Annotated in this window: 54 protein-coding genes and 1 tRNA gene (2 of these 55 cut by a window edge); 28 read left to right on the forward strand and 27 right to left on the reverse strand. The window is 63.4% G+C overall.

Features of this window, described 5'->3' with window-relative positions; genetic code table 11:
- Together atpD and CBW50_RS04015 are read left to right on the forward strand one after the other, a co-directional pair.
- A protein-coding gene (gene atpD / locus CBW50_RS04010; RefSeq protein WP_034752705.1) for a F0F1 ATP synthase subunit beta crosses the window boundary here: on the forward strand, positions 1–813 show its 3' portion. Its footprint begins 588 nt before the window's first position; the window shows 813 of its 1,401 coding nt (coding positions 589–1,401); its start codon lies off the left edge, out of view; its stop codon occupies positions 811–813.
- Positions 814–875: 62 nt separating this feature from the next.
- Positions 876–1,295 (forward strand): F0F1 ATP synthase subunit epsilon, encoded by a 420-nt coding sequence (locus tag CBW50_RS04015; protein ID WP_058050961.1) that lies wholly within the window; start codon positions 876–878, stop codon positions 1,293–1,295.
- Between the two features lie 56 nt (positions 1,296–1,351).
- Here the strand turns inward: CBW50_RS04015 and rsgA are convergent, their stop codons facing one another.
- From rsgA to CBW50_RS04045, 7 genes are all read right to left on the reverse strand, one after another.
- A complete protein-coding gene (gene rsgA, locus CBW50_RS04020; protein WP_086144318.1) occupies positions 1,352–2,422 on the reverse strand; it encodes a ribosome small subunit-dependent GTPase A in 1,071 nt (356 codons plus the stop codon).
- A gap of 283 nt (positions 2,423–2,705) precedes the next feature.
- Positions 2,706–3,260 carry a hypothetical protein gene (locus CBW50_RS04025; RefSeq protein WP_086144319.1) on the reverse strand — a complete coding sequence of 185 codons (555 nt, stop codon included), beginning with the start codon at positions 3,258–3,260 and terminating at the stop codon, positions 2,706–2,708.
- A gap of 63 nt (positions 3,261–3,323) precedes the next feature.
- A complete protein-coding gene (gene speD, locus CBW50_RS04030; RefSeq protein ID WP_086144320.1) occupies positions 3,324–3,695 on the reverse strand; it encodes an adenosylmethionine decarboxylase in 372 nt (123 codons plus the stop codon).
- Positions 3,696–3,697: 2 nt separating this feature from the next.
- Entirely contained in the window at positions 3,698–3,874 is a 177-nt protein-coding gene (locus CBW50_RS29245) for a hypothetical protein (RefSeq protein ID WP_157792409.1), read from the reverse strand.
- Positions 3,871–5,334: a DUF4178 domain-containing protein gene (locus CBW50_RS04035; protein ID WP_086144321.1), complete on the reverse strand. Its 1,464-nt coding sequence runs from the start codon at positions 5,332–5,334 to the stop codon at positions 3,871–3,873. Before CBW50_RS04035 ends, CBW50_RS29245 begins: the two co-directional genes overlap by 4 nt.
- 20 nt (positions 5,335–5,354) lie before the next feature.
- Positions 5,355–6,395, reverse strand: a complete 1,041-nt coding sequence (locus tag CBW50_RS04040) for an SPFH domain-containing protein (RefSeq protein WP_086144322.1) — start codon at positions 6,393–6,395, stop codon at positions 5,355–5,357.
- Positions 6,396–6,426: 31 nt separating this feature from the next.
- Complete coding sequence (locus CBW50_RS04045) at positions 6,427–6,813, reverse strand: DUF350 domain-containing protein (protein WP_070288892.1); 387 nt, start codon at positions 6,811–6,813, stop codon at positions 6,427–6,429.
- 59 nt (positions 6,814–6,872) lie between these two features.
- Between CBW50_RS04045 and CBW50_RS04050 the strand changes: the two genes are divergently transcribed.
- Positions 6,873–8,384 (forward strand): polyamine aminopropyltransferase, encoded by a 1,512-nt coding sequence (locus CBW50_RS04050; protein WP_086144323.1) that lies wholly within the window; start codon positions 6,873–6,875, stop codon positions 8,382–8,384.
- Positions 8,384–10,018, forward strand: coding sequence for an NAD(P)-binding protein (locus tag CBW50_RS04055; RefSeq protein ID WP_086144324.1), 1,635 nt, complete (start codon positions 8,384–8,386; stop codon positions 10,016–10,018). Before CBW50_RS04050 ends, CBW50_RS04055 begins: the two co-directional genes overlap by 1 nt.
- 181 nt (positions 10,019–10,199) lie before the next feature.
- Here CBW50_RS04055 and mmsB read toward each other — a convergent pair whose 3' ends face one another.
- From mmsB to chvE, 3 genes are all read right to left on the reverse strand, one after another.
- Positions 10,200–11,417 (reverse strand): multiple monosaccharide ABC transporter permease, encoded by a 1,218-nt coding sequence (gene mmsB / locus CBW50_RS04060; protein ID WP_086144325.1) that lies wholly within the window; start codon positions 11,415–11,417, stop codon positions 10,200–10,202.
- Positions 11,407–12,948 (reverse strand): multiple monosaccharide ABC transporter ATP-binding protein, encoded by a 1,542-nt coding sequence (mmsA, locus tag CBW50_RS04065; RefSeq protein ID WP_086144326.1) that lies wholly within the window; start codon positions 12,946–12,948, stop codon positions 11,407–11,409. Before mmsA ends, mmsB begins: the two co-directional genes overlap by 11 nt.
- A gap of 113 nt (positions 12,949–13,061) precedes the next feature.
- Positions 13,062–14,084: a multiple monosaccharide ABC transporter substrate-binding protein gene (chvE, locus tag CBW50_RS04070; RefSeq protein ID WP_301178798.1), complete on the reverse strand. Its 1,023-nt coding sequence runs from the start codon at positions 14,082–14,084 to the stop codon at positions 13,062–13,064.
- Between the two features lie 429 nt (positions 14,085–14,513).
- Here chvE and CBW50_RS04075 point away from each other — a divergent pair, with 429 nt between their 5' ends.
- From CBW50_RS04075 to gabD, 15 genes are all read left to right on the forward strand, one after another.
- Entirely contained in the window at positions 14,514–15,674 is a 1,161-nt protein-coding gene (locus tag CBW50_RS04075; protein WP_086144328.1) for a fumarylacetoacetate hydrolase family protein, read from the forward strand.
- A gap of 170 nt (positions 15,675–15,844) precedes the next feature.
- Positions 15,845–16,612: an SDR family NAD(P)-dependent oxidoreductase gene (locus CBW50_RS04080; protein WP_086144329.1), complete on the forward strand. Its 768-nt coding sequence runs from the start codon at positions 15,845–15,847 to the stop codon at positions 16,610–16,612.
- On the forward strand, positions 16,609–18,396 hold the full coding sequence (locus CBW50_RS04085; RefSeq protein ID WP_086144330.1) for an IlvD/Edd family dehydratase: 1,788 nt from the start codon (positions 16,609–16,611) through the stop codon (positions 18,394–18,396). The genes CBW50_RS04080 and CBW50_RS04085 overlap by 4 nt, the downstream gene beginning before the upstream one ends.
- Positions 18,397–18,521: 125 nt before the next feature.
- Positions 18,522–19,523, forward strand: a complete 1,002-nt coding sequence (xylF, locus tag CBW50_RS04090) for a D-xylose ABC transporter substrate-binding protein (protein WP_216356311.1) — start codon at positions 18,522–18,524, stop codon at positions 19,521–19,523.
- 102 nt (positions 19,524–19,625) lie between these two features.
- Positions 19,626–21,212, forward strand: a complete 1,587-nt coding sequence (gene xylG / locus CBW50_RS04095) for a D-xylose ABC transporter ATP-binding protein (protein WP_086144331.1) — start codon at positions 19,626–19,628, stop codon at positions 21,210–21,212.
- Entirely contained in the window at positions 21,209–22,351 is a 1,143-nt protein-coding gene (locus CBW50_RS04100) for a sugar ABC transporter permease (protein WP_086144332.1), read from the forward strand. The genes xylG and CBW50_RS04100 overlap by 4 nt, the downstream gene beginning before the upstream one ends.
- 67 nt (positions 22,352–22,418) lie before the next feature.
- Entirely contained in the window at positions 22,419–23,618 is a 1,200-nt protein-coding gene (locus CBW50_RS04105; RefSeq protein ID WP_086144333.1) for a DNA-binding transcriptional regulator, read from the forward strand.
- Positions 23,615–24,394, forward strand: a complete 780-nt coding sequence (locus tag CBW50_RS04110) for a hypothetical protein (protein WP_139842393.1) — start codon at positions 23,615–23,617, stop codon at positions 24,392–24,394. Before CBW50_RS04105 ends, CBW50_RS04110 begins: the two co-directional genes overlap by 4 nt.
- Before the next feature lie 83 nt (positions 24,395–24,477).
- On the forward strand, positions 24,478–25,491 hold the full coding sequence (locus tag CBW50_RS04115; RefSeq protein ID WP_086144335.1) for a 2-dehydro-3-deoxygalactonokinase: 1,014 nt from the start codon (positions 24,478–24,480) through the stop codon (positions 25,489–25,491).
- Positions 25,488–27,218, forward strand: coding sequence for an L-arabinonate dehydratase (gene araD, locus CBW50_RS04120; protein WP_086144336.1), 1,731 nt, complete (start codon positions 25,488–25,490; stop codon positions 27,216–27,218). The genes CBW50_RS04115 and araD overlap by 4 nt, the downstream gene beginning before the upstream one ends.
- Before the next feature lie 12 nt (positions 27,219–27,230).
- Positions 27,231–28,124 (forward strand): SMP-30/gluconolactonase/LRE family protein, encoded by an 894-nt coding sequence (locus CBW50_RS04125; RefSeq protein WP_086144337.1) that lies wholly within the window; start codon positions 27,231–27,233, stop codon positions 28,122–28,124.
- Between the two features lie 13 nt (positions 28,125–28,137).
- Positions 28,138–28,791, forward strand: coding sequence for a bifunctional 2-keto-4-hydroxyglutarate aldolase/2-keto-3-deoxy-6-phosphogluconate aldolase (locus tag CBW50_RS04130; RefSeq protein ID WP_086144338.1), 654 nt, complete (start codon positions 28,138–28,140; stop codon positions 28,789–28,791).
- 66 nt (positions 28,792–28,857) lie between these two features.
- Positions 28,858–29,280, forward strand: a complete 423-nt coding sequence (locus CBW50_RS04135; RefSeq protein WP_086144339.1) for a CoA-binding protein — start codon at positions 28,858–28,860, stop codon at positions 29,278–29,280.
- Positions 29,277–30,119: a PPK2 family polyphosphate kinase gene (locus CBW50_RS04140; RefSeq protein ID WP_099419497.1), complete on the forward strand. Its 843-nt coding sequence runs from the start codon at positions 29,277–29,279 to the stop codon at positions 30,117–30,119. Before CBW50_RS04135 ends, CBW50_RS04140 begins: the two co-directional genes overlap by 4 nt.
- 80 nt (positions 30,120–30,199) lie before the next feature.
- Complete coding sequence (gene gabD, locus CBW50_RS04145) at positions 30,200–31,663, forward strand: NADP-dependent succinate-semialdehyde dehydrogenase (RefSeq protein WP_086144340.1); 1,464 nt, start codon at positions 30,200–30,202, stop codon at positions 31,661–31,663.
- Between the two features lie 63 nt (positions 31,664–31,726).
- Here the strand turns inward: gabD and CBW50_RS04150 are convergent, their stop codons facing one another.
- Positions 31,727–32,845 (reverse strand): poly(3-hydroxybutyrate) depolymerase, encoded by a 1,119-nt coding sequence (locus CBW50_RS04150; protein WP_086144341.1) that lies wholly within the window; start codon positions 32,843–32,845, stop codon positions 31,727–31,729.
- Between the two features lie 182 nt (positions 32,846–33,027).
- On the opposite strand from CBW50_RS04150, the gene CBW50_RS04155 reads away from it, so the two are divergent.
- Positions 33,028–33,618, forward strand: a complete 591-nt coding sequence (locus tag CBW50_RS04155; protein ID WP_086144342.1) for a glutathione peroxidase — start codon at positions 33,028–33,030, stop codon at positions 33,616–33,618.
- A 121-nt stretch (positions 33,619–33,739) separates the two neighbouring features.
- Positions 33,740–34,099, forward strand: a complete 360-nt coding sequence (locus tag CBW50_RS04160; protein ID WP_086144438.1) for a DUF1428 domain-containing protein — start codon at positions 33,740–33,742, stop codon at positions 34,097–34,099.
- Here the strand turns inward: CBW50_RS04160 and pabB are convergent.
- From pabB to CBW50_RS04175, 3 genes are all read right to left on the reverse strand, one after another.
- Positions 34,096–35,934, reverse strand: a complete 1,839-nt coding sequence (gene pabB / locus CBW50_RS04165; protein WP_086144343.1) for an aminodeoxychorismate synthase component I — start codon at positions 35,932–35,934, stop codon at positions 34,096–34,098. The two genes, CBW50_RS04160 and pabB, sit on opposite strands and share 4 nt — an antisense overlap.
- Before the next feature lie 21 nt (positions 35,935–35,955).
- Positions 35,956–36,531, reverse strand: a complete 576-nt coding sequence (slmA, locus tag CBW50_RS04170; protein ID WP_086144344.1) for a nucleoid occlusion factor SlmA — start codon at positions 36,529–36,531, stop codon at positions 35,956–35,958.
- Positions 36,532–36,633: 102 nt separating this feature from the next.
- A complete protein-coding gene (locus tag CBW50_RS04175) occupies positions 36,634–37,368 on the reverse strand; it encodes a pyrimidine 5'-nucleotidase (protein ID WP_086144345.1) in 735 nt (244 codons plus the stop codon).
- Between the two features lie 90 nt (positions 37,369–37,458).
- Between CBW50_RS04175 and CBW50_RS04180 the strand changes: the two genes are divergently transcribed.
- Positions 37,459–38,328, forward strand: a complete 870-nt coding sequence (locus tag CBW50_RS04180) for a TraB/GumN family protein (RefSeq protein WP_226936148.1) — start codon at positions 37,459–37,461, stop codon at positions 38,326–38,328.
- A gap of 270 nt (positions 38,329–38,598) precedes the next feature.
- Here the strand turns inward: CBW50_RS04180 and CBW50_RS04185 are convergent.
- Positions 38,599–38,673, reverse strand: a tRNA-Thr gene (locus CBW50_RS04185).
- Between the two features lie 65 nt (positions 38,674–38,738).
- Entirely contained in the window at positions 38,739–39,632 is an 894-nt protein-coding gene (gene argB / locus CBW50_RS04190; protein WP_010393729.1) for an acetylglutamate kinase, read from the reverse strand.
- A 231-nt stretch (positions 39,633–39,863) separates the two neighbouring features.
- Between argB and CBW50_RS04195 the strand changes: the two genes are divergently transcribed.
- The 3 genes from CBW50_RS04195 to CBW50_RS04205 all read left to right on the forward strand — a co-directional run bounded on the left by CBW50_RS04195 (position 39,864) and on the right by CBW50_RS04205 (position 44,381).
- The gene (locus CBW50_RS04195; RefSeq protein ID WP_086144347.1) at positions 39,864–40,064 is read left to right on the forward strand and encodes a cysteine-rich CWC family protein; all 201 of its coding nucleotides are present in this window, start codon (positions 39,864–39,866) and stop codon (positions 40,062–40,064) included.
- Positions 40,065–40,159: 95 nt separating this feature from the next.
- Entirely contained in the window at positions 40,160–43,198 is a 3,039-nt protein-coding gene (locus CBW50_RS04200; protein ID WP_086144439.1) for a response regulator, read from the forward strand.
- Between the two features lie 31 nt (positions 43,199–43,229).
- Positions 43,230–44,381, forward strand: coding sequence for a two-component system response regulator (locus CBW50_RS04205; protein ID WP_086144348.1), 1,152 nt, complete (start codon positions 43,230–43,232; stop codon positions 44,379–44,381).
- A 138-nt stretch (positions 44,382–44,519) separates the two neighbouring features.
- Here the strand turns inward: CBW50_RS04205 and CBW50_RS04210 are convergent, their stop codons facing one another.
- Both CBW50_RS04210 and CBW50_RS04215 read right to left on the reverse strand, forming a co-directional pair.
- Positions 44,520–45,782 (reverse strand): PHB depolymerase family esterase, encoded by a 1,263-nt coding sequence (locus tag CBW50_RS04210; RefSeq protein WP_226936146.1) that lies wholly within the window; start codon positions 45,780–45,782, stop codon positions 44,520–44,522.
- A gap of 54 nt (positions 45,783–45,836) precedes the next feature.
- Complete coding sequence (locus CBW50_RS04215) at positions 45,837–46,250, reverse strand: CopG family transcriptional regulator (RefSeq protein WP_086144350.1); 414 nt, start codon at positions 46,248–46,250, stop codon at positions 45,837–45,839.
- A gap of 278 nt (positions 46,251–46,528) precedes the next feature.
- On the opposite strand from CBW50_RS04215, the gene CBW50_RS04220 reads away from it, so the two are divergent.
- The 3 genes from CBW50_RS04220 to CBW50_RS04230 all read left to right on the forward strand — a co-directional run bounded on the left by CBW50_RS04220 (position 46,529) and on the right by CBW50_RS04230 (position 48,733).
- Positions 46,529–46,747, forward strand: a complete 219-nt coding sequence (locus CBW50_RS04220; protein ID WP_086144351.1) for a DUF1289 domain-containing protein — start codon at positions 46,529–46,531, stop codon at positions 46,745–46,747.
- An 8-nt stretch (positions 46,748–46,755) separates the two neighbouring features.
- Positions 46,756–47,679 carry an MBL fold metallo-hydrolase gene (locus CBW50_RS04225; RefSeq protein ID WP_086144352.1) on the forward strand — a complete coding sequence of 308 codons (924 nt, stop codon included), beginning with the start codon at positions 46,756–46,758 and terminating at the stop codon, positions 47,677–47,679.
- A 100-nt stretch (positions 47,680–47,779) separates the two neighbouring features.
- A complete protein-coding gene (locus tag CBW50_RS04230; RefSeq protein ID WP_086144353.1) occupies positions 47,780–48,733 on the forward strand; it encodes a nitronate monooxygenase family protein in 954 nt (317 codons plus the stop codon).
- 51 nt (positions 48,734–48,784) lie between these two features.
- Here the strand turns inward: CBW50_RS04230 and CBW50_RS04235 are convergent, their stop codons facing one another.
- The 9 genes from CBW50_RS04235 to CBW50_RS04275 all read right to left on the reverse strand — a co-directional run.
- The gene (locus tag CBW50_RS04235) at positions 48,785–49,366 is read right to left on the reverse strand and encodes a hypoxanthine-guanine phosphoribosyltransferase (protein ID WP_086144354.1); all 582 of its coding nucleotides are present in this window, start codon (positions 49,364–49,366) and stop codon (positions 48,785–48,787) included.
- A 63-nt stretch (positions 49,367–49,429) separates the two neighbouring features.
- Positions 49,430–50,686: a phenylacetate--CoA ligase family protein gene (locus CBW50_RS04240; protein ID WP_086144355.1), complete on the reverse strand. Its 1,257-nt coding sequence runs from the start codon at positions 50,684–50,686 to the stop codon at positions 49,430–49,432.
- Position 50,687: 1 nt separating this feature from the next.
- Positions 50,688–51,041 carry an MmcQ/YjbR family DNA-binding protein gene (locus tag CBW50_RS04245; protein WP_086144356.1) on the reverse strand — a complete coding sequence of 118 codons (354 nt, stop codon included), beginning with the start codon at positions 51,039–51,041 and terminating at the stop codon, positions 50,688–50,690.
- Positions 51,042–51,056: 15 nt separating this feature from the next.
- Complete coding sequence (locus tag CBW50_RS04250) at positions 51,057–51,902, reverse strand: ABC transporter ATP-binding protein (protein WP_086144357.1); 846 nt, start codon at positions 51,900–51,902, stop codon at positions 51,057–51,059.
- Between the two features lie 63 nt (positions 51,903–51,965).
- The gene (locus tag CBW50_RS04255) at positions 51,966–53,285 is read right to left on the reverse strand and encodes an ABC transporter substrate-binding protein (RefSeq protein WP_086144358.1); all 1,320 of its coding nucleotides are present in this window, start codon (positions 53,283–53,285) and stop codon (positions 51,966–51,968) included.
- Positions 53,286–53,349: 64 nt separating this feature from the next.
- Positions 53,350–54,408 (reverse strand): branched-chain amino acid ABC transporter permease, encoded by a 1,059-nt coding sequence (locus CBW50_RS04260; protein WP_086144359.1) that lies wholly within the window; start codon positions 54,406–54,408, stop codon positions 53,350–53,352.
- 57 nt (positions 54,409–54,465) lie between these two features.
- Positions 54,466–55,362 carry a branched-chain amino acid ABC transporter permease gene (locus tag CBW50_RS04265; protein WP_212592262.1) on the reverse strand — a complete coding sequence of 299 codons (897 nt, stop codon included), beginning with the start codon at positions 55,360–55,362 and terminating at the stop codon, positions 54,466–54,468.
- Between the two features lie 25 nt (positions 55,363–55,387).
- Positions 55,388–56,203, reverse strand: coding sequence for an ABC transporter ATP-binding protein (locus CBW50_RS04270; RefSeq protein ID WP_253251901.1), 816 nt, complete (start codon positions 56,201–56,203; stop codon positions 55,388–55,390).
- A 14-nt stretch (positions 56,204–56,217) separates the two neighbouring features.
- Positions 56,218–56,872, reverse strand: partial view of an AMP-binding protein gene (locus CBW50_RS04275; RefSeq protein WP_086144361.1) — the final stretch only. The gene runs 1,277 nt beyond the window's last position; only the last 655 of its 1,932 coding nucleotides appear in the window; its start codon lies off the right edge, out of view; the stop codon is at positions 56,218–56,220.

Raw genomic sequence — 56,872 nt, forward strand, 5'->3', positions numbered from 1 at the left:
GTGGTCGATCTGGAAAACCCGGAGAACTCCAAGGTCGCGATGGTCTACGGTCAGATGAATGAACCGCCAGGTAACCGTCTGCGCGTCGCGCTGACCGGCCTGACGATCGCTGAATCGTTCCGTGATGAAGGCAAGGACGTTCTGTTCTTCGTCGACAACATCTACCGCTTTACGCTGGCCGGTACCGAAGTATCGGCACTGCTGGGCCGTATGCCGTCGGCTGTGGGTTACCAACCGACCCTGGCGGAAGAAATGGGCCGTCTGCAAGAGCGTATTACGTCGACCAAGACCGGTTCGATCACCTCGATCCAGGCCGTCTACGTTCCAGCCGATGATTACACCGATCCGTCGCCTGCTACCACGTTTGCTCACTTGGATTCGACCGTTGCGCTGTCGCGTGACATCGCTTCCCTGGGTATCTACCCAGCCGTGGACCCGCTGGATTCGACCTCGCGTCAGCTCGATCCGTTGATCGTTGGTCAAGAGCACTATGACACCGCGCGTGCCGTGCAAACGACCCTGCAACGCTACAAGGAATTGCGCGACATTATCGCGATTCTGGGTATGGACGAGCTGGCACCGGAAGACAAACTGCTGGTTGCCCGTGCACGTAAGATGCAGCGTTTCCTGTCGCAGCCTTTCCACGTCGCTGAAGTCTTTACCGGCGCGCCCGGTAAATACGTTTCGCTCAAAGACACGATCAAGGGCTTCAAAATGATCGCTTCGGGCGAACTCGATCACCTGCCGGAACAAGCGTTCTACATGGTCGGCACGATCGAAGAAGCAATCGAAAAAGCCAAGAAACTTAACTAAGTTAAGTCTGGGCCTAACCCCGCCCGTTAGACGGCGGGGTTCTTCAACCCGATAGGACACACATGGCACACACAATTCACGTTGACGTGGTTTCCGCTGAAGAACTGATTTTTTCAGGCGAAGCAGAATTCGTCGCGTTGCCGGGTGAACAGGGCGAGCTGGGTATCTACCCACGCCACACGCCTTTGATTACCCGCATCCGTCCGGGCGCGGTCCGCATCAAGGTAGTCGGCCAGGCTGAAGAAGAGTTCGTCTTCGTTGCCGGCGGCCTGCTGGAAGTGCAACCGGATACCGTGACCGTCCTGGCCGATACCGCGATCCGCGGTCACGACCTCGACGAAGCGAAAGCGCTGGAAGCGAAGAAGTTGGCGGAAGAAAATATCCACAACAAGGATTCGGGCATCGACTACGCGCAAGCGCAAGCCGAGCTGGCCAGCGCGATTGCGCAACTGGCAGCGATCCAGAAGCTGCGCAAGATTTAATTCTTTGCGCCGCACAAGAAAGGCAGCCTGCGGGCTGCCTTTTTTTTCAGCAAAAATTAGCGGCGCTTGTCTTTCCCCCTTTCCATTCCGGCCTTCAATATCGTCTTCCACTTGGCGCGCGCGGCAATGCGCTCGAGCGGCGTCTCCTCGCTGCGGCGGGCGTCGCGCAGCAGCTTGTGATAGTTGCGCAGGCGGTCCCCATCGACGGCGCCACGGACCTGGCAACCGGGTTCGCTGGCATGCCGGCAATCGCGAAACTGGCACGTTGCGGCAAGCGCCGCGATGTCGTCAAACGTGGCCGCCAGCGTATCGGCATCGGCATCGGCCTGCCAGCTGCGCAAGCCCGGCGTGTCGATGATGCAGGCACCATCCGCGCACAGGTGCAGCGAGCGGGCTGTCGTCGTATGCCGGCCGCGTCCGTCGCCGTGGCGCACGCCATTGGTCGCTTGATCCGCCGCGCACAGGGTATTGGTCAGGCTGGACTTGCCGGCGCCCGATGAACCGAGCAGCACCAGGGTCTGGCCGGCACCCAGCCAGGGTTCCAGGATGGCCACGTCATACGCATGGCGCGTGTCGATGGCAAACAGCGGTACGTGCTGCGGCAGGCGCTGTCTGAGCAGCGCCAGCTTGCCCGGCACGTCGTCGGCCACGTCGGCCTTGCTCAACACCACCACGGGCGTCACATGCGCCGCCAGCACGATGGCCAGATAGCGTTCCAGGCGGCGCGGGTTGAAGTCTCCATCGAGTCCCATCACCAGCAGGGCCGTATCGACATTGCTGGCGAGCACCTGGCGCCGCCCGTCATTGCCGCGCCGGGCGATTTGGGTGGCTGGGGATAAGCGTTCGGTTATCCACAGGGAGCCGTGTGCAGCAGCATCGGCATCGGTGGCGACCCAGTCGCCGACGGCCAGTGTGGTGTCTTGCTGCTGCAATGCATGCTGCAGGCACGGCAGGATCTGTGCTGCGCGTTCGCTGGCGCCATCGTGCACGCCGATGCTATCACGATGCACGGCGCTCACGCGCATCAGCTGCGCGGTGGAAGACGAGAAGTCGAGGTGGGCGGCAGCGCTGGCGATGGCCTGCTGCAGTCCGATGGGGCGTAGTTGCGCAAAATCGCATGCGATCATGGTAGCGTGATTCCTTATTCTATCGTCCGCGTGCGGACGTGTAGCCTGCGCGTGCAGGCACCGCCAGTCGCAATGACTGGCACGAAAAAAGGGGGAAGTCGGCTACGCGATCACGCGCAAGGGTAAAACGAGGTCAGTGCTGTATGAATGCAGACTGGAACGATGGTGATCAGGCAGCCGACAGCACGGCAGTATCCGAATGGCGCATGTTGTCTACTCCTGTTGTGTGATGGAAAACGCCAGTGTGCCAGCGGCTTGCGCCGTCGTCAATGGACGGTGTGGCTCAGCTGCACATGCCGTAAGCCTGGCGCTCGGGGAAATAGCGGTACGTAAACGTGCGCACCGGATAGCGCTTGCCGGCGACGAGCATGTCGGGCATGGATAAATCGAAGCGCTGCGGCAACTGGCGCGGCAGTTGCAGGCGCAAGCGCCATTGCGTTTCCTTGCTGTTGCCGACGGCGGCAAACATGATGGGCAACTGCTCGATGACGTCGACGATCTCTGCCTTCTGGTTCATGCCGCGCTGGTAGATGGTCAGCACTTTCGCCTCGGCGAACGGCTGCTTGTGCGGTTCTTCCAGCAGGAAGGACAGGCGCGTGAAGCTGGCCTGGGTACCGACGGGCAAGGTGAAGATCAGCGCCAGTTCCGTGCCGCCCTCCTTCAAGGTGACGGGCGGCGTGGCGTAGATGCTGATACCGCGCGGCAGTTCGAAGCGCGAGCCTTCCGTCCACGTCTTGCACTCGGGCGTGGTGGCCTGGTACAGGCTGGGCGCCGTGTAGTCGTTGCAGGCGGAAACCAGCAGCAGCAGGGGCAGGGCAAGGAGGGCGGAACGGCGCATGGAAGTCACGGTTGGAGGATCAGCCGACAGTGTAAGCGATCCCTCCGCGATCCACCAGCGCCGCTATGGATGTCCTGGCGGTGCGCGGCGCACGGACTGCAACTGGCAATGCGGCGCCTGCAGCGCATCCTGGATGGTGTCCAGCGCCAGCTGCGGCCGGGCCGCGCCGCACATGAAGATGTCGACGGCGGCAAAGCCGCATTCCGGCCAGGTGTGGATCGAAATGTGCGACTCGGCCAGCAACAGCACGCCCGTGACGCCGTGGCCCGGCCCAAAGCTGTGGAAATGGCCGTGCAACACCTGTGCGCCGGCGATGATAGCGGCATTGCGCAACAGGCCTTCGAGCGCGTCGCAGTCACGCAGGGATTCGGCGTGAATGCCTGACAGGTCGGCCAGCAGATGGGTGCCCAGGGGCAGATGCGGTGTGGCTGTCATGCTTACTTGTGGCTGCCGCCGCTGGAGCCGCCGCCATAGCTGCCGCCGCCGCCGCCCGTGCGCGAACTCCAGCTGCTGCCGCCGCTGCTGCCGCTGCCGGCCACCTTGAACATGCGCACCCAGTTGGCGGCCGTAACGGAGAACGTCACCATCAGGGCGTAGATCACGTATTTACTCATGGGGGATTCTTTGCATTTTTGTCGAGAAAAACGGCCGGCAGGAACAGCGCCAGGCATCCCAGCAAACTCCACATCAAGGTGCTGGAGAACGACACGAACATGGGGATCGCATTCAAGACCAGCACGATGACGATGAAGACCTTGGCGATGCCGCAGTGGCTCATCTGGATATTCTGTACCTTGGTGCCGCCATGGAAGGCGGCGCCGAACCAGGCGGCCATCTGGTCATAGGCGACGGGCATGGAGCGCGACCAGGTCATTTCCTCGTTGCTGAGCTCTGCCGCCAATTTTGTTTGTCCCTGTTCGAATTCAAACACGCGCGCACTGTCGCCGACGGCCACCTTCCAGTTGAAGGCGCCGGCCGCATACACGACCTGCGAGCCGTAGTCGTACAGTTTGCGGTAGGTGGCGCCATCGAGCGTGCAGCTGGCGGCGTCCAGCGAGGCCCAGTTGGGCCAGTTCGGCAGCACGTTCGAGCGTGACCAGCCCTCGTCCGTCTCCACCAGCCAGAAGAAGCCGGCGCGCGCGTTGTACAGCAGGTATTCGTTCCACTCGCTGCCTTCGTCGTCGGCGCGGCGCATCATGCCGATCACCGTGAAATCCACATTGCCGATCTTCGCGCTGGCGCCCAGCTCCAGCGTGATGTCGGCGTTCTCGTGCACCTGCTTGCCGATGGCCAGCACCTGCGCTTCCGGGCCGCTGGCGTCGAGCTGCGCATGGCAGGCGGGGCACACCAGCTGCGCCGCCGCGCCGGGTACATATTGAATGCCGCTGCCGCAGGACGGGCAGTCGAGTGCATCAAGCTTGCCGCGGTACTTGCCGGCGCTCGTGGCGATGGCCTCGTCGTCGCGCAGCAGCTGGCATTGCAGGCCGTCCAGGGTGACGGCGACGCCCTGGTAGACGACCGGTTGCGGGCCATCCGTGTAGTCGAGCGTGACGAAGCTGGCGTAGTTGCGGAAGTCCGCCACCTGGATGCGCCAGCCCGCGCCCACCTTGAAGGGCAATTCGCCCTGGCCGGCGATGCATTCGGCCTTGCGGATCTCGGCTGCCGTGTAGGGCTCGCCGCAGATTGTGTAGCGCTTGCCGGGCGCCAGCTCGCCAAAGACGGGTAAAGTACCTTGCGTGCCGCGCTCGCGCGTCAGCGTGTACAGGCTGGACGAGTCGCCCAGCCACGCCGTGCTGGCGTCATCGAACAGCAGATACCACTCGTTCCACGTGCCGGCGCTGTAGCGCTGCTGGATGCGCCCGACAACGGTGAAGTGCACGCCGTCGTGCACGCCGGCCGTGCCGATCTGGACGGGCGAATAGTCTTCCAGGACGGCCGACATCTTGCCCAGGTCCCTGACGGCATCGGCGTCCTTGAGGATGGTGCTGTGGCAGTACTCGCACACGGCGAGCACGGAAGCATGCGAGCGGAAATGCACTTCCGCGCCGCAGCTGGGACAGGAAACAGTTTGCATGCAGTCGTATTTCGCTCTAATCAGCCGATCAGTTTTTTCAGCAGTTCAGCCTTGGCGCCGTCGTAGTCGGCCGGCGAAATGAGTCCCTTGTCCAATAAACCTTTGAGTTTTTCCAGACGCGCCTCGATCGGTTCCTCGGCGGGTGCCGGTGGCGCCGCCGGAACTGGTGCCGGGGCGGGCTGCTGCAGCGCATTGCCCATGCTTTGCGCCATCACCTGGCCGATCGACAGCCCGGCGCCCAGGCCTGCGCCGATGCCGGCCATGCCGCCTTCGTTTTGCGCCGCCAGCGGGATGGCGTTGGCCACCTGGAACTTGGTGTAGCCGCTCATCTTGTCGGCGCCCAGGCCGCCCTTCATGCCGGCCGAGATGCGCTCGTCGAGCGCCGCCTGCAATTCCTCGGGCAGGCTGATGCTGGCCACGTTGAATTCATCGAGGCCCACGCCGTAGCGGGCAAACGCCTGCGCCAGGCCATCCTTGACCTCCTGCGCCATCAGCGCCTGGTTGGCCGCCATGTCGAGGAAGGGCACATTCGCGCCGCCCAGCGAGCTGGCCATGCTCGACATCAGAATGCCGCGCAATTGATCTTCCACTTCGTCGCGCGTATAGACTTCGCGCGTGCCGCTGATCTCGGTGAAGAAGGTGCGGGCGTCGGCGATGCGGTACGAATACATGCCGAAGGCGCGCACGCGGATCATGTCGAAATCCTTGTCGCGGATGGTGATCGGCTGCGGCGTGCCCCACTTGCGGCCCGTCTGCACGCGGGTGCTGAAGTAATACACGTCCGACTTGAACGGCGAATCGAACAGCTTGTCCCAGTTTTTCAGGTTGGTCAGCAACGGTAACGTTTGCGTCGTCAGCTTGTGCGTGCCGGGACCGAAGACGTCGGCGATCTTGCCTTCATTGACGAAGACGGCGACCTGCGATTCGCGCACATTCAGGATGGCGCCGTTCTGGATCTCGAAATCCTGCATGGGGAAGCGCCAGGCCAGCACGCCTTCTGTCTCTTCGTTCCACTGCAGTACGTCGATAAACTGCTTCTTGATAAAGCTGCCGAGGCTCATGATGGATGTCCTTGAATAAGATAAAGCGGTGTCAGGAAATGCAGGCGGCGTTGATGGCGCCGATCGACAGGGAAATGGCGCCCAGCAGGCCGCCGAAAGCGCTGTTGTTCGATTCGATCTGGTCCTTCGACATGCGCAGCAGGCGCGTGGTGACCACATAGGCGAGCAATTGCACCACCATGGCGCCGAAGGCCCAGGCGAAGAATTGCTGGTAGTCGGCCGTGTGCATGAGGGACGAGGCGATGGTGGCGGAAAAGCCCAGCAATGCGCCGCCCAGCGACAGGGCCGCCGCCTGGTTGCCCTGTCGGATCAGCAGCACTTCGTTATACGGCGTGACGCGCGTGTAGATGATAAAAAAGGCAATCAGCAGCGCGGCGGCCAGTATAAGATGGATCAGATAGTTTAGGATGGCGGGCACGGCTTTCCTCGCAATGAGTATTTGATAACGTCAACGCATATTAGAACAAAAAAAGTCCAATGAACAAAAAGATTCTGATTTTGTCCGTCTTCGTGGTCGCCTCCTGCGGCCTCGCGTATGAACTGATCGCCGGCGCCATGTCCAGCTACCTGCTCGGCGACTCCATCCTGCAGTTTTCCACCATCATCGGCTGCTACCTGTTTGCCATGGGTGTGGGCGCTCACTTTTCCAAGTATGTGCGGGACGACGACGTGCTCTCGCGCTTCGTCGACATCGAACTGGCCGTGGGCCTGATCGGCGGCCTGTCGGCCGCCATCCTGTTCATGACGTTCTCGTGGATGGCCGCGCCATTTCGCACCTTATTGTATGTGATGGTGTTCCTGATCGGCGCACTGGTCGGCATGGAAGTGCCGCTGGTGATGCGCGCCCTGAACTCGCGCCAGACGGAGTTTTCCGAACTGGTCAGCCGCGTGCTCACCTTCGATTACCTGGGTGCGCTGGCCGTCTCTCTGCTGTTTCCGCTGGTGCTGTCGCCCTACCTGGGCCTGGTGCGCACGGGCTTTTTGTTCGGCATGCTCAACGTGGGCGTGGGCCTGTGGACGATTTACGTGTTCCGCGCGGAGCTGAAGAATCTCACGGGTCGCTTCCTGCGCGCCTGCGCCGTGATGCTGGTGCTGGTCGCCGGCTTTGCCATGTCCGACCGCATGGTGGCCTGGGGCGAGCACGGCCTGTTCGGCGACCAGATCGTGTATTCCACCACCACGCCCTACCAGCGCCTGGTGATCACGCGCTGGAAGGACGATACGCGGCTGTACATCAACGGCAACCTGCAGTTTTCCTCGCGCGACGAGTACCGCTACCACGAGGCGCTGGTGCACCCCGTGCTCGAAGCCTTGCCGTGGGCGCGCCGCGTGCTGGTGCTGGGCGGCGGCGATGGCCTGGCGCTGCGCGAAATCCTGCGTTATCCACACATCGAACACGTCACCGTGGTCGACCTCGATCCTGCCATGACGGCCGCGTTTACCACGCGCCCGGAACTGGCAAAGTTAAATAACAGCTCGTTCTCGGACAAGCGCGTCACCGTCGTCAATGCCGATGCCGCCGTCTGGCTGCGCAACAACGGCGACATGTTCGACGCGGCCATCGTCGATTTCCCCGATCCGTCCAGCTTCGCGCTCGGCAAACTGTACTCGGTGCCGTTCTATGACCTGGTGAAAAAGCACCTGGCGGCCAAGGGCTTGATGGTGGTGCAATCGACGTCGCCGTTCTTTGCCCCGCACGCCTACTGGACCATCAATTCGACCCTGCGCGAAGTGGGCATGCGCACCTGGCCCTACCACGCCTACGTGCCTTCATTCGGCGAATGGGGTTTTATCCTCGCCTCGCCCCAGCTCGACTACACACCGCCGACGAAATACCGCCTGCCGATGCGCTACCTGAATGCGGACACCACGCGCGAGATGTTCATCTTCCCGCCCGACATGCAGCCGCTGCCCATGGCGCCGAACCGCTTGAATACCCAGTCGCTCGTGCATGAATTCGAGCAGGACTGGAACCGGGTGATCCGCTGATGCAGCGCCGCTCCTTCATGCTGTGGGCCGCTGGCGGCACAGCGGCAGCCGCCGCCGGCATCGGCAGCATCGCCGCGTATCTGCGCTGGCAGGAAATCACGCCGACAGTGCTGTATCCGGGCCGCAGCGAGGGGCATTATTTGCGCAAGCTGCTGCGCGAGGGCACGGCGCTGCCGCCGCCTTCGCGTACCTTGAGCACCGACGTGGCCATCCTCGGCTCCGGCATCGCGGGCCTGACGGCTGCCTGGCGTTTGAACAAGCTGGGGCACAGGGACTTTCTCATGATCGATGGCCCGCAGCCGTATGGCAACGCGGCCGGCGGCCACTTCGGCGACCTGGCCTATCCCACCGGCGGCCACTATCTGCCATTGCCGTCGCCCGAATCGACCCATGTGCGCGAAATCCTGTTCGACCTGGGGATCATCGAGCGCGACCCGCAGGCGGAAAAGCCATATTACGACGAGCGCTACATCCTGCACGCGCCGGAAGAGCGATTGCTGTTCAACGGTCAGTGGCAGGACGGCTTCATTCCCACCGAAGGCGTGCCGCCCGAGGAGCTCGCGCAGCATGAGCGCTTCTTTGCCGAGGTGCGGCGCCTGCGCCAGGCGCATGGCAACGATGGCAAGCGCGTCTTCGTCTTTCCTACCGTGGAGTCGTCGCAAGACCCGGCCTGGCAGGCGTTCGACACCATCACCTTGAAGCAGTGGATGGAACGCGAAGGCTATACCTCGCCCACCCTGCACTGGTACCTGAATTACTGCTGCCGCGACGATTACGGCACGCGCTACGATCAGGTTTCGGCCTGGGCCGGCCTGCATTACTACTGCAGCCGCTGGGGCCAGGCGGCCAATGCTGGCAACGGCGCCTGGCTGACCTGGCCGGGCGGCATGCAGCCGGTCGCCACGGCCATGGAACAGGCGTCCAAGGTCCGGCGCCACGCGGGCACGGTGGTTTCCCTCACGACGACGGCCAACGGCGTGGAAGCGCTGTGCCTGGAACTGGTCGACGGCCAGCCGCGCACCTATCTGGTCAAGGCGCGCAAGGCCATCTGCGCCATGCCTTTGTACGTGGCGGCGCGCGTGGTGAAGAACATCGCCGACTATGGCTTCGACGCGAAACGCGATACGCCCGCGTATGCGCCGTGGATGGTGGCGAATTTTTTACTTAAACGCTTTCCCGACGAACTGCCGCATGCGCCCCTGTGCTGGGACAACGTGGTGTACCAGGAACCTGGCCTTGGCTATGTCGTCTCGACCCACCAGGACATCCGCGTGCGCCCGCCCGAGAAAACCGTTTTCAGCGCCTACGTGGCACTGTCCGACCGCACGCCGCAGCAAGCGCGCAAGTGGCTCGACACGGCCAGCCCCGAAGAACTGCTGGCGCTGGCCAGCGTCGATTTAAAGACGGCGTATGGGCGCGATTTTGCCAGCTGCGTCGAGCGCGTCGACATCACCGTGCGCGGTCACGCCATGGCAGCGCCCTTGCCGGGATTCCGCAGCAACGCGGGCTTGAAGGCCTTGCGCGAACACGACGGCGCCATCCTGTTCGCGCATGCGGATTTGTCGGGCTTTTCCGTGTTCGAAGAGGCGGCGTGGTGGGGGGATAGGGCGGCGCGGCTGGCGGCTAACGTCTGACATAAGCTACTGCGCGTGGCAATTTGTGGCCTGCGATGCTCACTGCCTCGGCGGCCCCATGCTAAAGCACAGCTGCGCTTCTTAGCCCCAACTTGCTGCCGCTCGCTACGCTTTTGTCCGACGTTATATATAAAAAGGCCGGCGCAAGCGCCGGCCAGAGCCCCCTAAGGCTCGAACCGGTCTATTTGTTTTTGTTGATCACGTCGATGAACACGGCCGCCAGCAGTACCAGGCCCTTGATCACCTGCTGATAATCGATGCCGATGCCCATGATGGACATGCCGTTGTTCATCACGCCCATGATGAAGGCGCCGATGACGGCTCCCATCACCTTGCCCACGCCGCCCGAGGCCGACGCGCCGCCGATGAAGCAGGCGGCGATCACGTCCAGCTCGAAACCCGTGCCCGCCTTCGGCGTGGCCGTGTTCAGGCGCGCCGCGAAGATCAGGCCGGCCAGCGCGGCCAGCATGCCCATGTTGACGAAGGTGTAGAAGCTGACCCGTTCCGTCTTGATGCCGGACAGGCGCGCCGCCTTTTCATTGCCGCCCACGGCATACACGCGACGGCCCAGCACGGTGCGGTTGGTGATGAAGGTGTAGGCGACGATGAGCAGCGACATCACGGCCAGCACGTTGGGGAAGCCGCGGTACGACGCCAGCAGGTAGCTGAAATACACCATCACGGCCGCGAAGATGGCGTTTTTCAGCAGGAAGAAGGCGCGCGGCTCGTTTTCCATGCCGTGCTTCAGCTGCTTGGCGCGGCTGCGCAGCGAGGTGACGATCAGCGCCGCGGCGGCGATCACGCCCAGCAGCAGGGACAGGCCGCGCAGGTTTTCGCCGCCGAACGGGTCGGGCAGGAAGCCCGAGCTGAGCATCTGGAAGCCTTCCGGGAAAGGGCCGACCGACTGGCCTGCCAGCAGCGCCAGGGTCAGGCCCTTGAACACCAGCATGCCGGCCAGGGTGACGATAAACGACGGGATCTTGAAGAAGGCGACGAAATAGCCTTGCGCACCGCCGATGACGGCGCCGGCCAGCAGGCAGAGGATGCTGGCGGCGACAAAATGCATGTGATAGTTGACGATCAGGACGGCCGCCAGCGCGCCGACGAAGCCGACCACCGAGCCGACGGACAAATCGATATGGCCGGCCACGATGACCATCAGCATGCCCAGCGCCATGATGACGATGTAGCTGTTTTGCAGCACCAGGTTGGTCAGGTTCAGCGGCTGCATCAGCGTGCCGTCGGTCATGTACTGAAAAAAGCCCATGATGACGATCAGGGAGAGCAGCATGCCGTAGTCGCGCATATTGTTTTTCAGGAAGCCGGCATAGCTTTTCGCTTGCGGCGCGGTGCCGGGGGTGGTGCCTGCCGCCGCTCCCGCTGTCAGTTTATTGTCCATTGTTTTCTCCGTGTGTAACGATCGCGCGCATGATGCGCTCCTGCGATGCCTCTGCCGCGCTCAGTTCTGCCGCGAAGCGGCCTTCGTTCATGACATAGATCCGGTCGCACATGCCCAGCAATTCCGGCATTTCCGAGGAAATCATGATGATGCATTTGCCTTCGGCGGCCAGCTCGCTGATGATGCTGTAGATCTCGTACTTTGCGCCCACGTCGATGCCGCGGCTCGGTTCATCGAGGATCAGCACGTCGGGGCGCGAAAACAGCCATTTCGCCAGCACCACTTTCTGCTGGTTGCCGCCGGACAGGTTGACCACCTTCTGCGCCACGCTCGAGCAACGGGTCTTGAGCTTGCGGCGGAACTCCTCGGCCACGCTGAATTCACGCTGCTCGTCGATCACCATGTGCTGCGAAATCGCGTCCAGATTGGCCAGGCTGGTGTTCTTCTGGATGTCTTCCTCGAGGATCAGGCCCAGGCCCTTGCGGTCTTCCGTAACATACGCGAGGCCGTGGGCGATCGCCTTGCCAATGGTGCTGACGTCGATTTCCTGGCCATGCTTGAGCACCGTGCCGCTGATGCGCTGGCCGTAGGCGCGCCCGAACAGGCTCATTGCCAGTTCCGTGCGCCCGGAGCCCATCAGGCCGGCGATGCCGATGATCTCGCCCTTTTTGGCGTGCAGATTGATGCCCTTGATGACGGGGCGGTCGGCATGCTCGGGATGGAAGACGCGCCAGTCGCGCACTTCGAAAATGGTCTCGCCGATGCTGGGCGTGCGCGGCGGATAGCGGTCGGCCATCTCGCGCCCGACCATTTTTTCGATGATGCGGTCTTCGCTGACGGGCTCCGTGCGGCAGTCGAAGCTGTCGACCGTGTTCCCGTCGCGCAGCACCGTGATGGCGTCGGCGACTCTTGAGATTTCATTGAGCTTGTGCGAAATCAGGATCGAGGCGATGCCCTGGGCTTTCAGGCCCAGCAGCAGGTCGAGCAGGGCCGCGCTGTCGCTTTCATTCAGGCTGGCCGTCGGCTCGTCGAGGATCAGCAGCTTGACGTCCTTGCACAACGCCTTGGCGATTTCGATCAGCTGCTGTTTGCCCACGCCCAGATTGGTGATCAGGGTGTCCGGGGACTCCTTCAGGCCGACTTTCTGCAGCAGTTCGCGCGTCTTGCCTTGCGCGTATTCCCAGTCGATGACGCCCATATGGGCCGGCTCGTTGCCGAGGAAGATATTCTCGGCGATCGACAGCTGGGGCACCAGCGCCAGTTCCTGGTGGATGATGATGATGCCGATTTCTTCGCTGTCCTTGATGCCGCGGAAGTGCCGCGTCTGGCCCTGGTAATCGATGTCGCCCGTATAGCTGCCATGGCCATAGACGCCGCTCAGCACTTTCATCAGCGTGGATTTGCCGGCGCCGTTTTCGCCGACGATGGCGTGGATCTCGCCGCTGCGTACCCGCAGGTTGACATTGTCGAGCGCAACGACGCCCGGGAATGTTTTGCGTATCCCGCGCATTTCCAGGATAGTGTTCGTCATATAACCTCTCTGGCACGGCCGCGCTGGTGGGCAGCGGTCGTGCGGCAGTCTTGTTCTTGATCGTGCGTGAAGCGAAAGGCCCGGCAGTGCCGGGCCTTCAGTAGCATGGATGCTTATTTCACTTGCGCTTCCGTGTAGTAGCCGCTGCCGGTGACGAGCACCTGCTTCCAGTTCGCCTTGTCGACGGTGACCGGTTTTAACAGGTAGGACGGCACGACCTTCACGCCGTTGTTATAGGTCTTGGTGTCGTTGACGGCCGGCGCCTTGCCGCTCATCATCGCGTCGACCATGTTGGCCGTGACCTTGGCCAGTTCGCGCGTGTCCTTGAACACGGTCGATGCCTGTTCGCCGCGGATGATCGATTTCACCGACGGGATTTCCGCATCCTGGCCCGTGACGACGGGGAAGGGCTGTTTCGGCGTGCCGTAGCCGACACCCTTGAGCGAGGACAGGATGCCGATGCTCAAGCCGTCATATGGCGACAGCACCGCGTCGACGCGCGCATTGCCGTAGTAGGCGCTGAGCAGGTTGTCCATGCGTGCCTGCGCCACGGCGCCGTCCCAGCGCAGGGTGGCGACCTTTTCCATGCCCATCTGCTTCGAGCGCACCACCAGCTTGCCGCTGTCGATGTATGGTTTCAGGACCGACAGCGCGCCGTTGTAGAAGAAGTGCGCGTTGTTGTCGTCGGCCGAGCCGCCGAACAGTTCGATATTGAACGGGCCCTTGCCTTCCTTGAGTTTCAGCGCCGATTCGATATAGCCCGCTTGCAGCACGCCGACCTGGAAGTTGTCGAAGGTGGCGTAGTAATCGATGTTTTTCGTGCCGCGGATCAGACGGTCATACGAAATGACCTTGATGCCCTTGTCGGCCGCCTTTTGCAGCACGTTCGACAAGGTGGTGCCGTCGATGGCGGCGATCACCAGCACCTTGGCGCCCTTGGTGATCATGTTTTCCACCTGCGCCAGCTGGTTCGGGATGTCGTCGTCGGCAAACTGCAAGTCCGTCTTGTAGCCGCGCTCCTTGAATACCCTGACCATGTTGTCGCCGTCGGCGATCCAGCGCATGGACGACTTGGTTGGCATCGAGATGCCGATCGCGCCCTTGTCGGCGGCGCTTGCCACGGGTATTGCCGCCATGCCGGAGATGGCCAGCGCCAGGCTCGCGGTCAGCATTTTCATTGTTGTTTTCATTTCAGGTCTCCACCGTCTTCGATAGTTGAATGTGCCAGGGCCGTCGTCCAGTGGGCGGGCTCCGTGCGAATGGCCGATTGCGGGCCACGGCTGATACTAGTTTGTCCATCCATCCCTCACCAATCACTTTTTTCGCATTGGCGATATCCAAAACGATATCGATGGGCCAATTGATGCAATGCGCCATAGCGCCCCTTCCCGCCTGCGGACAGGGCGGCAGCGCAGGCCGGGCGGCGGCTTTTTTTTGTGCGCTGCAATACCAATAATCATCATTCAATTTGGTGATTTTCGTAATTGCGGCGACACAGGGCGGCGCGCAGAATCGGTCCGGACTTGAAGACCAGCCATCCCGTCACGACCTTTTGAAAGCTTGCCATGCAGCCGATTTCCCCTGCCTCCCTGTTGCCCGCCGAACTGGCGCAGGCGCTCCTCATCGGCCGCATCTGGCGTGACGGCCCCTGCGTCATCGCCGTGCGCGGCGGCGAGGTGATCGACATCACGCAGACGGCAGCGACGGTGTCCGGGCTGTTCGAACGCAGCGATGCGCTCGATATCGCCCGCCATGCACCCGGGATCGCGCTCGGTCCCGTGCAGGCGCTGCTGGCGCAGGCGCTGGCCGCGCCGGCCGGCGAGCCTTTGCTGCTGGCGCCGTGCGACCTGCAGGCCGTCAAGGCCTGCGGCGTGACCTTCGCCGTCAGCCTGCTCGAACGGGTGATCGAGGAACAGGCGGGCGGCGACGCGGCGCGCGCGGCAAGCCTGCGCGCCGCCCTGCAAACGACGCTGGGCGGCGACTTGTCCGCATTAAAACCGGGCTCGGAGGCGGCGCAGCGCCTGAAACAGCAGCTGCAGCAGCGCGGCGCCTGGTCGCAATACATGGAAGTAGGCATCGGCCCCGAGGCGGAAGTGTTTACCAAGGCGCAGCCGATGTCGTCGGTGGGCTGCGGCGCGCAGGTGGGCTTGCTGCCATCGTCTGCCTGGAACAACCCCGAGCCGGAGATCGTCCTGGCCGTCAACAGCCGCGGCGAGGTGCTGGGAGCGACCCTGGGCAACGACGTCAACCTGCGCGACATCGAAGGGCGCAGCGCCCTCTTGCTGGGCAAGGCCAAGGATAACAACGGTTCCTGCGCCATCGGCCCCTTCATTCGCCTGTTCGACGAACACTACACGCTCGACACCGTGCGCCAGGCGGAAGTGTCGCTGCTGATCGAGGGCGCGGACGACGGCTTTGTGCTCGAAGGCGCCAGCTTCATGCGCGAGATTAGCCGCGACCCGCTCGACCTCGTGCGCCAGACGGCAGGCCAGTACCACCAGTATCCGGACGGCTTCATGCTGTTCCTGGGGACCATGTTCTCGCCCGTGAAGGACCGCGGCGCGCAGGGCGGCGGCTTTACGCACCACCTGGGCGACCGCGTGACGATTGCCAGCGCCGCGCTGGGCGCGCTGGTCAATGAAGTGCAGCGCTGCGATGAGATTGCCCCCTGGACGTTTGGCGTGCGCGCGCTGTACCAGAACCTGGCCCGACGCGGTTTGCTTTAATTATTTATTAACTTCGAACGCGTTTAACAAAACCGTAGCGAGCGGATGAGAGTTGTGGCTGAGAAGCGGAGCTGTGCGCATGCACGGGGACGCCGAGTCAGTGAGCATCGGAGGCCGCAAATCTCGACGCGCAATAGGATTGGTTAAGCGTTCCTAAACAGAGAGACACCATGCAGCATGCAACTTACCCCAGCCTGGCAGGTCAGCGCGTCGTCATCACGGGCGGCGGCACCGGCATCGGCGTGGCCATCGTCGAGGCGTTCGCGCGCCAGGGCGCCCACGTCACCTTTCTCGACATCGCCCGCGAGGCGTCGCTGGCGCTGCAGGAAAAGCTGGCGCACCTGCCGCAGTCGCCCGTTTTCCGTTACTGCGACCTGACGGACCTGGCAGCCCTGGCCGCCACCTTCGCCGAGATCGAACACAGCGCGGGCGCCACGGATATCCTCGTCAACAATGCGGCCAATGACGACCGCCACCAGCTGCGGGATGTTACGCCCGCCTACTGGGACGAGCGCATCGCCGTCAACCTGCGCCACCAGTATTTCTGCGCCCAGGCAGTGGCGCCGGCCATGCGCGCCAAGGGCAGCGGCGTGATCCTCAACCTGGGCTCGATTTCCTGGCACCTGGCGCAGGCGAACCTGTCGATCTACATGACGGCGAAGGCGGGCATCGAGGGCCTGACCCGTGGACTGGCGCGCGACCTGGGTGCTGACGGCATCCGCGTCAACTGCATCATTCCCGGCGCCGTGCGCACGCCGCGCCAGGAGCGGCTGTGGCATACGCCGGAAGCGGAAGCCGTGATCCTGCAGGGACAATGCCTGCAGACGCGCGTGGAGCCGGAAGACGTGGCGGCGCTGGCGCTGTTCCTCGCGTCCGACAACGCGGCCAAGTGCGCCGGCCGCGAATACTATGTCGACGCCGGCTGGTACGGCGCATGAGCACCCCAGGCAACCGCCAGGCGCGGCGCTTCCGCTCGCAGGACTGGTTCGACAATCCCGACCACATCGACATGACGGCGCTGTACCTCGAGCGCTTCATGAACTACGGCATCACGGCCGAGGAACTGCGTTCGGGCCGGCCCATCATCGGCATCGCGCAAAGCGGCAGCGATATCAGTCCCTGCAACCGCATCCACCTGGAGCTGGCGCAGCGCGTGCGCGACGGCATCCGCGACGCGGGCGGCATCCCGATGGAGTTCCCGCTGCACCCGATCTTCGAAAACTGCCGCCGTCCCACGGCCGCGCTGGACCGCAACCTGGCCTATCTGGGCCTGGTGGAAATCCTGCATGGCTACCCGATCGACGCCGTGGTGCTGACGACGGGCTGCGACAAGACCACGCCGGCGCAACTGATGGCCGCCGCCACGGTGGACATTCCTGCCATCGTGCTGTCGGGCGGGCCCATGCTCGACGGCTGGATGGACGGCGAACTGGTCGGGTCCGGCGCGGCCATCTGGAAGGGCCGCCGCCAGCTGTCCGCCGGCATGATCGACAACGACAAATTCCTGCAGATCGCCGCCGCCTCGGCGCCGTCGGCCGGCCACTGCAACACCATGGGCACGGCATCGACCATGAATGCGCTGGCCGAAGCGCTGGGCATGTCCCTGACGGGCTGCTCGGCCATCCCCGCGCCGTACCGCGAGCGGGGTCAGATCGCCTATGCAACGGGGCGCCGCATCGTCGGCATGGCGCATGAGGACGTGCGCCCGTCGAGCATCCTCACGCGCGAGGCCTTCCTGGACGCCATCATCGTCAACGCGGCCATCGGCGGCTCCACCAACGCCCAGCCGCACCTGATGGCCATGGCGCGCCATGCGGGCGTGGAACTGCATTCGAGCGACTGGATGGAACACGGCTACGACGTGCCGCTGCTGTTGAACATGCAGCCGGCCGGCAAATTCCTGGGCGAGCGCTTCCACCGCGCCGGCGGCGTGCCGGCCGTGATGTGGGAGCTGCAGCAGGCGGGCTTGCTGCATGCCGAGCGGCCTACCGTCACGGGCCAGACGATGGCGGCGAACCTGGCGGGCCGTGAAAGCGCGGACCGCGAGATGATCCGCCCGTTTGCCGCGCCGCTGAAGGAAAAGGCCGGCTTTATGGCCTTGCAGGGCAACCTGTTCGACTTCGCCATCATGAAGACCAGCGTGATCTCGCCCGCTTTCCGCGAGCGCTATCTGTCACGTCCCGGCAGCGAGGGCGTGTTCGAGGCGCGCGCCATCGTCTTTGACGGTTCAAGCGACTATCACGCGCGCATCAACGACCCGGCGCTCAATATCGACGACAGCTGCATGCTGGTCATGCGCGGCGCCGGTCCCGTGGGCTGGCCCGGTTCGGCCGAAGTGGTCAACATGCAGCCGCCCGATGCCTTGCTCAAGGCGGGCATTTTGAACCTGCCGACCCTGGGCGACGGGCGCCAGTCGGGCACCTCGGACAGCCCGTCGATCCTGAACGCATCGCCGGAAAGCGCCGTGGGCGGCGGCCTGGCGCTGCTGCGCACGGGCGACATCATCCGCGTGGACCTGAACGGGGGGCAGTGCGACATGCTGGTCGATGCTGCTGAACTGGCGCGCCGCGCCCAGGAACTGCCGCCGCCCGTCAACGACAGCGCCACGCCGTGGCAGGAAATCTACCGCGCCAGCGTGGGCCAGCTGGAAACGGGCGCCTGCATGGAGCTGGCCCTGAAATACCGCGCCGTGGGACAGACCCTGCCGCGTCACAACCATTAGCAGTCGCAGCACCTAGGTCGGGTTAGCGCTTCGCGCGTAACCCGACAACACCGGCATCGCCACATTTTTCAGCAGCACCCGCAGTTAAAAAAACGTCGTTAATAAAATCCACAAGGAGACACACAATGAACAAGATCATCAGTGCAGCCATCATGACCGCCGTGCTGGCATTGAGCAGCAGCGCCGCCCTGGCCGATGCGAAAAACCCGAAGATCGGCTTTTCCATCGACGATTTGCGCGTCGAGCGCTGGACGCGCGACCGCGACTTCTTCATCGCCGCGGCCGAAAAGCAGGGCGCCAAGGTCTTCGTGCAGTCGGCCGACGCCAGCGAACAGCGCCAGATTTCGCAGATCGAAAACCTGATCTCGCGCGGCGTGGACGTGCTGGTGATCGTGCCGTTCAACGCCACTGTGCTCAACAACACCGTCAAGGAAGCGAAAAAGGCCGGCATCAAGGTGCTGTCGTATGACCGGCTGATCCTGAACGCCGATATCGATGCGTATATCTCGTTCGACAACGAGAAAGTGGGCGAGATGCAGGCCGAAGGCGTGACCAAGCTGCAGCCGAAGGGCAATTACTACTTGCTGGGCGGCTCACCGACCGACAACAACGCCAAGATGCTGCGCGAAGGCCAGATGAAGGTGCTCAAACCGTTCATCGACAAGGGCGACATCAAGATCGTCGGCCAGCAGTGGGTGAAGGACTGGAGCGCCACCGAAGCGCTGTCCATCGTGGAAAACGCGCTGACGGCCAACGGCAACAAGATCGACGCCATCGTCGCCTCGAACGACGGCACGGCCGGCGGCGCCATCCAGGCCCTGGCCGCGCAAAAACTGGCCGGCAAGGTGCCGGTCTCGGGCCAGGACGCCGATCTGGCGGCGGTCAAACGCGTCATCGCCGGCACGCAGTCGATGACCGTCTACAAACCCCTGAAAACCATCGCCGCTGAAGCGGCCAGGCTGGCCGTGCAACTGGCGCGCAATGAAAAGCCGGCCTACAACTCCAGCTATGACAACGGCCTGAAAAAGGTCAGCACGGTACTGCTGAAACCCACGCCCTTGACCAAGGCGAATGTGAACATTCTCGTCGATGACGGTTTTTATACCAAAGCTCAGTTGGGCAACTAAAAGCTGGGGGCAGACCCGCCGGGGGAGTACGCCCCAATGGGGCGCACTCCGATCCCGCAGGGACTGACCCATGATTTCTGTTAATCCGCAACGAGAGTGAGCATGTCCGACTATCTGCTTGAAATGAAAGGCATCGTCAAACAGTTTGGCGACGTCCGCGTAGGCGGTGTCCGCGCGCTTGACGGCATCGACCTGCAGGTGCGGGCCGGCGAGTGCATCGGCCTGTGCGGCGAGAATGGCGCCGGCAAGTCGACCCTGATGAAGGTGCTGTCCGGCGTGTACCCGCACGGCACCTGGGACGGCGAGATCCTGTGGGATGGCCAGCCCCTGCGCGCGCAATCGATCCGCGACACGGAAGACGCGGGCATCATCATCATCCACCAGGAACTGATGCTGGTGCCGCAGCTGTCCGTGGCCGAGAATATCTTCATGGGCCGCGAGCTCACTCTGCCGGGCGGGCGCATGCATTACGCGGCCATGTACAAGCGCGCGGACGAACTGCTGCGCGAATTGAAGATACCCGAGCTGAACGTGGCGATGCCCGTGATGAATTACGGCGGCGGTCACCAGCAGCTGGTGGAAATCGCCAAGGCGCTCAACAAGAACGCGCGCCTGCTGATACTCGACGAGCCGTCGTCGTCGCTGACGGCGTCGGAAATCGCCGTGTTGCTCGATATCCTGCGCGCGCTGAAGGCCAAGGGCGTCACCTGCATCTATATTTCGCACAAGCTCGATGAAGTGGCGGCCATCTGCGACACCATCGTCGTCATTCGCGACGGCAAGCATATCGCCACCACGCCGATGGCGCAGATGAACGTCGAGCGCATCATCGCGCAGATGGTGGGCCGCGAAATGAGCCAGCTGTACCCGCAGCGCGCGCAGCCAGCGGTCATCGGCGAGGTGCTGTTCGAGGCGCGCCACGTGAGCTGCATCGATGCCGACAATCCGCAGCGCAAGCGGGTCGACGATGTGTCGTTCACCCTGCGCCGTGGCGAGATCCTAGGCATCGCCGGCCTGGTGGGGGCGGGGCGTACGGAGCTCGTCTCGGCCCTGTTCGGCGCTTACCAGGGGCCTTGCCAGGCCGAAGTGTGGCTCGATGGCCGCCGCATCGACACTTCCTCCCCGCAAAAGGCCATCGGCATGGGCCTGGCCATGGTGCCGGAGGACCGCAAACATCATGGCATCGTGCCCGACCTCGACGTGGGGCAGAACATCACCCTGGCCGTGCTGGAGGAATTTTCGCGTGTCACGCGCATCGATGGCGAGGCGGAATTGAGGGCCGTGCGCGACGAGATCACGCAGCTGGAACTGAAGGCGGCCAGCCCGTCGTTGCCCATTACGAGCCTGTCGGGCGGCAACCAGCAAAAGGCCGTGCTGGCCAAGATGCTGCTGACGCGCCCGCGCGTGCTGATCCTCGACGAGCCCACGCGCGGCGTGGACGTGGGCGCCAAATATGAAATCTACAAACTGATGCTGGCACTGGCCGACCGGGGCGTGGCCATCATCATGGTCTCGTCGGAACTGGCCGAAGTGCTGGGCGTGTCCGACCGCGTGCTGGTGATGGGCGAAGGCCGCCTGCGCGGCGACTTTATCAACGATGGCCTGAGCCAGGAAACCGTGCTGGCGGCAGCGCTGGATCAGCGCCCGGCGCTCGCCGCCAATACAGCAAACAAGGAACCCGCAGCATGAAACCGCACAGTATCAAACAGCTGTTCACCCAATACAAGATGCTGGCCCTGCTGATCGCCGTGGCGCTGATCTGGGCCTTCTTTTCGTGGAAGACGCAGGGCAGCTTCCTCACGCCGCGCAACCTGTCGAATCTGCTGCGCCAGATGTCCGTCACCGGCATCCTCGCCTGCGGCATGGTGCTGGTGATTATCGCCGGCGAGATCGACCTGTCGATCGGCTCCCTGCTGGGGCTACTCGGCGGCATCGCCGCCGTGCTGGACGTAACGCAGCACTGGCCGCTGGCGCTGAACCTGATGGCGGTGCTGGGCTGCGGCCTGGTGATCGGCCTCTTGAATGGCTACCTGACGGCATACCGGGGTATTCCGTCCTTCATCGTCGGCCTGGGCGGCATGTTGGCATATCGCGGCATCCTGCTGGGCATCACGGGCGGCATTACGATCGCCCCCGTCTCCGAGCCGATGGTCTACCTGGGACAGGGTTACCTGCCCGCGGTGCCCGGCATCGTGCTGGGCATCGGCCTGTTCCTGCTGGCCGCCTTTTTGACGTGGCGCGCGCGCGTCAGCCGCGCCCGGCATGGCTTGCCGCAGACGGCGCCCTGGGCCGACGGCCTGCGCCTGGCCGTCATCGGCGCCGTGCTGTATGCCTTCGTGCGGACCCTGAACGGCTATGAAGGCATCCCGCTGCCCGTGCTGCTGTTGCTGGCCTTGCTGGGATTGTTCAGCTACATCACCAGCCAGACTGTGTTCGGCCGCCGCATCTACGCCGTCGGCAGCAATATGGAAGCGACGCGTTTGTCCGGCATCAACGTCAAAGCCGTCAAGCTGTGGATATTCGGCATCATGGGCCTGATGTGCGCGCTGGCGGGGCTGATCAACACGGGCCGCCTGGCGGCCGGTTCGCCGTCGGCCGGCACTTTCAGCGAACTCGATGCGATTGCCGCCTGCTTCATCGGCGGCACCTCGATGCGCGGCGGTTCGGGCACCGTGTACGGCGCCCTGATCGGCGCGCTGGTGATGGCCAGCCTCGATAACGGCATGTCCATGCTGGACGTGGACACCTACTGGCAGATGATCGTGAAAGGCAGTATTCTGACCCTCGCCGTCTGGGTCGATGTCAGTACAAGGGCGGGACGCCGGTAAAACCGATGCGCGACCGGCAGCCAGGGACGAAAATACGTCGCGGCCGCCACATGGAGGAGACACCAGCATGAAATTACCGACCGCGCACCGGATCGCGCTGCTGTTTAACGGGAATAAAATCTACGACCGCGACATCATCGCCGGCATCGCCGCCTACCTGAACACCACGCGCGTGTCGTGGGACCTGTTCCTGGAAGAGGATTTCCGCTGCCGCCTGCCCGGCATCGAACGCTGGCAGGGCGACGGCATCATCGCCGATTTCGACGATCCCGCCGTGTGCGCGGCGCTGTCAAACAGCCGCCTGCCCGTGGTGGCCGTGGGCGGCTCGTATGCGCGCGCGGACGATTACCCGGCCGGCATCCCGTATGTGGCGACCGATAATTTCAAGATCGTCAAGCTGGCCTATGAACACCTGGTGGAAGCGGGCCTGAGCCGCTTTGCCTGTTTCAGCCTGCCCGAGGCCGATGTCAACCGCTGGGCCCAGGAACGGGAAACAGCGTTTTGCGCCCTGATGGAGCGCGACCACATGCGCGCCGACGTGTACCGGGGCGTGGCCACCAGCGCGCCGTCTTGGGACGAGGCGGTGGAGCAGCAGATCGCCTGGCTCAACAGCCTGGAAAAACCCGTCGGCATCATCGCTGTCAGCGACGCGCGCGCGCGCCAGCTGCTGCAAGCGTGCATGCACGCGGGTATCGCCGTGCCGGAGCAAGTGGCCCTGATCGGCATCGACAACGACCCGCTGGCGCGCATGCTCACGCGCATACCCTTGAGTTCCGTGATCCAGGGCACCGAGGAAATGGGCCGCACGGCCGCGCATTTGCTGCACCAGATGCTCAACGGCGCGCGCCTGTCCGGCACGCGCATCCTGGTGCCGCCGGCCGGCCTGAACGTGCTCGCTTCCACGCGCCACCAGCCCTTCCAGCATCCGCAGGTGATGCAGGCGCGCCACTTCATCCGCCAGTACGCCTGCCAGGGCATCAAGACGGAGCAGGTGGCCGATTACGTGGGCGTGTCACGCTCCTCGCTCGAAGCGCACTTCCGCCACGAGTTGGGGCGCAGCGTGCACGACGAGATCCTGCATTTCAAGCTCGATGCGGCCAAGACCCTGCTGGCGCACGGGCCGGGGCAGGTGTCCGAGGTGGCCGTGCGTTGCGGCTTTACCACGGTGCAGTACATGCACGCCGTCTTCAAGCGCGAACTCGGTTGCACGCCGCGCGAATTCCAGCAGCGCAGCCGGCCGCCGCCAGCGCCCGGGCAGGCGCCATGATGCATCTGCTGCGCAATGCGCGCGGCATGCGCGTGGCCATCGACGCGCACGACGCCAGCGTGCGGGCCTGGTGGGCGCCCGACCGTTATGGCCGCCTGGCCGACGTGCTGGGCGCCGCGCCCCCTGCGGCGCGTGCGCCTGCGGGCTGGCAGTGCGCGCCGCCGGACGACGGCCGCTTGCTGCTGCACCTGGCGCACGACGGCCTGTCGGTGCGCCTGGCCTACCGGCTTGACGACGATGGCAGCCTGCACCTCGACTGCGCCGCCACGGCCGATACGGTTTCCCGTTTTGCGCTTGCCGCGCCCCGCTTCAACCTGCAGGGCGGCCGCGCCGCCGTGGGCGACCATGTGCTGCGCCTGGCCGCGGACCGTTACCGGCCTGGGCCTTGGCCCGGCGGCTGCGCGGGCGACGCTGCGCTCGATGTGGCGGGCAGCGCGTTTGACTTCCGCCMACCGGCGCCGCTCGCTTCACGCCTGGCCTGGCCTGCGCTGGTGAACTTGCCGGGATTCCGGCATGACTTTTACTGGACGGGCAGCGGCCCGCTGCGCGAGGCGGCGCGGGTTGCCGACCCCGCTTCCGGCCGGGTCCTGCGTTTTTCCAGCACCCAGGACAGCTGCCATCTGTATTCCGATGCGCGCTGTTTTTCCCTGCTGGCGCAGGGCGCGCAAATGCAGCCGGGACAGGTGATGGGGTTCCAGCTCGCCTACCGCTTGGGCGTGCAGGATCTCGACGCGTTTGACATATCCGAACCGGTATCAATGATGTCAAATAAGTGATTGGTCAGATATGCGGGGCAGTTCTACCATGGGGTAGTTTTTCCCTCATTTATTTTGTCCTGACCGACGCTGCGAACCTGCCCATGAACATACTTACCATCGATGCCGGCACCACCAATACGCGTACCTTGCTGTGGCGCGCAGGCGCCGTCGTCGCCCAGGCGCAGCTGGAAACGGGCGTGCGCAATACCGCCATCGATGGCCATAACGGCGCGCTGAAACAGGCGCTGCGCGACACCATCGCCAGCGTGCTGGCCAGCGCCGGCATCGCGCCGACCGCCGTGGACCTGGCGCTGGCCTCGGGCATGATCACTTCGCCCATGGGGATGCAGGAAGTGCCGCATTTGCCGGCGCCCGCCGGTCTGGCCCAGCTGGCGCAAGGCATGCAGGCGGTGGACTTGCCCGACGTGCTGGCGCAGCCCCTGTGGCTGATTCCCGGCGTGCGCAACCAGCATGGCGCCGTCGGCCTGCATAACGTCGAGGCGATGGACATGATGCGCGGCGAAGAGACGGAAGTGGTAGCGCTGCTCGAGCGCCTGCAATTGCGGAGTGCGGCGACCCTGATCATGCCCGGTTCGCATACCAAATTGATCAGCGTGGACGAGCAGCGCCGCATCCTCGGTTGCAGCACCACCATCGCTGGAGAATTGCTGCAGGCGATCACGCAGCACACCCTGATCAAGCAATCGGTCGATGGCGGTTTTGCGCAGACCCTGGTGCCGAAAATGCTGCTGGCCGGCGCGGCGGCGGCGCAAAAGACGGGGCTGGCGCGCGCCTGCTTCAGCGTGCGCACCCTGGGCCAGTTCAGCGCCATCGAATGCAATGAGCGGGCCAATTTTTTGATGGGCGCCGTGCTCAGCGGCGACTTGCTGGCGCTGCGCAACAGCACCGCCATCCAGATGCGGCCCGATACGCCGCTCGTCATCACCGGCAAGCCCATGTTGCGCCAGGCGCTCGGGCTACTGATCGAAGAACACGGATTTTTTTATGGCAAGCGCATCATCGTCGACGACCAGCAGCAGGCAAATCTGGCCGGCCACGGTGCGCTGCTGATCGCCGCCGCGCGCGGCTTGATTTCCCGGCAGGAGACAGTATGAGCAGCAACAAGAACAAGCATCCCTTGCGTTCGCAAGCGTGGTTTGGCGGCGACGACAAGGACAGTTTCATTCACCGCAGCTGGATGAAGAACCAGGGCTATCCCGGCGACGCCTTCGATGGCCGTCCCGTCATCGGCATCTGCAATACCTGGTCCGAGCTGACGCCCTGCAATGGCCATTTCCGCGACCTGGCCGAGATGGTCAAGCGCGGCGTGCTCGAAGCGGGCGGCTTTCCCGTCGAATTTCCCGTCATGTCGCTGGGCGAGACGAATTTGCGCCCGACGGCCATGCTGTTCCGTAACCTGGCCAGCATGGATGTCGAGGAATCGATCCGCGCCAACCCCATTGACGGCGTGGTGCTGCTGACGGGCTGCGACAAGACCACGCCGGCCTTGCTGATGGGCGCGGCCAGCGTGGACTTGCCCACCATCGTGCTGTCGGGCGGTCCCATGCTGAACGGGAATTACCGGGGCAAGCCGATCGGCTCGGGCACGGACGTGTGGAAGTTTTCCGAAGACGTGCGGGCAGGGCGCATGACCTCAAACGAATTCAAGCAGGCCGAATCGTGCATGTCGCGTTCCGCCGGCCACTGCATGACCATGGGCACGGCCTCCACCATGGCCAGCATGGCCGAGGCGCTGGGCGTGACCCTGCCCGGCAACGCGGCCATTCCCGCCGTCGATGCGCGCCGCAAACTGCAGGCGCAGCTGACGGGCCGGCGTATCGTCGACATGGTGCATGAAGACCTGAAGCTGTCGCAGATCCTCACGCGCGCAGCGTTTGAAAACGCCATCATGGTCAACGGCGCCATCGGCGGCTCGACCAATGCCGTGATCCACCTGCTGGCCATTGCCGGGCGCATCGGCGTGGACATGCGCCTGGCCGACTGGGACCGCCTGGGCCGTGACATTCCCTGTTTGCTCAACCTGATGCCTTCGGGCCAGTACCTGATGGAAGATTTTTATTATGCGGGCGGCCTGCCCGTGATCATCCGCGACCTGCTGGGCAAATTGCATGGCGGGGCGCTCACCGTCACGGGCGCCAGCATGGCCGTCAACGTGGCCGAGGCGGAAAATTTCAATCCCGAGGTGATCACGCCACTGGCGCAGCCATTCAAGGACGAGGGCGGCATCGCCGTCCTGCAGGGCAACCTGGCCCCGCGCGGCGCCGTCATCAAGCCTTCCGCCGCGTCGCCTGAGCTGATGCAGCACCGTGGCCGCGCCGTCGTCTTCAACAGCATCGAACACTATAAAAAGCGTATCGACGACCCCGCGCTCGACATCGACGCCAGCTGTGTGATGGTGCTGCAAAATTGCGGCCCGCAGGGTTATCCGGGCATGGCCGAAGTGGGCAATATGGGATTGCCGAAAAAACTGCTGGAGCAGGGCGTGCGCGACATGGTGCGCATCTCGGACGCGCGCATGAGCGGCACGGCCTATGGCACGGTGGTGCTGCACGTGGCGCCGGAAGCGGCCGTGGGCGGGCCGCTGGCGCTGGTGCGCGATGGCGACATGATTGAACTGGATGTGGCGGGACGGCGCTTGCACCTGGACGTCGACGAGGCCGAGCTGGCGCGCCGGCGCGAAGAATGGCGCGCGCCGCCACCGGCCATGCAGGGCGGCTACCAGTCGATGTACATCAAGCACGTGACGCAGGCCGACGAAGGCGCGGACCTGGACTTCCTCGTTGGCTGCCGGGGTTCGGCCGTGCCGCGCGAGTCACACTAAAAAGGAAAAAAAATGGGGACACAGGCCCAATTACTGGTCGATGCGCAGAATTTCCTGGGCGAGGGCGTGCGCTGGTGCGAGCGCAGCGGCCGCGTTTTCTGGACGAATATCGAAGGCTGCCAGCTGCATGCGCTGGTGCTGGCCACGGGCGAACGCCAGCGTTGGGACATGCCCGAGCGCCTGGCGTGCTTCGCGCTGACGGAGCGCGACGACGTGCTGCTGCTGGGCCTCGCTTCGCGCCTGGCGTGGTTTGACGCGCGCAGCGGGGCCGTCATGCCCTTGCACACCGTGGAGGCAGACTTGCCCATGACGCGCCTGAACGACGGCCGCTGCGACCGCCAGGGACGCTTTGTCTTCGGCACGCTCGATGAGCGCTCCTGCCGCGATGCGATCGCCAGTTTCTACCGCCTCAACCTGGACTTGAGCCTGGAACGGCTGCCGCTGCCGCCCATCGCCATCTCGAACAGCATCTGCTTCAGCGTTGATGGCACGGCCATGTATTTTTGCGACTCGATGAAGAAGGCGATCTACCGCTGGGACGATTACCTGGGCGGCGATGCCAGCCGGGTGCGCGTGTTTGCCGTGCTCGATCCGGGGCCGGGCGCGGCCGACGGCGCCACCATCGATGCGGATGACCACTTGTGGAGCGCGCAGTGGGGCGCCGGCCGGGTCTTGCGCTTCGCGCCGGACGGCAGCGTTGAGCGGGCGATAGCCTTGCCCGTGTCGCAGCCCAGCTGCGTGAGCCTGGGCGGCCCGCACTACGACGAATTGTTCGTCACGACGGCGCAGGAAAGCCTGACCCCGGCCCAGCTGGCGGGCGAACCGCTGGCCGGAGGATTGTTTCATGCGCGCCAGGTGGACGTGCGCGGTTTGCCGGAGGTGCGCTTTGGCGCCCTGCCGGCCTGACAGGAGAGAGCATATGCAAAAGCATGCAGTTTTCGAGGGCATTATCGAACGGGGCATGGTCGGCATCGTGCGCGCCGACTCGCCCGATGCGGCGCTGCAGATTGCCGAGGCGTGCATCGCCGGCGGCATCACGGCGCTGGAAGTGGCGTTCACCACGCCCGATACCCTGGGCGTGCTGCGCACCCTGCGCGAACGCCATGGTCCTGAGGTGCTGCTGGGCGCGGGCACGGTGCTCGATACGGAGACGGCGCGCGCCGCCATCCTTGCCGGCGCCCAGTTCATCATTTCGCCCGGCGTGAACGTCGACACCATCGCGCTGTGCCAGCGCTACCAGGTGCTGGCCATGCCCGGGGCGATGACGCCGACGGAGATCGTCACGGCCCTGCAGGCGGGCGCCGACATCGTCAAGGTCTTTCCCGCCGAGATGTTCGGCCCCGCCTACATCAAGGCCCTGCGCGCACCGTTGCCGCAAGCGCCGCTGATGCCGACGGGCGGCGTGACGGTGGAGAACCTGCATGCATGGTTTGCCAGCGGCGCGGTGGCCGTGGGCATCGGCAGCAGCCTCAGTGGCCCGGGCGCCACGGGAGATTACGCGGCCGTGACGGGGCGCGCACAAGCCTTCGTGGCGCAGATGGCGGTCGTGCGTATGGCCAAGTCTTCTGGCTAGCTCCCGGCGGGACGGGAATCTGCTACGCTAGACGGGCAATGTCGCACGCTTAACCACGACCCGAATATGCCCAACATCGCCCGCATCCTGCAAGACAGCCGCATCATCGCCATCGTCGGCATGTCCGACAAGCCCGAACGCGCCAGCCACGAAGTGGCGGACTACCTGCTGCGGCATGGTTACCGCGTATTGCCCGTCAATCCGGCCCTGGCCGGGCGCGACGTGCTGGGCCAGCGCGCTTACGCCACCCTGACGCAGGCCGCCGCCGCAGTGGCGCCGGCGCGCATCGATATCGTCGACTGTTTCCGCAAGCCGGCAGACATCCTGCCGATCGCCGAGGAAGCCATCGCCGTCAAGGCCGGCTGTCTGTGGCTGCAGCTCGATGTCATCAATGACGAAGCGGCGCAGCTGGCGCGGGCAGCGGGGCTGGAGGTGGTGATGGATCATTGCACAAAAATCGAGCACCGCAAGCTGGCGGTGGCGGCATGAAGGCCCGCACGCAATTTCGCGCCGGGAAGGGCTTCGAGCTGAATGAGGAATTCGCCGGCAAGCGGCTGCTGGGTGCCGCCACCAAGGCGGCCAATAAGAAGCTGACGGCAGCCCAGTGCAAGGCCATCGATCGCGAGGAAACCGTGGCGCTGACGGCGCAGATCGCCGAGTGCCAGAGCATGCTGTACGCGCAGCACAAAAAGAAGGTGCTGCTGGTCCTGCAGGGCATGGATACCTCGGGCAAGGATGGCACGGTCAAGGCCATCTTCAGCAATATCAACCCGATGGGCATCCGTGCCGTGGCGTTCAAGGGCCCCACCGATATCGAACTGGCCCACGATTACCTGTGGCGCGTGCATCAGCATGTGCCGGTCAAGGGTGAAATCGCCATTTTCAACCGCAGCCATTACGAGGATGTGCTGATCACGCGCGTGCAGGACATGATCGACAAGGCCGAATGCCAGCGCCGTTATGCGCAGATCCGCGATTTCGAGCGCATGCTGAGCGAAACGGGTACCGTCATCCTGAAAGTCTTCCTGCATATCTCCAAGGATGAACAACGGGGGCGACTGCAGGAGCGGCTCGACGACCCGGACCGCCAGTGGAAGTTCGATCCCAACGATATCGCCCAGCGCAAGAAGTGGGATGCGTATCAGCGCGCCTATGAAACGGCGATCCGCGAAACCGATGCGGATCACGCGCCGTGGTACGTGGTGCCGTCCAATTCCAAGACCCAGCGCAACCTCGTGGTGGCCTCGCTGCTGCTGGAAACCCTGCAGGGCATGAAGCTGGAATACCCGGCGCCGGACCCGAAACTGTCGTCCTTCAAGGTCGAGTAAATCCGCGCCGCGCCTGCGAAATCGGCCGTGCTGTGGCATAGTATCCCCCGTCGATAATTCAAACCAGACCGGAGATCCACATGCTGCAGTTGAAAGATCCTACCTTGTTGCGCCACCAGGCTTACGTGAACGGTGCCTGGGTCGATGCCGATGGCGGCCAGACGCTCGACGTGAGCAACCCCGCCACGGGCGAGCATCTGGGCACCGTGCCCCTGATGGGCGCGGCCGAGACGCGCCGCGCGATCGAGGCGGCGAATGCCGCCTGGCCCGCCTGGCGCAAGAAGACGGCCAAGGAGCGCGCGGCCGTGCTGCGCCGCTGGCATGACCTGATCCTGGAAAACGCCGACGACCTGGCGCTGATCATGACCACCGAGCAGGGCAAGCCCCTGCCGGAAGCGAAGGGCGAAGTGCAGTTCGGCGCCTCGTTCATCGAGTGGTTTGCGGAAGAGGGCAAGCGCGTCTCCGGCGAGACGCTGCAATCGCCGTGGCCCGACCGCCGCCTGGTGGTGACCAAGGAGCCGATCGGCGTGTGCGCCGCCATCACCCCGTGGAACTTCCCCGCCGCCATGATCACGCGCAAAGTCGGCCCGGCTCTGGCCGCCGGCTGCCCGATGGTCCTGAAACCTGCCGAAGCGACGCCGTTTTCCGCACTGGCGCTGGCCGTGCTGGCCGAGCGCGCGGGCGTGCCTGCCGGCGTGTTCAGCATCGTCACCGGCGCGCCGAAAGACATCGGCGGCGAGATGACTTCGAATCCCATCGTGCGCAAGCTGACGTTTACCGGCTCGACGCAGGTGGGGCGTCTGCTGTTTGAACAGTGCGCGCCGACGGTCAAGAAGCTGTCGTTGGAACTGGGTGGTAATGCACCGTTCATCGTCTTCGACGACGCCGACCTGGATGCGGCCGTGGAAGGCGCGATTGCTTCGAAATACCGCAATGCGGGCCAGACCTGCGTGTGTGCCAACCGCCTGTACGTGCAGGACAGCGTGTACGATGCGTTTGCCGACAAGCTGGTGGCCGCTGTGGCCAGGCTGAAGGTGGGCAATGGCATCGAGGCTGGCGTCACGCAAGGCCCGCTGATCGACGCCAAGGCCGTCGCCAAGGTGGAAGAGCACGTGGCCGATGCGCTGGCCAAGGGCGGGCGTTTGCTCGCCGGCGGAAAGCGTCATGCGCTGGGCAACGGCTTTTTCGAGCCGACCGTCATCGCCGATGTGACGAACGACATGCGCGTGGCCACTGAAGAGACTTTCGGCCCGTTGGCGCCTTTGTTCCGCTTCACGACGGACGATGAAGTCGTCGCTCTGGCGAACAACACGGAATTCGGCCTGGCCGCCTACTTCTATTCGCGCGACATCGGCCGTATCTGGCGCGTGGCCGAAGGCCTGGAAACGGGCATGGTCGGCGTCAACACGGGCCTGATCTCGAACGAGATAGCGCCCTTCGGCGGCGTGAAGCAATCGGGCCTGGGCCGCGAAGGGTCGACCTACGGCATTGAGGACTACCTGGTCGTCAAGTATATCTGCATGGGCGGGATCCAGGATGCCTGATTAAAGCAGCGGCGCCGCTCATCGGCGCCGCTTGCCGCGATTTTTCAAGTATCCCTTACGTGCCTATCGACGGCTGCTGCGCGCCGATCCTAAACGGTCCAGCATGCGCTTGACCGCGTCCATCTGCGTGCCGCTGCGCGTGTAGAAATCCGGATCGATCGGATTGAGGCTGGTGTAGCCCCAGAAGTCCCAGCAGCCTTTCGGGTTGTACGGATAGACGGGGCTCGGCTCGGCCTGCGGGTACAGCACGATGATCTTGTTGGCGTCGGCTACCTGGTTGTAGCCGGTGCTGGTGTAGAAACGGTTGCCGATTGCCTGCGTCGTTTGCAGGCAGCCGTGGAAGACCACGTGCACGCGGCAGCTCTCGCTGTCGCAGGCTTTCGGAATGTAGGCGTAGCCGGTGTTGCTCATGCTCGAGTACGAGCTCTGGATGAAGCTGCGCTGGTTGAAGGCGATCAGCTTGCCCGTCAGTGCTGCTGACGAGGGTTGCAGATCCGGGTACAGATGCTGCAGGATGTCGCGCGCCTGCATGAAGTCGCAGTCGTTGATGAAGGGCGATGCCGTTACCTCGCAGGCCTTGTCCTGATTGTTGTCGGTGATGATGGCATGGCCGGCGCCGACCGTGTCGACGAAGCGGATTTGCGCCGCCGGCGTGCCCGCCAGTTCATAGAATTTCCCCACCTGCTCCACCACCGGTCGCGTCACGGTCTGGTCTTTCGTTCCGCTGAACAGGTACACGCGCTGGCGCTTCAGGTTGGCGGTATCGTCGATGAGACGAGCGCGCGCAAAATCGTTCGCCGCGCGCAGCAATGCGCTGGCCACGGGCGGGGCCACTTGCGCGCTGCCCGGATTCATGCAGGTGGTCAGGGCATTCGTCAGGTAGGGAATATAGGGGAAGCGGCCCGGCTGGCCCGAGCAGAAATACGGGCCGCCGGCGATGATGCCGGCACCGGCCACCGTGGCCGAATAGGCGACGGCAAACTGCGCGGCCATGAAACCGCCCGAGGACAGGCCGGAAACGGTGGTCTGGCGCAGGTCGGCCTGATAGGCTGGCAGGGCGGGCGCATCGCCCGTCGCGGCGGGCTTGATGGCCGTGGCGGCGTGCGTGCTGCCTGGCGCCAGGGTGAGCAGGCTGGCGGCCAGCAGCGAAGCGGGTAGGCGTGCAAGGTAGGGGAAGGGCATGATGTCTCCACTGGGCAATGAAACGGGGGCAGAAAGGCCGAGCATAGGTAAAAAAAACCGTCGCAGGGCACGGACTGCGCTGTTGTTGATGCAGCTCAAGGAATCGCTGTTGTTGTCTGCCTCACACATGCGCGCGGCGTTTGGCATAGAATGGTTTTTTACGTTCAACCATGGTGCCTCTCATGTCCAAGACCCTTGCCCAGCTGTTTGCGCTTACCACCCTTGCCGCCGGCGCCAGCCTGGCCATGCCGGCCCGTGCCGAAACAGCGCCAGTTGCCGCCGCGCCAGCGGCCTGCCCCGCCATCCTCAAGCAAACTTTCAACCGCCTGCAGGACGAGGCGCCGCAAAACCTGTGCCAGTATGCGGGCAAGGTCGTGCTGGTGGTAAATACGGCCAGTTATTGTGGTTTTACCAACCAATACGAGGGGCTCGAGGCGCTGTACGCCAAGTATGGCAGCAAGGGCCTGGTGGTGCTGGGTTTCCCGTCGAATGATTTCGGCAAGCAGGAACCGGGCAATAGCAAGGAAATCGCCGATTTCTGCTACAACACCTATGGCGTGAAGTTCCCCATGTTTTCGAAGTCCGTCGTTTCCGGCCCCAATCCGAACCCGCTGTACGTGGACTTGATCAAGCAGACGGGCAAGACGCCGGCCTGGAATTTTCATAAATACCTGATCGACCGCCACGGCAAGGTTGTCGAGAGCTTCCCCAGCAAGGTGACGCCGGACGACAAGAAGCTCGTTGGCGCGGTGGAAAAAGCGCTGGCGATGTAAGTTGCCGATACACAAGCAGGCCTGCGCGCCTGCTTTTTTTTAATGCCGCGCTTGTCGTCTTGCCATCATTGTCCTAAGCTGGTTGTTCATGTTTGTCAAAACAACCATCAAGGAGATCATCATGGCGTATGTCGATGGATTTGTGGTGCCCGTACCGAAGGCCAAACTCGATACCTATCTGGCCATGTCGCGCGCCTGCGGCGCCGTCTGGCGTGAATATGGCGCGCAGGAATTTCGCGAATGCGTGGGCGACGATGTCAAGCCGGGAAAACTGACCTCGTTTCCGCAGGCGGTGGACTTGCAGGATGGCGAAGTGGTGGTGTTTTCCTGGATCGTCTTCGAGTCGCGCGCCAAGCGCGACGAAATCAACGACAAGGTCATGAAAGACCCCCGTCTGGCCGAGATGATGGATCCGGCCAAGCTGCCCTTCGATGGCAAGCGGATGATCTACGGCGGCTATGAAATGCGCGTGGACGCCTAACGGACAAGCTGCGCCGGCATGGCGCCGCGCAACGCGTTGCACACGATAATCGCCTCGGCTCGTGCCAGCATGGGGCGCGTGATGATGGTTTCCTGTGCATCCCAGGCGGGATCGGCCAGCATGGCAGCGCGCTGCACGCCTGGCAGCAAGCCGCAGGACAACGGCGGCGTGTGCCAGCGGCCATCGAGCCGGACGAAGACATTGCTGCGCCCGCCCTCCGTCAGCTCGCCGCGCTCGTTAAAGAACAGCATGTCGAAGGCGCCCTGCGCCTCGGCTGTTCGCCAGGCCGCGTCATAGCGCGCGCGCACGCTGCTCTTGTGGCGCAGGAACAGGTCGGCCGCCGTGGTGGCGTCGGGCGCCAGCATGACGTTGACCTTGGCTGGCGAGGGCGCCAGTGAGCCGCTTTGCACCGTAAACTGGCCATCCTGGCGCAGCGCCAGGCGCAGGCGGAAGGGGGCATCGTCGGGGCGCGCCGCGCAGGCCGCCTGCAGCGCGGCGCGGGCAGCATGTTGGTCCCAGGAAAAACCGAAGTAGGCGCTGGACGCGGCCAGGCGCGCCAGGTGGCGCTCCTGCTGGCGGCAGCCGCCGGCGCGGCTGGCGTGCAGGGTCTCGAACAGTTCGAAGTCGTTGCTCAAGCCCGTCAGGAAGCGCGCCTTGAGCCGGCATTCCGCAAATTCCTCCTGCGGGTCGCTGTCGAGCACGATGCCGGCGCCCACGCCCATCTCGCCGCGCCGCAGGCCATCCGCACCGGGCGGCTGCAGGGCCAGGGTACGGATCGGCACGGACATGCAGAAGTCGCCTATCGTGTGGGCAGCGCCGGCGGCCGGCGGATCAAACCAGCCGATGGCGCCCGTGTAGATGCCGCGCGGCGCCGGCTCCAGTTCGGCGATGATCTCCATGGTGCGGCGTTTCGGCGCGCCCGTGATCGACCCGCACGGATACAGGGCCTGGAAGATGTCGGCCAGGCTGGCATCGTCGCGCAAGCGCGCCTGCACGGTGGACGTCATCTGCAGCACGCTGCTGTAGCGCGTCACCTGGAACAGGGCCGGCACCTTGACGGAGCCCGTGGCGGCGATGCGGCCGATGTCGTTGCGCAGCAGATCGACGATCATCAGGTTTTCCGCGCGGTTTTTCGGGTCGCTGGCCAGGGCGGCGGCGCGGCGCGCGTTTTCGTCCGTTTGTTCAGGCGGGGCGGCCGGCGCCGTACCTTTCATCGGGCGCGCCGTCAGCTCTCCTTGGGCATGGCGCACGAACAGTTCCGGCGACAGCGACAGCAGGGCGCCGCCATCGGGCAGCATCACCAGCGCGCCATACGGCACGGGCTGGCGTTCCCGCAGCCGCGCATACAGAGCCAGCGGCGAGCCGAAGGCGTCAAAGCGCAGCCGATACGTATAGTTGACCTGATACGTGTCGCCGGCCACGATGTAGTCGTGGATGCGCCCCAGCGCGCGCGTGAATTCGGCCTGATCCACATTCGCGCGGATGCCGGCGATGCCGGCCGGCGTTTCCACCGCCGGCGTACGTGCGGCCAGCCACTGCACCACCTCGTCCTGCGACAGCTGGGTGCAGTGTTCGAAGACGAGCACCTGCGCCAGCGGCGGCGCACCGGGATCTGCCGCGCGCGGCGGCATGGCCAGCAAGTGCGCGCCCAGCTCGTAGCTGCACACGCTGACGGCGTACTGGCCGCGTTCCAAGGCCCCTTGCAGCCCTTCGAGCAGCACTGGCCACGGCTTCCCCTCGCCGCACCGCAAGACCGCCGCCAGGCCCGTGTACAGGCGCGAACCGGCGCCGGGCGTGCTGGCGTCGTCGAGCAGGGCGAAACAATCGGTATGCATGGGGACAGCCGCGGCAGTGACTTACCCCAGCAGCATGGCGATTTGCAGCGCCGCTTCCTGGGATGGATTGATCTTGAAGCCGCTTTTGGCGTAGCGGTGCCAGCGTCCGATGACGAAGCTGACGATCAGGGTGGCGCGCGCCGCCACTTCGCTTTCCTTGCCATGCCCTTCGGCGGCGGCCACGCGCAAGGCCTGCTTGAGCGCCAGTTCCACGCGGTCGTAGAACTGGTTCATGCGCACTTGCAGGCGCTCGTCCTCATTGACCAGGGCGTCGCCGATCAGCACGCGCGTCATGCCCGGATTGCTGATGGCGAAATTGAGCAGCATGCCGACGATGTCGCGCGTCTGCGTCATGCCGTCGCTGTGCTTTTCCGCGATCTGGTTGATCAGGCCGAAAACGCTCGACTCGATGAATTCGATCAGCCCTTCGAACATTTGCGCCTTGCTGGCGAAATGGCGGTACAGGGCCGCTTCCGAGACGGCCAGCCTGGCCGCCAGTGCTGCGGTGGTGATCTTTTCGCCTTTCGGCTGCTCCAGCATTGCGGCGAGGGCCTGAAGAATTTGTAGCCTGCGTTGGCCCGGCGGTGTGCTTGCCATATTTTCTCTTGTCGTTAAAAAAAATGCTGCCTTGATGGGAAGGTCCGTCACCGCCGCTAGCGGTGCGGCTTCCGGCGTCAGCCGGAAGCTCAGGAGTCCCCTTCAACGCAGACGGTGAAGGCGGCGTGCCAAATGCCGGACAGATTTTACTTTGACATCGACGTAAGCGGGGCGATTTAACGCCTTGGGCAGCTTCGCCACGCCGATCGGATCGGCCATTTTCAGGTATTGCGTGACCCAGGCCGTGCGCAGGCCCAGCCTTTTTGCGCCCTTCAGGTTGGCCAGGGTATCTTCCACCAGGATGCAGCGCCCGGGCCGGATCTGGTGCTTGCGCATCAGTTTGCGCAGCATCAGCGTCGATGGCTTGGGCCGCAGCTGGCGGTGCACCTGCATCGCTTCGATGGCGACGTGGTGTGAAAAGTGCCGGCGCAGGCCCAGGTGGCGCATTACGTCGCTCGAATAGCGCAGCGGCGCGTTGGTGAGCAAAATTTTACGGCCAGGCAGGCGTTTGAGTAAAGCCCCCAGTCCCCGCTCGGCGCGTATCATGGCGCGCAAATCGTCGAAGGCGTGCGTCTCGTGCAAAAAATGCGCGGCCTGCACCTGATGGTGCTTGACCATGCCCAGCAAGGTGGCGCCATAGCGGCGCCAGTAAGCCGCACGCGCCGCATTGACGATGGCCTCGTCGGCCGGCGTCACACCGTCGCCCAGCACGCGGGCAATATACGTGTTCATATTGGCCGTGATGGTGGGGAAGATGGCGTGCGAGGCATTGTGCAGCGTGTTGTCGAGGTCAAACAGCCAGACCGGCGACGAGCGGTTAAGATGGGACACAGGCACGAGAGTCTTTGCTAGCGAGAGAAGATGAAAAATTCAACAATCAGGAAAACCATGCGACGCCAGATTATAGTGATGTTTTGCGGATTATTCTTGCTGCCGTTGCAGACGGCCTTCGCCGAAGCGCCGCCCGTGGCGCAAAACCGGGGCGCCCTTTTCAAGGTGCAGGACGCGGCCCACACCCTGTATTTGTTCGGTACCATCCACGTCGGCGCGCCCGACTTTTATCCGCTCGAACCCACTGTGACGCAGGCGCTGCACCAGGCAGGGGCGCTGGCGCTGGAGATCGATCCGGGCGCCGATCCGCGCGCCGCCCTGGGCGCCGTGCTGAAATACGGCATGGAGGCGCCGGGCAGCAAAGTGCCTGCCGACTGCCGCCAGACCCTGGCGCCGCGCCTGGCGCCGCTGTTGCAAAAATACGGCATTTCAGCTGAATCGGTGGCGCCGATGAAGCCGTGGATGCTGGCCAGCATGCTGGCCATCGGCGAGTTTTCCACCTTGGGCTACCGCTCCGACCTGGCGGTGGACAATTATCTGTCGCAGCAAGCCAAGGCGCGCAAGATCCCCGTGCTGGAACTCGAATCGATGGAAGGCCAGATGGCGCTGTTTGGCGCCATGTCGCCCGGCGACCAGTGCCGCTTCCTGGAAGACGGCGTGGCGTCGATCGAAGACCAGGAACAGAGCCAGGAAGCGCGCGAGATCGCCGGCGCCTGGCGCAACGCCGACGCGGCCGCCTTCGACAGGCTGGCGGCAAAGGCGGCGCAAGACCCCTCGTTCGCCGCGCAGTTCGTGCAAAAGGTGTTGTTAGATGGCCGCAACCCGGCCCTGGCCGACGGCATCGCCAGCCTGCTGGCGCGCGAAAAGTCCAGCCTGGCCGCCATCGGCGTGCTGCACCTGGTCGGAGAGAAAAGCGTGCCGGATTTATTGCGCAAGAAAGGCCTGAAGGTCGAGCGGATTTATTGAACGGCAGAAGCGATGACGGCAGCTCAGCCGCGCAATAAACGGCGGCAGAGTAGATGAAAAGTGTTCAGGGCAAGGCGCCGAGCCGAAGACAGTACGCATGTACGGCGAGGCGAGGCAACGCAGCCATGGACATTTTTTACTATCAGGAGATGACGGCAGAGCAGATGGAAAAATGTTCAGGGCAAGGCGGACTGACGAAGACAGTACGAATGTACGGCGAGGAAGGACAACGCCGCCATGGACAGTTTTTCAGCTGCGGGGATATAAAGTTGGTGCCCTTGACGTGGATCGAACACGTGGCCTCTCCCTTACCAAGGGAGTGCTCTACCACTGAGCTACAAGGGCAAATTAAAAGCGGCGCCAGGTGATCTGCGCCGCCAAACTACTCGCTGTGATGCGTTGCGATTTTTTTAGTGCGAACGGATCATAGTACCAAAAGCCTGCTCGGTCAACACTTCCAGCAATAATGAGTGTTCGATGCGGCCATCGATGATGTGCACCGTATTCACGCCGGACTTGGCCGCGTCGAGCGCCGACGAGATTTTTGGCAGCATGCCGCCCGAGATCGTGCCATCGGCGAACATCTCGTCGATTTCGCGTGCCGACAGGTCGGTTACCAGGTTGCCCTGCTTGTCCTGGACGCCGGCGATGTTGGTCATCATGATCAGCTTTTCCGCCTTCAGGATTTCCGCGATCTTGCCCGCCACGACATCGGCATTGATGTTGTAAGCCTGGCCGTCCTGGCCGAAACCGATAGGCGAGATGATGGGAATGAAGGCGTCGTCCTGCAGCGCCTTGACGACGGCCGGGTTGATCGCGTCGATCTCGCCGACAAAGCCGATGTCGAGGAACTCGCCCGGATGTTCGCGGTCCGGCATCTGCATCTTGCGCGCACGGATCAAGCCGCCGTCCTTGCCTGTCAGGCCGACTGCCTGGCCGCCGTAATGGTTGATCAGCATGACGATATCCTGCTGTACTTCGCCGCCCAGCACCCACTCCACCACTTCCATGGTTTCTTCGTCGGTGATGCGCATGCCTTGCACGAAGGTGCCTTGCTTGCCGATTTTCTTGAGCGCGTTGTCAATCTGCGGTCCGCCGCCGTGCACCACGACCGGGTTCATGCCGACCAGCTTGAGCAGGATGACGTCGCGCGCGAAGCCGTGCTTCAGGCGTTCGTCCGTCATCGCGTTGCCACCGTACTTGATGACGATGGTTTTGCCATGGAAATTGCGAATGTATGGCAGGGCCTCGGCCAGAATCTGCGCCTTGATTTGCGGCGACACCGCCGTCAAGTCGTCATTCATGTCCAGGTTCAAGTTAGCTAGTTGATTCATGGCGAGTCCGGAAAATAGATTTGTGCGATTTTACAGGGAAGAAGAAAATCCTGGAGGCATTATAGGGCGATCTTGTTGTATTTTCCCTGATGATCCTATAGTCTGGGCCGATATGTCCGCCAGCCAGCCTTTTTACTGCCAGTTACATCTGCGTCGCACCCCGGTGCGACGTGTCACACACTTGCCAATTCAAACACAGCCATGAGCCAGTGCACGCGCTGCGGCGCCACGTTCCAATGCGGCCAGACTGACCTGCAAGCGGCCGGACCATGCTGGTGCACGGCCCTGCCGCCGGCCATGCCCGTGCCGGGCAGCGCCATCGGCTGCTGGTGCCCGGCCTGTCTGCAAGTCCATATTGCATCGCTGGCGCATCCCATAAAAGCGCCAACATCGGCCAAATAAGCGCATTTTCGCGCAATTCCTTTGCAATAAACCTTGCATTCTGTAGGGAAATGCGTTCAGACTTCGCTTTTAATAGTTACTTATGGGAAATTTTTATGCGTTTCAGGGATATCCGGATCGGCGTGCGCATCAATGCGGGCTATGTCATCCTGATTGTGCTGATGCTGGTCGTCATCGTGCTGTCGGGCAGCCGTATTTACGCGATCCGTGCCGAGACCGACGATATTCTGCAGCGCGACTGGGTCGCTTCCAAGGCCACCAGCAAGATCCATGGCCTGGCGCGCGAGGCTGCCACGCGCATCGCCAGCCTGCCCACCCAGCATAAGCTGGCGCTGCGCCAGGCAAATCAGGAACGCCTGGAATCGATCAAGCTTGGCATCGACGAACAGGTGCGGGTTCTCGACGGGCTCGATGCGCGGCCCGAGGAGCGGCGCCTGCTGGAGCAGATGCATCGCGCGCGCGCCGATTATTATGCCTCGCTCAAGGCGATGTTCGTGCTGGTAGAGCGCGGTGACGATGCTGGCGCGGAGCAGACGATGCAGATACAGACGCTACCCGTGCTGGAAAAGGTGCTGCTCTACGTAGGCCAGCTCGATGACCTGCAGCAGCAGCAGATCCGCGACAGCGCGGCGAGGATACGCAACGATATCGACACCTCGCTGCTGCTGATGGGCGGCATCGGCCTGGCAGCCTTGCTGATTGGCCTGGCCTTTGCCTGGTCGGCGCGCTCGATCACGCGTCCGCTGGGCGAGGCGGTGGCGATTGCCACGCGCGTGGCCAATGGCGACCTCAGTTCCGTCATCGAAGTGACGTCACGCGACGAGACGGGCGAATTGCTGCAGGCGCTCAAGGACATGAGTACCAGCCTGGCCGTCGAGCAGGACTTGCGCCATGCCGTCGAAGTGGCCGAGGATGCGACCAAGATGAAGTCGGACTTCCTGGCCAATATGTCGCACGAGATCCGCACGCCGATGAATGGCATCATCGGCATGACCCACCTGGCGTTGCAGACCGAGCTCACGCCAACCCAGCGCAATTACCTGGAAAAGGTGGAATCGGCCTCGAAGAACCTGCTGGCCATTATCGACGATATCCTCGATTTCTCGAAGATAGAGGCGGGCAAGATGGCCTTTGAAAAAGTCGATTTCTTCCTCGAGGACGTGCTGGCGCAGATCGCCGACCTGTCCGTGATGCGCGCGCAGGACAAGGGCCTGGAGCTGCTGTTCGACGTCGCTCCCGATGTACCGAACGCCTTGCAGGGCGATCCGCTGCGCCTGGGCCAGGTGCTGATCAACCTGACCAACAATGCCATCAAATTTACGGAGAAGGGCGAGATCGTCGTCAGCATCCGCCTGCAGCAGCTGGAAGAACATGCGGCGGTGCTGCGGGTGGATGTGCGCGACACGGGCATTGGCCTGACGCCGCCCCAGCGCAGCAAGCTGTTCCAGGCATTTACCCAGGCCGATACCTCCACCACGCGCCACCACGGCGGCACGGGCCTGGGCCTGACCATCAGCAAGCGCCTGGTGGAAATGATGGAAGGCGAGATCGACCTGGAAAGCGAAGCTGGCGTGGGCAGCACCTTCTTTTTCACGGCCCGCTTCGGCCTGGCCGCCGTGCCGCGCGACAGCCTGCAGCATCCGCAGCAGTTCGAGGGGCTGCGCGTGCTGGTGGTCGACGATAACCCAAGCGCGCGTGAAATATTCGTCAATATGCTGACGGCGCTGGGCTTCGAGGCGCGCGCCGTATATGGCGGCGTGCTGGCCATCGGTGCTGTGGCGCAGGCGCGTGCCGAGGGGCGCCCGTATGGCCTCGTACTGATGGACTGGAAGATGCCTGGCATGAACGGCCTCGATACCCTGGCCGGCATCCGCGCAGATGCCGCTGGCATCGATGCGGCGCCTGCCTGCATCATGGTGACGGCCTTCCATCGCGAAGCGCTGGTGGAGGCGGCGCGCCAGCGCGAGCTGCCGCTTGACGGTATATTGAACAAGCCGATCAGCGCCTCGACCTTGCTTGACCAGATTTCATTCGTGTTTGGCGGCGTGACGGGACAGAGCCGCAAGACGCAGCGCCAGAGCAGCTACCGCGACGACGAGCGCGCTCTGCGCGGCGCCTGGCTGTTGCTGGTGGAAGACAATGAGGTCAACCAGGAAGTGGCGCAGCATATTCTCAACGACGCGGGCATTCGCGTCGATATTGCCAGCAATGGCGCCATCGCGCTGGCGAAGATCGAAGAAAATGCGTATGACGGCGTATTGATGGATTGCCAGATGCCGGTGATGGACGGCTATCAGGCGACCCGCAAGCTGCGCCAGGATCCGCGCTACTCCAATTTGCCCGTGATTGCCATGACGGCCAATGCCATGGTTGGCGACAAGGAAAAATGCCTGGACGCCGGCATGAACGATTTCATCGCCAAGCCGATCGACGTGGCGCAGCTGTTCGGCACCCTGGCACGCTGGATTGCGCCTGCCATGCCGCAGGAAGTGAGCGTGGCGGTGGCGCTGCCGGAAGCGGAGCTGCCGGTGATCGCAGGCCTGAAAATGGCGGACGCCATGCGGCGCGTGGGCGGCAATGCCGCGTTGATGCGAAAATTGCTGGACCGTTTTGTGGAAACCCAGTTTGATGTCATGCAGCGCATCGTTGCCGCCATCGAGAACAACCAGCTGGAAACGGCGATTCGCGAAGCGCATACCCTGAAGGGCCTGGCCGGCAATATCGGCGCCGGCGGCCTGGCCGATTGCGCTGCGCGCGTCGAGCATTTGCTCAGCCTCGGCTCGCACGACGGCTTGCCGCAGGCGCTGGCCGCCTGTACCCTGGCGCTCGATGAGCTGGTGCCGAAGATCGTGCTGGCCATGCAGGCGCGTGGCAATGTGGTCGAGCCAGGTAGTGCGGTGGTGGCGCCCGTGGACCGGGTGCGCCTGGAGACTGGCTTGCGCGAACTGTCGCAGCTGCTGCAGCAGGATGATGCGCAGGCCGTCAAACACCTCGACGGCATCGGCCCTGTGCTGATCGCGGCCGGGCAGGCTGAACACGCGCGTCAGTTGAAGCGCATGCTGGGGCAATATGATTTCGAAGGTGCGCTGGCGCAGCTGGGCGAGGTGGCCGATGCGCTGGAGCTGACATTGTGAGAAGGATAACTATGCAGAGCGAAGGACGGGCATGAGAGCGCCGGCAAGCAAGCCAACCATCCTGGTGGTCGATGACACGCCAGACAATATCGACCTGCTGCGTGCGGTGCTGGAAGACGATTACCGCACCAAGATTGCCGTCAATGGCGAGCGTGCCCTGAAGATCGCCGCCGGCAGCGACCAGCCTGACCTGATCCTGCTCGACATCATGATGCCGGGCATGAGCGGCTACGATGTGTGCCGCGCGCTGAAGGCCGATCCCGCCACGGCCGGCATCCCCGTGATTTTTGTCACCGCCATGAGCGAAGTGGCCGACGAGCAGCTGGGCCTGGCCCTGGGCGCCGTCGACTACATCACCAAGCCGATTTCGGCGCCCATCGTGCTGGCGCGCATCAAGACGCAGCTGGCGATGAAGCAGATGCAGGATTTTTTGCTCGACCAGAACCAGTACCTGGAAACCGAGGTGGAGCGCCGCGTGCAGGAAGTCAAGGCGTTACAGGATGTCACCATCCATGCGATGGCGTCGCTGGCCGAGACACGCGACAGCGAGACGGGCAACCATATCCGCCGCACCTCGCACTACCTGAAGGCGCTGGCGGAAAAAGTGCGCAACTTGCCGCGCTTCCGCGCTTTTTTGACAGACAAGAATATCGAGCTGCTGTTCAAGACGGCGCCATTGCACGATATCGGCAAGGTGGGCATCCCCGACCATATCCTGCTCAAGCCGGGCCGTTTCGAGCCGCATGAAATGGCCATCATGAAGACGCACACTACGCTGGGTCGCGATGCCATCCTGGCGGCCGAGCACGAGCTGGGCATCGAGGTCGATTTCCTCAAGTACGCGAAAGAGATCGCCTACAGCCACCATGAAAAATGGGATGGCAGCGGTTATCCGCAGGGGCTGGCCGGCGAAGACATCCCGATTTCGGCGCGCCTGATGGCGCTGGCCGACGTGTATGACGCCCTGATCAGCCGACGTATCTACAAGCAGGGCATGGACCATGCGCAGGCCGTGCAGATCATCGTCGAGGGCCGCGGTTCGCACTTCGACGCCGAGATCGTCGACGCCTTCCTGCAGATCCAGGAGCAGTTCATCGCCATCTCCAACCGCTATGCCGACGGCGTGTGCGAGATCGCCGACAAGCAGCGGCAGATCGCACCATACACCGAAAACATCAGCTGACGGCCTTGAAGAAGCGCAGCTGCTTTTTGCGTCCGGCGGCTGGCGTCCGGGCCTTTGCCGTCGGTCGCATGACGGCCGCTGTCGCTGCCGCCTGATCAGGCATGGCCGGCGCCGTGCATGCCACGTCCAGATTAGTGTTTAGCTGACGGTCTTGAAGAAGCGCAGCATCTCCCGGCTGGCGTCCGGCCCTTTGCCGTCCGTGTAACTGCCGTTGTCGCTGCCGCCGGACCAGGCATGACCGGCGCCATGGATGATCCAATATTCACCCAGCGGCGAACCATCGGCCTGGCTGTGCGTGGTGCGCGTGTAGCGGTGGCCATTCGGCACGCTGCCGTCGACGGATGCGGCCTTGGCCGCCTTGCCGCCCGCCTGACTGCGCACGCCCTGGGCGATCAGTTCATCGCCATTGCGCGGGTTGACGGTGGTGTCGCGGTCGCCATGGAAGACGATGATGGGTACGCCGCCTGCCGGCGCCTGGCGCTTGGGGTTGGGCATGGCGCCGCCCTTCATGGCCGCCAGTGCCGACGGCAGGTCCTGCGCCGAGGCGAAGGGCAGACCCGAATGCACGCCCACGGCGGCAAACAGGTCCGGATACAAGGTGCCGACGATGACGGCCATGGCGCCGCCCGCCGACAGGCCGGCGACGAACACTTCGCGCTCATTGACCGGGTACTCGTCGATGACTTGCTGGGCGATGCCGGCGATCAGCGACGGCTCGCCCTGGCCGCGCTGCTGGTCGATGGCGTTGAACCAGTTCCAGCAGCGCGAACTGTTGGCGCCCTGCGTCTGCGCCGGGTAGACAACAAAACACTCCTTTTCTTCAGCCAGCGCATTCATCTGCGTGCCGGCCGCGAAATCGTCGGGATTTTGCGTACAGCCGTGCAGCATGACGACCAGCGGCATGGCCTGGCCATGATAGCTGCTGGGGATGTACAGCTTGTAGGAGCGCGTGCCCGCATGGTTGCGGTACACGCCGTCGATGAATTGGGCACCGTCGGGCACGTCCGGCGGCGCGGTGGCCGGGGTGTTGAAACCGGGCGGATGGAAATTCGGCAGCTCGAAGCTGGGCATGTCGAAGCCGTGCTGGCCCAGGCCGGCGGGCACGCCCAGGCGCGCCATGAAGTCTTGCGCGAAATCCTGCGCCGCTTGTGCCGGCGTGGGCGGCGCCGATGCCGATTCCGGCGCGGCGGCAGGCTGCGCGGCCCGGGCCGACGCTGGCGGCGGTGGTGGATTGATGTCGTGCATACGCTGCTGCGGCGGCTGCGTAGCCGTCGCCTGCGGTGTCAGGCCGGCCGCGGCCAACGCTTGCTGGATGGCTTCGGTGGCGGCGGCAGGGCCTCTGCCCATCAGCTTGCGGGTTGCTGCGCGCATTTGCGCAAACATGTTTTGAGGTAGTTTCATGACCATCCTTAACGGTGCCGCGCATCGGCCGGGCCATCGCCGCAAACCAATACGCTAGTGAATTCGCCCTGCGAGCGCCGTCTTGACGACGGTGCTGGCGTGCAGGGCACCTAATACGAAGATCGACTCGATGGTGGCCAGCGCCAGTTCCACGGAGACGTCGCTGGCGATGCTGGCCAGTCCCAGCACCTGGATCTGCAAGCGCTGGCCGGCGGCCTGGATCGCTTCCAGGTCGGCGCGCGAATAGTGCTGCATGCCCAATACCAGGCTTTTACGGGCGACGGTTTGTCTGACCACGTCGGCGTGGGTACCCAGTTGGTTGCGTATGGCCGTACGGATCAGGTCCGTACGGTTGGAATAGAATCCTTCCTGGACCAGCAGATCGATCTGCCCCAGGTCGATCAACCCCAGGTTGATCGTGATTTTTTCTGATTCCCCGATTTTGGGCTTGCTGTCTTGCTTGGTCATAAGTCTCCAGAAACTCCGTGTGGCATCCAACTGCCATCTACATGGATGGTAGTATAGTTCTGAAATATCTCAAGTCAAGCAGGATCTTGGCTGATCCGGATGTAGGACAAGGTCCCGCAGAGTGACAGGACCGTGCAAAATAAATGTGCGGTAAATAATTTTTTAATAATATTTTATTTTTAAACATGTGGCGACGGAAACATTGTTGTGCTTGTTTGCCGCATCGCTGCGGCGCTTTCGCGGCATAATGAAGGTCTCACAGTCACCGATGCCGCTTCATGATGGTCGCTACCCCGCCAGTTGTTCCCGCCATGCTGGCGTCCCCCGTGCCGTCGCCCTGCGTCAGCCTGTGCAAAATGAACCGCGACAGCGGCTTATGCGAGGGCTGTTTGCGCACGCTTGACGAAATCATCGCCTGGAGCAAGGCCGACGACGACTTCAAGCGCGCCGTGTGGGCCCAGTTGCCGGGCCGCGATGCCATGATCGACTTCGACTGAGGACCACGATGCCGCGACCGCCCGCGCTGTTCCCCGATGCTGTACAGGTATTCGAGCGAGGCTGGCTGTCGTCGAATAACATCCTGTTCACAGGGAAGGATGACACGGCCCTGATCGACAGCGGCTATGTCACGCACGCGCCGCAAACCCTGGCCCTGCTGCGCCATAGCCTGGCCGGCCGACCCCTGGACCGCCTGTTCAATACGCACCTGCACTCCGACCATTGCGGCGGCAACGCGCTGCTGCAGGCCGAATACGGCTGTTATACGGCCATTCCCGCATCGGAAGCGGACAAGGTGCGCAGCTGGGACGTGGACGCCCTGAGTTTCCAGGCCACGGGCCAGCAATGCCCGCGCTTCCGCTTTGACGCCACCGTCTCGCCCGGCGATACGTTCATCCTGGCCGACCTGGCCTGGCAAGCGCTGGGCGCACCCGGCCACGACCCGCATTCCCTGATTTTTTACTGCGCAGCAGAGGGCATTCTCATTTCCGCCGACGCCCTGTGGGAAAACGGCTTTGGCGTGATCTTCCCCGAACTCGAGGGCGGTTCCGGCTTTCCGGAGGCGCGCGCCACGCTGGACCTGATCGCCGGCCTGGACGTGCGCGTCGTCATTCCCGGCCACGGGCGGCCCTTCACGGATGCCGCCGGCGCGCTGCAGCGCGCGTATTCTCGTCTCGACTACCTGGCGTCCGACCCCGTGCGCAACGCGCAGAATGCGGTGAAAGTACTGCTGAAATTCCTGCTGCTGGAACGCCGGCGCATCGCCCTGGCCGAGGTGCCGGCTCTGCTGCGCGGCATGCCCGTCTTCGAAGAGGCCAACCGGCGCTTCCTGCGCCAGGAGTCGGCCGCGCTGGCCGAGTGGGCCGTGTCGCAACTATGCAGGGCGGCAGCGGCACGCGTCGAGGGTGAGTACTTGCTCAACGAGGGCTGAACCGGACTTGCGATAAATTCAGCACGATCGTACTTTTTCTGCACTATAATCGACGTTCAGTGTGTCTTTCACGTCCGATCAACTTTCCAGCGAGTCCGCCATGGCATTGCCTGTTGCGTTGCAAAACCTCTCCTTACCCGTTATCGCCTCGCCGATGTTCATCGCCAGCGGCCCGGCCCTCGTCGCGGCGCAGTGCAAGGCCGGCATCGTCGGTTCCTTCCCGGCCCTCAACGCGCGTCCCGCCGAACTGCTCGACACCTGGCTCACGGACTTGCAAGCCGAACTGGCAGCCTTCCAGGCCGCCAACCCCGATAAAAAAGTGGGACCGATCGCCGTCAATCAGATCGTGCACCAGTCGAACGACAGACTGGCGCATGACGTGGCCGTGTGCGTAAAACACCAGATTCCCATCATCATTTCCTCGCTGCGCGCGCCGCCCAAGGAAATGCTCGACGCCATCCACAGCTATGGCGGCATCGTGCTGCATGACGTGATTTCGATCCGCCACGCGAAAAAGGCGCTGGAAGCGGGCGTCGATGGCTTGATCCTGGTCGCCAGCGGCGCCGGCGGCCACGCGGGTACCCTGTCGCCGTTCGCGCTGGTAGGCGAAGTGCGCAAATTCTTCGACGGTCCGCTGGCGCTGTCAGGCTCCATCGCCACGGGCGACGCCGTGCTGGCCGCGCAAGCGATGGGCGCCGACTTCGCCTACATCGGCTCGCGCTGGCTGGCGACCAAGGAGTCGAACGTCAGCGACGGCTACCGCGACGCCATCGTCGACTCAAGTGCAGCGGACATCGTCTACACGAACCTGTTTACGGGCGTGCACGGCAATTACCTGAAAAAATCGATCGAAGCGGCCGGACTCGATCCGGAAGCTCTGCCTGAAGCAGACAAGAGCGCGATGAATTTTGGCTCCGGCAGCGCGAAGGCCTGGCGCGATATCTGGGGCGCAGGCCAGGGCGTGGGCTTGATGGATGACGTGCCGAGCGTAGCGGAGATGGTGGCGCGCCTGAAGGCGGAATACGAGGCGGCGCGCGCGCGGCTAAAGCTGTAAGGTTGGTGGGAACAGCGGATGGCGCGGCATGCCGCACCATCCGGGCCATCCTTATTCCTGCTTCAAGTCTTCTGGCTTGATGGCCCACAAACCCGGCAGGTTGCGCCAGTAGCCGTATGCATCCATGCCGAAGCCGACGACGAAGCGGTTCGGGATCACCAGGCCGACGATGTCGGCTTGCACGGGCTTTTTCTTGCCGATGGCCTTGTCGGCAAAGACGGCCAGGATGACTTCCGAAGCGCCCATGTCCAGCAAACGCTGCTTGACGTGCGCCAGGGTTTCGCCTTCGTCGAGAATATCATCGAGCACGATGACGGTGCGGCCCGCCACGTTCGAGCGGGGGATGACTTTCCATACCACTTCGCCGCCCTTGTCATCGTCGCCGTAGCGGCTCACATGGATGTAGTCGAATTCGAGCGGAAAGCTCAGTTGCGGCAGCAGATTGCCCGTAAACACGACGGCGCCGCCCATCACGCCCAGCACCAGCGGGAACTCTTTCGAATCTTCGGCGTTGAAGCGCGTGTTGAGCACGTCGGCCATGCGCGTGATCGACGCCTGCACGGTATCTTGGTCGAACAGCATTTCCGCGTTCTTGATCAGGTCACGGGCACGGTTGTGATGAAATTCTTGCATGGACTCTTGCATGGCGATGAATGGGGCTGATGGTCAATGCCGGTATTATCCCGCAAATCGGCCTTATTTGTAATCGCGCATGTCGTCGATGATTCTCCCATCCTGCGCCAGGCTGCCCACCGCCACCAGCGCCACTTCGCCGCGCAACTTGGTCAGTTCGCGGATCGAGCCGACGATGGCCTCGACGCCGCTGGCGTCGCGCGGATCGTCGACTTCGCAATGCAAGGTCATCTCGTCGTTGGCCATGCGCCCCGACACCACCAGCCGCGCCTTTTTGATCTGCGGGTGGCGGCGCGCGATCTCGTGCACCTGCGACGGGTGCACGAACATGGCGCGCACCTTGGTGGTCTGGTCGGCGCGCCCCATCCAGCCTTTGATGCGCGTATTCGTGCGCCCGCAAGGCGAAGCGGGGACGTCCGTCAGCACGGCCGACAGATCGCCCGTGGCAAAGCGGATCAGCGGGTAATCGGCATTGAAGACGGTGACCACCACTTCGCCCACCTCGCCCGGTGCGACGGGAATACCGCTGCCGGGATGGACGATCTCGAGCAGCACGTTCTCGTCGATGACCATGCCCGGATTAAGCTTGCCATTGCTGGCCGTTTCATAGGCAATGCTGCCGATATCGGCCGAGGCATAGGTCTGGAACACGTGCGGTACGCCGTTCTCGGCAAACCAGCTGCGCAAGGATTCGGGCAAGGCTTCCGCGCCCATCAGGGCTTTGGTGACGCTGCTGATGTCGGCGCCCATTTCGCGCGCCTTCTCGATGATCAGTTTTAAAAACGAGGGCGTGCCGATATACGTGTCCGGCTTGAGGTCGGCCATCGCCTGCACCTGCATTTCCGTCTGGCCGATGCCGGCCGGGATGACGGTGCAGCCGATGCGCGCGGCCCCTCCTTCAACCATGAAGGCTGCCGGCGTGAAGTGATACGAAAAGCAGTTCTGCAGCAGGCCGCCGGCGCGCACGCCGGCCGCATACATGGGGCGCGCGAAGCGCCACCAGTCGGGGCCGCGGCCTTCGGGATCGAAGATGGGGCCGGGCGAGACGAATACGCGCGACAGGGCGTTTTTCGGCGTCGTGTTCAAGCCGCCGAACGGCAGTTGCGCGTGCTGCAATTGCTTCAGGTCGGACTTGCGCGTGACGGGCAGCTGCGCCAGCGCGGCGCGGCTGGTGACGTCGGCCGCGTTGACGCCATTGAGGATGCGGGCCCAGCCCGGCGCCTGTTGCGCGCGCGCGATCAGCTGCGGCAGGCCGGCCATCAATTCGCGTTCACGCGCTTCGGGGGCGCGTGCTTCCAGACTGTCGAGCGTATCGGTCATGTTACGGATTCTCCAATGTCAACTGCAGTTTTTTCGTCAGCCTGGAAACGATCAGGCGGTAGGAGCGGTGCAGCAGGGCCGCCATTTCAGCGTCGCCGAGGGCGTCGGGGCTGGCGATATGCACCCATCTGGCCCGTGCCAGGTAGGGCGCGGGGCGGATACCGGGACGGTCCGTCAATTCCAGGAAGCGTTCGGCATCGACCTTGAAGCTCATGCCGCGCGTGCTGTGCGCTTCCGCGCCGCACAGGGCGAACATCTTGCCGCCGACGCAAAACGCCAGCACATTCGTCCATTTGATGTCTTCGGTCGCACCGGGAAAGCCGCGGCACACTTCTTTCGCCCGTTCCAGATCCATGGCGTCCCTCTGTCCTCAGGCCAGCCAGCGCTTGCGGCGGCGGTAGAACTTCATGTCGCGGAAGCTCTTGCGCCCGGCACCGGAGACGCCCAGGTAAAACTCCTTGACGTCTTCGTTGCTGGCCAGTTCCCGGGCTTGCCCTTCCATCACGACACGGCCGTTTTCCAGGATGTAGCCGAAGTCGGCGTAGCGCAGGGCCACGTTGGTGTTCTGCTCGGCCAGCAGGAAAGAGACGTTTTCCTTGTGGTTCAAATCCTTGACGATACCGAAGATCTCCTCGACGATTTGCGGCGCGATGCCCATCGAGGGTTCGTCCAACAAAATCATCGAGGGCTTGGCCATCAGCGCGCGGCCGATGGCGCACATCTGCTGCTCGCCGCCCGAGGTGTAGCCGGCCTGACTGGCGCGCCGTGTTTTGAGGCGCGGGAAATAGTGATACACCTTCTCCAGCGCGTCTTTCAGCTCGCCGCGCGACAGGCTGCGCGTGTAAGCGCCTGTCAGCAGGTTTTCCTCGATCGTCAGGTGGCCGAAACAGTGGCGGCCTTCCATCACCTGCGACAGGCCGCGCCTGACCAGCTCATTCGGCGTCAGTTGGTCCACGCGCTCGCCCTTGAACTGGACCTCGCCCTTGGTGACGTCACCGCGCTCGCCGCGCAGCAGGGTCGAGATGGTCTTCAGCGTGGTCGACTTGCCGGCGCCGTTGGCGCCCAGCAGGGCCACGATCTTGCCTTGCGGGACCTGCAGCGACACGCCTTTCAAGACCAGGATCACATGGTCGTAAATGACTTCGATATTGTTGACCGACAGGTAGGGCGGCGGCGCGTCTACCTTGATCGGGGATTGCGTGGCAGTGTGGCTCATGGCTGCTTCTTTAAAATGTTAAACACGGGACCGGCGCGTCGGCACCGATCCGGTTCCAGTGGCTTACTTCATGCACGCCGGCGTGATCTTTTTCTCTTCCGCGTACTTGCCTGACGATTCCTCGACCAGCTTGCGCACCAGGGCCTTGTCGCCGACGATCCATTTCGGCGTGATGGCGGTCCATTTCTTGCCATCCCACTGCTGTACTTTCACGGCGCCCGAGCCTTCATGGTCGTCGCAGCTGGTTTTCACGGTGGGGAACATGCCCAGCGCGCCCACGGCCTTCTGGCGCGCATCGTCGACGTTCAGGTTTTCCAGGCCCCAGCGCATCTGCTCGCCCGTGATCGGCTTGCCCTTGCCGAATTTTTCCTGCGCCGTGCGGATCGCTTCCACCCACAGGATGCCGGCCGTCACGCCGCGCATGTGGTAGACGGAGCCGATGCGCGACTGGTCGGACAGATTGCCCTTGCCGGAGGCGTAGAGTTTCTTGCGGATGTCGTCGAGCACGGGGTAATTGCCCGGCGTATTGAACGTCATCGCCGTGTAACCCTTGGCCGCGTCGCCCGATGGAATCGTGTCTTCCTCGGAGCCGGCCCACCAGACGCCCAGCATCTTGTCGCGCGGGAAGCCGTTGCGTTGCGCCGTCTTGATGGCGACGGAGTTCATCACGCCCCAGCCCCACAGGATCACGTGGTCCGGCTTGGCCTGGCGGATCTGCAGCCATTGCGATTGCTGTTCGCTGCCGGGCGGCGCGACGGGAATCTTGATCAGCTCGAAGCCGTACTGTTTCGACAGCGCTTCGAGCACGGGCAGCGGCTCCTTGCCGAAGGCCGAATCGTGGTACAGGTGGACGATCTTCTTGCCTTTCAGCTTGTCCATGCCGCCATCCTTGTCGCCCAAATACTTGATCATGGCGGCGGCCTGGCTCCAGTAGCTGGAGATCAGCGGATACACGTAGGGGAAGACCTTGCCGTTGGCGGCATCCGAGCGGCCGTAGCCGATCATCGTCATCGGGATCTTGTCCTGCGCCACGCGGTCGAGGATGCCGTAGGCGACGCCCGTGGACAGGGTTTCGACCAACGTGGCGCCGCCCTGCTTGGTTTTCAGGCGTTCATAGCATTCGACGCCGCGCGACGGGTTGTATTCGGTTTCGCATTCCTCCCAGCTGATCTTGACGCCATTGACGCCGCCGGCCTGGTTGACCAGGTTGAAGTAGTCGATGATGCCGCCGTAGAAGCCGGAGCCGCCGGCCGCGTATGGACCCACGCGGTAGGACGGCAGGGCGATGTACTGTTCCTTGTCCTGCGCCTGCGCACTGCCGGCCATGGTAAGTGCGGCACTGGCGATGGCGGCGGCCAGCATGAGCGATTTGATGTGTTTCATTGTGTCTCCTCTTGTTTTATTTGGTTTTCAACAGAACCGACATCTGACTGCAAGGTACAAATTCCTAGTGCGGGAAAGGCCACAACCTGAGCTTTTCCTTGGCGATCTGCCACAGCCTGGCCAGGCCGTGTGGTTCGACGATCAGGAAGAAGATGATCAGCGCGCCGAACACCATCAGTTCCAGGTTCGAGGCCACGCTGGTGGGCAGCGCCAGGCCATGCGCGATGGTGTTCAGGAAGACGGGCAGCAGCACGATGAAGGCCGCGCCCAGAAAGGAGCCTAAAATCGAACCGACGCCGCCAATGATGATCATGAACAGGATGCGGAAGGACAGGTCCAGGTTGTACGCTTCCGGTTCTACCGTGCCCAGGTAGGCGTACGCATACAGCGCGCCGGCCACGCCGCAGTAAAACGAGCTGACGGCGAACGCCAGCAGCTTGGTGCGCATCAGTCTGAAACCGATCACTTCTGCCGCCATGTCCATGTCGCGCACGGCCATCCATGAACGGCCCACGTTTGAGCGGATCATGTTCTTGGCCAGCAGCGCCATGCCGGCGACGATGGCCAGCACCAGCAGGTATTTGCTTTGTGGCGTGTCGAACTGGTAGCCGAGGATGCTCATTTTCTGTACCGTGATCACGCCCGAGGAACTGTAGTTGGTCAGATACGGGATCTTGGTCAGGCACCAGACAACGAAGAACTGCGTCGCCAGCGTGGAGGCTGCCAGGTAGAAGCCGCGGATGCGCAAGGAGGGCAGGCCGAAGGCGATGCCCACCGTGGCCGCGCACAGGCCGCCCAGGATGAAGGACACCAGCAGCGGCAGGCCAGGCAGGCGCGCCATGAAGTTGTATGAGGCGAAGGCACCGACGGCCATGAAGGCGGCCGTGCCCAGCGACAGCTGGCCCGCGTAACCGGTCAGGATGTTCAGTCCCAGCGCGGCCAGGGCGAAGATCAGGAAGGGAATCATGATCGCCGACAGCAGATAGGGCGAGGAGAAATACGGCAGGAGGAAGACGGCGGCTAGCAGCGTGCCCGTCAGCGCCAGGCGGTCTTGCCGGATCGGGAAGATCTGGTTGTCGGCCTGGTAGCTGGTCTTGAATTGTCCTGCTTCACGGTAAATCATGGCGTGTCCTTTGTGATGGAGCGGTAGCGTTGTGCGTGGTGTGCATGGTGTGCGTCATCAGATCCGCCGGATGATCTTCTCGCCGAACAGGCCTTCCGGGCGCACCAGCAGGAACAGCAGGGCCAGCACATACGGGAACCAGCCTTCGATGCCGCCGCCGACCATGGGGCCGATATAGACTTCGGCCAGTTTTTCAGAGGCGCCGATGATCAGGCCGCCGACGATGGCGCCCGGCACCGAGGTAAAGCCGCCGAGGATCAGCACCGGCAAGGCTTTGAGGGCGACGAAGGTGAGGGCGAACTGCACGCCGTTGCGGGCGCCCCACAGCAAGCCTGCCACCAGGGCCACCAGGCCCGCCACGCCCCAGACCACGGCCCAGATGCGCTGCAAAGGGATACCCACGGCAAGCGCCGCCTGGTGGTCGTCGGCGACGGCGCGCAGGGCGCGGCCTACCTTGGTTTTCGAGAACAGCAGGGCCAGGCAAATGACCAGCACCGCGCAGACGCCGGCAGCCACCATGTCGAATTGCGAAATGTTGATGTCGAAGTGGTCCATCAGGAACTGCATCGGCACGTCCTCGATCGGCAGGTCCAGCTTGTGCACCTGCGAACCCCACATCAGCTGCGCCAGGCCCTCGATGAAAAAGGTCAGGCCGATGGTGGCCATGAAGAGGGTGATTTCGGGCTGGTTGACGAGCGGGCGCAAGACCACCCTTTCAATCGCCATGCCCAGGACTATCATGGTGAGCATCGTCAGCGGGATGGCCAGCCACAGCGACAGGCCGAACTTGTCCATGATGCCGACGCAGGTCAGGGCGGCGAAGAACACCATCGCGCCCTGCGCGAAGTTGAACACGCCCGAGGCCTTGTAGATCAGGACGAAGCCGATCGCCACCAGCGCATACATGACGCCCGACAGCAGGCCGCCGATCAGCACTTCAAAGAAAAAATTGATATTCATTGCTGTTCCTTGTCTGGTGCTAGTGCGCGACACCCAAATACGCGTTGATGACATCCTGATTGCTGCGCACCTCGTCGGGCGTGCCATCGCCGATTTTCTTGCCGTAGTCGAGCACTACCACGCGGTCGCAGATATCCATCACCACGCCCATGTCGTGCTCGATCAGCACGATGGTCGTGCCCAGCTGGTCGTTGACGTCGAGGATGAAGCGGCACATGTCCTGTTTTTCCTCCACGTTCATGCCGGCCATCGGCTCGTCCAGCAGCAAAATTTYCGGTTCGGCCACCAGCGCGCGGCCCAGTTCCACGCGCTTTTGCAGGCCGTAGGGCAGGCGTCCCACGGGCGTCTTGCGGATGGCCTGGATTTCCAGGAAGTCGATGATTTCTTCGGCCTTCTTGCGGTGCTCGATTTCCTCGCGCCGCGCCGGGCCCCAGTACAGGGCTTGCAAGAGGAAATTCGACTTCATTTTCAGGTTACGCCCCGTCATGATGTTGTCCAGCACCGTCATGCCCTTGAACAGGGCGATGTTCTGGAAGGTGCGCGCAATGCCGGACTTGGCGGCCGCATAGCAATCCATGCCGCGCCGGTGTTCGCCCCGGTAGATGATCTCGCCCTGCTGCGGACGGTACACGCCGTTGATCACGTTGAGCATCGAACTTTTGCCGGCGCCGTTCGGGCCGATGATGGCGCGGATTTCATGCTGCCTGACGTCGAAGGAGATATCGGTCAGCGCCTTCACGCCGCCGAACGACAGCGAGATGTTCTTCAGGTCGAGGATCACGGGACCGGTCTTGCGGGCCGTGCCGAAATGGGCGTCGGGTTCGTTCATTTGCATCGTGCTGTGCTCCATCATGCAGCCAGGCCCAGGGCCGGATACGTTTTGCTGTCCCAGATCTGCAGGTCGGCGCTGGTCGAACCGATGCGGCCATCCTCGAACTTCACCTGGGTCTCGATGTATTGCGTTGCCTTGCCCTCATACAGGGCGGCAATGAGCACCGCGTATTTTTCGGCGATGAACTTGCGGCGCACCTTGCGCGTGCGGGTCAGTTCGTCGTCGTCCGGATCGAGTTCCTTGTGCAGCACCAGGAAGCGGTGTACCTGCGTGCGTTCCATCAAGGGGTCGGCCGCCAGTTCCGCGTTCATTTGCTCGATGCAGTCGCGAATCAGGCCATATGTCTCGGTGCGGGCCGCCAGGTCGGTGTAGCCGGAATAGGCGATGCCGCGCCGCTCGGACCAGTTGCCCACCGCTTCGATGTCGATATTGATGAAGGCACAGACCTGGTCGCGCGCATGGCCGAAAGCCACCACCTCCTTGATGAAGGGGAAAAACTTGAGCTTGTTCTCGATGTAGTTGGGGGCGAAGATGGCGCCGCAATTCATCTTGCCCACGTCGGCCGCGCGGTCGATGATTTTCAGGTGGCCTTCGCTGTCGAACACGCCCGCGTCGCCCGTATGGAAATAGCCGTCGTCGTCGATCACTTCGGCTGTCGCATCGGGACGCTTG

It is taken from the genome of Janthinobacterium sp. GW458P (assembly GCF_002127585.1).
Taxonomy (GTDB): domain Bacteria; phylum Pseudomonadota; class Gammaproteobacteria; order Burkholderiales; family Burkholderiaceae_D; genus Janthinobacterium.

Bases quoted from the DNA above. Each gene is read 5' to 3' on its own strand.
- CBW50_RS04015 (WP_058050961.1), top strand. From the start codon at position 876: ATGGCACACACAATTCACGTTGACGTGGTTTCCGCTGAAGAACTGATT.
- rsgA (WP_086144318.1), bottom strand. From the start codon at position 2,422: ATGATCGCATGCGATTTTGCGCAACTACGCCCCATCGGACTGCAGCAG.
- CBW50_RS04025 (WP_086144319.1), bottom strand. From the start codon at position 3,260: ATGCGCCGTTCCGCCCTCCTTGCCCTGCCCCTGCTGCTGCTGGTTTCC.
- speD (WP_086144320.1), bottom strand. From the start codon at position 3,695: ATGACAGCCACACCGCATCTGCCCCTGGGCACCCATCTGCTGGCCGAC.
- CBW50_RS29245 (WP_157792409.1), bottom strand. From the start codon at position 3,874: ATGAGTAAATACGTGATCTACGCCCTGATGGTGACGTTCTCCGTTACG.
- CBW50_RS04035 (WP_086144321.1), bottom strand. From the start codon at position 5,334: ATGCAAACTGTTTCCTGTCCCAGCTGCGGCGCGGAAGTGCATTTCCGC.
- CBW50_RS04040 (WP_086144322.1), bottom strand. From the start codon at position 6,395: ATGAGCCTCGGCAGCTTTATCAAGAAGCAGTTTATCGACGTACTGCAG.
- CBW50_RS04050 (WP_086144323.1), top strand. From the start codon at position 6,873: ATGAACAAAAAGATTCTGATTTTGTCCGTCTTCGTGGTCGCCTCCTGC.
- CBW50_RS04055 (WP_086144324.1), top strand. From the start codon at position 8,384: ATGCAGCGCCGCTCCTTCATGCTGTGGGCCGCTGGCGGCACAGCGGCA.
- mmsB (WP_086144325.1), bottom strand. From the start codon at position 11,417: ATGGACAATAAACTGACAGCGGGAGCGGCGGCAGGCACCACCCCCGGC.
- mmsA (WP_086144326.1), bottom strand. From the start codon at position 12,948: ATGACGAACACTATCCTGGAAATGCGCGGGATACGCAAAACATTCCCG.
- chvE (WP_301178798.1), bottom strand. From the start codon at position 14,084: ATGGCGGCAATACCCGTGGCAAGCGCCGCCGACAAGGGCGCGATCGGC.
- CBW50_RS04075 (WP_086144328.1), top strand. From the start codon at position 14,514: ATGCAGCCGATTTCCCCTGCCTCCCTGTTGCCCGCCGAACTGGCGCAG.
- CBW50_RS04080 (WP_086144329.1), top strand. From the start codon at position 15,845: ATGCAGCATGCAACTTACCCCAGCCTGGCAGGTCAGCGCGTCGTCATC.
- CBW50_RS04085 (WP_086144330.1), top strand. From the start codon at position 16,609: ATGAGCACCCCAGGCAACCGCCAGGCGCGGCGCTTCCGCTCGCAGGAC.
- xylF (WP_216356311.1), top strand. From the start codon at position 18,522: ATGAACAAGATCATCAGTGCAGCCATCATGACCGCCGTGCTGGCATTG.
- xylG (WP_086144331.1), top strand. From the start codon at position 19,626: ATGTCCGACTATCTGCTTGAAATGAAAGGCATCGTCAAACAGTTTGGC.
- CBW50_RS04100 (WP_086144332.1), top strand. From the start codon at position 21,209: ATGAAACCGCACAGTATCAAACAGCTGTTCACCCAATACAAGATGCTG.
- CBW50_RS04105 (WP_086144333.1), top strand. From the start codon at position 22,419: ATGAAATTACCGACCGCGCACCGGATCGCGCTGCTGTTTAACGGGAAT.
- CBW50_RS04115 (WP_086144335.1), top strand. From the start codon at position 24,478: ATGAACATACTTACCATCGATGCCGGCACCACCAATACGCGTACCTTG.
- araD (WP_086144336.1), top strand. From the start codon at position 25,488: ATGAGCAGCAACAAGAACAAGCATCCCTTGCGTTCGCAAGCGTGGTTT.
- CBW50_RS04125 (WP_086144337.1), top strand. From the start codon at position 27,231: ATGGGGACACAGGCCCAATTACTGGTCGATGCGCAGAATTTCCTGGGC.
- CBW50_RS04130 (WP_086144338.1), top strand. From the start codon at position 28,138: ATGCAAAAGCATGCAGTTTTCGAGGGCATTATCGAACGGGGCATGGTC.
- CBW50_RS04135 (WP_086144339.1), top strand. From the start codon at position 28,858: ATGCCCAACATCGCCCGCATCCTGCAAGACAGCCGCATCATCGCCATC.
- CBW50_RS04140 (WP_099419497.1), top strand. From the start codon at position 29,277: ATGAAGGCCCGCACGCAATTTCGCGCCGGGAAGGGCTTCGAGCTGAAT.
- gabD (WP_086144340.1), top strand. From the start codon at position 30,200: ATGCTGCAGTTGAAAGATCCTACCTTGTTGCGCCACCAGGCTTACGTG.
- CBW50_RS04150 (WP_086144341.1), bottom strand. From the start codon at position 32,845: ATGCCCTTCCCCTACCTTGCACGCCTACCCGCTTCGCTGCTGGCCGCC.
- CBW50_RS04155 (WP_086144342.1), top strand. From the start codon at position 33,028: ATGTCCAAGACCCTTGCCCAGCTGTTTGCGCTTACCACCCTTGCCGCC.
- CBW50_RS04160 (WP_086144438.1), top strand. From the start codon at position 33,740: ATGGCGTATGTCGATGGATTTGTGGTGCCCGTACCGAAGGCCAAACTC.
- pabB (WP_086144343.1), bottom strand. From the start codon at position 35,934: ATGCATACCGATTGTTTCGCCCTGCTCGACGACGCCAGCACGCCCGGC.
- slmA (WP_086144344.1), bottom strand. From the start codon at position 36,531: ATGGCAAGCACACCGCCGGGCCAACGCAGGCTACAAATTCTTCAGGCC.
- argB (WP_010393729.1), bottom strand. From the start codon at position 39,632: ATGAATGACGACTTGACGGCGGTGTCGCCGCAAATCAAGGCGCAGATT.
- CBW50_RS04195 (WP_086144347.1), top strand. From the start codon at position 39,864: ATGAGCCAGTGCACGCGCTGCGGCGCCACGTTCCAATGCGGCCAGACT.
- CBW50_RS04200 (WP_086144439.1), top strand. From the start codon at position 40,160: ATGCGTTTCAGGGATATCCGGATCGGCGTGCGCATCAATGCGGGCTAT.
- CBW50_RS04205 (WP_086144348.1), top strand. From the start codon at position 43,230: ATGAGAGCGCCGGCAAGCAAGCCAACCATCCTGGTGGTCGATGACACG.
- CBW50_RS04210 (WP_226936146.1), bottom strand. From the start codon at position 45,782: ATGAAACTACCTCAAAACATGTTTGCGCAAATGCGCGCAGCAACCCGC.
- CBW50_RS04215 (WP_086144350.1), bottom strand. From the start codon at position 46,250: ATGACCAAGCAAGACAGCAAGCCCAAAATCGGGGAATCAGAAAAAATC.
- CBW50_RS04220 (WP_086144351.1), top strand. From the start codon at position 46,529: ATGATGGTCGCTACCCCGCCAGTTGTTCCCGCCATGCTGGCGTCCCCC.
- CBW50_RS04225 (WP_086144352.1), top strand. From the start codon at position 46,756: ATGCCGCGACCGCCCGCGCTGTTCCCCGATGCTGTACAGGTATTCGAG.
- CBW50_RS04230 (WP_086144353.1), top strand. From the start codon at position 47,780: ATGGCATTGCCTGTTGCGTTGCAAAACCTCTCCTTACCCGTTATCGCC.
- CBW50_RS04235 (WP_086144354.1), bottom strand. From the start codon at position 49,366: ATGCAAGAATTTCATCACAACCGTGCCCGTGACCTGATCAAGAACGCG.
- CBW50_RS04240 (WP_086144355.1), bottom strand. From the start codon at position 50,686: ATGACCGATACGCTCGACAGTCTGGAAGCACGCGCCCCCGAAGCGCGT.
- CBW50_RS04245 (WP_086144356.1), bottom strand. From the start codon at position 51,041: ATGGATCTGGAACGGGCGAAAGAAGTGTGCCGCGGCTTTCCCGGTGCG.
- CBW50_RS04250 (WP_086144357.1), bottom strand. From the start codon at position 51,902: ATGAGCCACACTGCCACGCAATCCCCGATCAAGGTAGACGCGCCGCCG.
- CBW50_RS04255 (WP_086144358.1), bottom strand. From the start codon at position 53,285: ATGAAACACATCAAATCGCTCATGCTGGCCGCCGCCATCGCCAGTGCC.
- CBW50_RS04260 (WP_086144359.1), bottom strand. From the start codon at position 54,408: ATGATTTACCGTGAAGCAGGACAATTCAAGACCAGCTACCAGGCCGAC.